The organism is uncultured Thalassolituus sp., assembly GCF_950066645.1.
GTDB lineage: Bacteria > Pseudomonadota > Gammaproteobacteria > Pseudomonadales > Oceanobacteraceae > Thalassolituus.
In genome coordinates, this window is record NZ_CATMFB010000008.1 from 56,883 (window position 1) to 114,023 (window position 57,141).

The 57,141-nt window shown below is 53.5% G+C and carries 54 protein-coding genes (2 of these 54 running past the window's edge); 33 read left to right on the forward strand and 21 right to left on the reverse strand.

Annotated elements, in window-relative coordinates; genetic code table 11:
- The 3 genes in view from Q1L85_RS08685 to Q1L85_RS08695 are tightly spaced (at most 37 nt apart) and all read left to right on the forward strand, a layout consistent with a single transcriptional unit that may run on beyond the window.
- A protein-coding gene (locus tag Q1L85_RS08685; RefSeq protein ID WP_300426678.1) for a hypothetical protein crosses the window boundary here: on the forward strand, positions 1–199 show its 3' end. 2,408 nt of this gene lie to the left of the window's left edge; 199 of the gene's 2,607 nt are visible here — the last part of the coding sequence; its start codon lies off the left edge, out of view; it ends in the stop codon at positions 197–199.
- 11 nt (positions 200–210) lie between these two features.
- A complete protein-coding gene (locus Q1L85_RS08690) occupies positions 211–2,133 on the forward strand; it encodes a DUF1302 domain-containing protein (protein WP_300426677.1) in 1,923 nt (640 codons plus the stop codon).
- 37 nt (positions 2,134–2,170) lie between these two features.
- Positions 2,171–3,532: a DUF1329 domain-containing protein gene (locus Q1L85_RS08695; protein WP_300426675.1), complete on the forward strand. Its 1,362-nt coding sequence runs from the start codon at positions 2,171–2,173 to the stop codon at positions 3,530–3,532.
- Between the two features lie 77 nt (positions 3,533–3,609).
- Here Q1L85_RS08695 and Q1L85_RS08700 read toward each other — a convergent pair whose 3' ends face one another.
- Genes Q1L85_RS08700 through Q1L85_RS08710 form a run of 3 tightly spaced genes read right to left on the reverse strand, consistent with a single transcriptional unit; the run spans position 3,610 to position 5,603 of the window.
- A complete protein-coding gene (locus Q1L85_RS08700) occupies positions 3,610–4,113 on the reverse strand; it encodes an outer membrane beta-barrel protein (RefSeq protein WP_300426674.1) in 504 nt (167 codons plus the stop codon).
- Between the two features lie 14 nt (positions 4,114–4,127).
- Positions 4,128–5,108, reverse strand: coding sequence for a serine/threonine protein kinase (locus Q1L85_RS08705; protein ID WP_300426672.1), 981 nt, complete (start codon positions 5,106–5,108; stop codon positions 4,128–4,130).
- Positions 5,109–5,159: 51 nt separating this feature from the next.
- Entirely contained in the window at positions 5,160–5,603 is a 444-nt protein-coding gene (locus Q1L85_RS08710) for a ComF family protein (RefSeq protein ID WP_300426671.1), read from the reverse strand.
- 320 nt (positions 5,604–5,923) lie between these two features.
- Between Q1L85_RS08710 and bioB the strand changes: the two genes are divergently transcribed.
- The 6 genes from bioB (at position 5,924) to Q1L85_RS08740 (ending at position 12,805) form a co-directional block, all read left to right on the forward strand.
- Positions 5,924–6,991: a biotin synthase BioB gene (bioB, locus tag Q1L85_RS08715; protein ID WP_300426670.1), complete on the forward strand. Its 1,068-nt coding sequence runs from the start codon at positions 5,924–5,926 to the stop codon at positions 6,989–6,991.
- A 105-nt stretch (positions 6,992–7,096) separates the two neighbouring features.
- Positions 7,097–7,348 (forward strand): hypothetical protein, encoded by a 252-nt coding sequence (locus Q1L85_RS08720; protein ID WP_300426668.1) that lies wholly within the window; start codon positions 7,097–7,099, stop codon positions 7,346–7,348.
- Positions 7,349–7,367: 19 nt separating this feature from the next.
- On the forward strand, positions 7,368–8,129 hold the full coding sequence (locus Q1L85_RS08725; RefSeq protein ID WP_300426667.1) for a putative metalloprotease CJM1_0395 family protein: 762 nt from the start codon (positions 7,368–7,370) through the stop codon (positions 8,127–8,129).
- A gap of 208 nt (positions 8,130–8,337) precedes the next feature.
- Positions 8,338–10,143, forward strand: coding sequence for an acyl-CoA dehydrogenase C-terminal domain-containing protein (locus Q1L85_RS08730; RefSeq protein WP_300426666.1), 1,806 nt, complete (start codon positions 8,338–8,340; stop codon positions 10,141–10,143).
- Between the two features lie 122 nt (positions 10,144–10,265).
- Positions 10,266–12,056: an acyl-CoA dehydrogenase C-terminal domain-containing protein gene (locus Q1L85_RS08735; protein WP_300426665.1), complete on the forward strand. Its 1,791-nt coding sequence runs from the start codon at positions 10,266–10,268 to the stop codon at positions 12,054–12,056.
- A 155-nt stretch (positions 12,057–12,211) separates the two neighbouring features.
- A complete protein-coding gene (locus Q1L85_RS08740) occupies positions 12,212–12,805 on the forward strand; it encodes a TetR/AcrR family transcriptional regulator (RefSeq protein ID WP_300426664.1) in 594 nt (197 codons plus the stop codon).
- Between the two features lie 50 nt (positions 12,806–12,855).
- Here the strand turns inward: Q1L85_RS08740 and Q1L85_RS08745 are convergent, their stop codons facing one another.
- Positions 12,856–13,197 (reverse strand): HPF/RaiA family ribosome-associated protein, encoded by a 342-nt coding sequence (locus Q1L85_RS08745; RefSeq protein ID WP_300426662.1) that lies wholly within the window; start codon positions 13,195–13,197, stop codon positions 12,856–12,858.
- Positions 13,198–13,384: 187 nt separating this feature from the next.
- Between Q1L85_RS08745 and Q1L85_RS08750 the strand changes: the two genes are divergently transcribed.
- The 5 genes from Q1L85_RS08750 to trpC all read left to right on the forward strand — a co-directional run bounded on the left by Q1L85_RS08750 (position 13,385) and on the right by trpC (position 18,289).
- Positions 13,385–14,131: an HAD family phosphatase gene (locus Q1L85_RS08750; RefSeq protein WP_300426683.1), complete on the forward strand. Its 747-nt coding sequence runs from the start codon at positions 13,385–13,387 to the stop codon at positions 14,129–14,131.
- A 195-nt stretch (positions 14,132–14,326) separates the two neighbouring features.
- Positions 14,327–15,808, forward strand: coding sequence for an anthranilate synthase component I (gene trpE, locus Q1L85_RS08755; protein ID WP_300426660.1), 1,482 nt, complete (start codon positions 14,327–14,329; stop codon positions 15,806–15,808).
- 11 nt (positions 15,809–15,819) lie between these two features.
- Complete coding sequence (locus tag Q1L85_RS08760) at positions 15,820–16,413, forward strand: aminodeoxychorismate/anthranilate synthase component II (RefSeq protein WP_300426659.1); 594 nt, start codon at positions 15,820–15,822, stop codon at positions 16,411–16,413.
- A 9-nt stretch (positions 16,414–16,422) separates the two neighbouring features.
- Complete coding sequence (gene trpD / locus Q1L85_RS08765; RefSeq protein WP_300432880.1) at positions 16,423–17,469, forward strand: anthranilate phosphoribosyltransferase; 1,047 nt, start codon at positions 16,423–16,425, stop codon at positions 17,467–17,469.
- A gap of 19 nt (positions 17,470–17,488) precedes the next feature.
- Positions 17,489–18,289 carry an indole-3-glycerol phosphate synthase TrpC gene (gene trpC / locus Q1L85_RS08770; protein ID WP_300428349.1) on the forward strand — a complete coding sequence of 267 codons (801 nt, stop codon included), beginning with the start codon at positions 17,489–17,491 and terminating at the stop codon, positions 18,287–18,289.
- Positions 18,290–19,055: 766 nt separating this feature from the next.
- Here trpC and crp read toward each other — a convergent pair.
- Entirely contained in the window at positions 19,056–19,694 is a 639-nt protein-coding gene (crp, locus tag Q1L85_RS08775) for a cAMP-activated global transcriptional regulator CRP (RefSeq protein WP_307726810.1), read from the reverse strand.
- A gap of 197 nt (positions 19,695–19,891) precedes the next feature.
- Here crp and Q1L85_RS08780 point away from each other — a divergent pair, with 197 nt between their 5' ends.
- Both Q1L85_RS08780 and speD read left to right on the forward strand, forming a co-directional pair.
- Positions 19,892–20,314 (forward strand): OsmC family protein, encoded by a 423-nt coding sequence (locus tag Q1L85_RS08780; RefSeq protein ID WP_300428347.1) that lies wholly within the window; start codon positions 19,892–19,894, stop codon positions 20,312–20,314.
- 35 nt (positions 20,315–20,349) lie between these two features.
- Entirely contained in the window at positions 20,350–21,141 is a 792-nt protein-coding gene (speD, locus tag Q1L85_RS08785) for an adenosylmethionine decarboxylase (protein WP_300428346.1), read from the forward strand.
- 54 nt (positions 21,142–21,195) lie between these two features.
- Here the strand turns inward: speD and Q1L85_RS08790 are convergent, their stop codons facing one another.
- The 3 genes from Q1L85_RS08790 to Q1L85_RS08800 form a co-directional block, all read right to left on the reverse strand.
- The gene (locus tag Q1L85_RS08790) at positions 21,196–21,333 is read right to left on the reverse strand and encodes a hypothetical protein (protein ID WP_300428344.1); all 138 of its coding nucleotides are present in this window, start codon (positions 21,331–21,333) and stop codon (positions 21,196–21,198) included.
- 82 nt (positions 21,334–21,415) lie between these two features.
- The gene (locus Q1L85_RS08795; protein WP_300428343.1) at positions 21,416–22,426 is read right to left on the reverse strand and encodes a class I SAM-dependent methyltransferase; all 1,011 of its coding nucleotides are present in this window, start codon (positions 22,424–22,426) and stop codon (positions 21,416–21,418) included.
- Entirely contained in the window at positions 22,423–23,340 is a 918-nt protein-coding gene (locus Q1L85_RS08800) for a MerR family transcriptional regulator (RefSeq protein WP_300428342.1), read from the reverse strand. The genes Q1L85_RS08795 and Q1L85_RS08800 overlap by 4 nt, the downstream gene beginning before the upstream one ends.
- A 138-nt stretch (positions 23,341–23,478) precedes the next feature.
- On the opposite strand from Q1L85_RS08800, the gene Q1L85_RS08805 reads away from it, so the two are divergent.
- A complete protein-coding gene (locus Q1L85_RS08805; protein WP_300432884.1) occupies positions 23,479–23,949 on the forward strand; it encodes a PAS domain-containing protein in 471 nt (156 codons plus the stop codon).
- 58 nt (positions 23,950–24,007) lie between these two features.
- Here Q1L85_RS08805 and ppa read toward each other — a convergent pair whose 3' ends face one another.
- Positions 24,008–24,538, reverse strand: coding sequence for an inorganic diphosphatase (gene ppa / locus Q1L85_RS08810; RefSeq protein ID WP_300428143.1), 531 nt, complete (start codon positions 24,536–24,538; stop codon positions 24,008–24,010).
- A 228-nt stretch (positions 24,539–24,766) separates the two neighbouring features.
- On the opposite strand from ppa, the gene Q1L85_RS08815 reads away from it, so the two are divergent.
- The 4 genes from Q1L85_RS08815 to Q1L85_RS08830 all read left to right on the forward strand — a co-directional run bounded on the left by Q1L85_RS08815 (position 24,767) and on the right by Q1L85_RS08830 (position 30,814).
- Positions 24,767–27,076 (forward strand): TonB-dependent receptor, encoded by a 2,310-nt coding sequence (locus tag Q1L85_RS08815; RefSeq protein ID WP_300428142.1) that lies wholly within the window; start codon positions 24,767–24,769, stop codon positions 27,074–27,076.
- Positions 27,076–27,906 (forward strand): hypothetical protein, encoded by an 831-nt coding sequence (locus tag Q1L85_RS08820; protein ID WP_300428141.1) that lies wholly within the window; start codon positions 27,076–27,078, stop codon positions 27,904–27,906. Before Q1L85_RS08815 ends, Q1L85_RS08820 begins: the two co-directional genes overlap by 1 nt.
- A gap of 158 nt (positions 27,907–28,064) precedes the next feature.
- Positions 28,065–28,928 carry a hypothetical protein gene (locus tag Q1L85_RS08825; protein WP_300428140.1) on the forward strand — a complete coding sequence of 288 codons (864 nt, stop codon included), beginning with the start codon at positions 28,065–28,067 and terminating at the stop codon, positions 28,926–28,928.
- Complete coding sequence (locus tag Q1L85_RS08830) at positions 28,925–30,814, forward strand: response regulator (protein ID WP_300432887.1); 1,890 nt, start codon at positions 28,925–28,927, stop codon at positions 30,812–30,814. Before Q1L85_RS08825 ends, Q1L85_RS08830 begins: the two co-directional genes overlap by 4 nt.
- Positions 30,815–30,829: 15 nt before the next feature.
- On the opposite strand, the gene Q1L85_RS08835 is transcribed toward Q1L85_RS08830, so the two are convergent.
- Positions 30,830–31,798, reverse strand: a complete 969-nt coding sequence (locus tag Q1L85_RS08835) for a class 1 fructose-bisphosphatase (RefSeq protein WP_300428138.1) — start codon at positions 31,796–31,798, stop codon at positions 30,830–30,832.
- A gap of 214 nt (positions 31,799–32,012) precedes the next feature.
- On the opposite strand from Q1L85_RS08835, the gene mpl reads away from it, so the two are divergent.
- From mpl to Q1L85_RS08865, 6 genes are all read left to right on the forward strand, one after another.
- Positions 32,013–33,389, forward strand: coding sequence for a UDP-N-acetylmuramate:L-alanyl-gamma-D-glutamyl-meso-diaminopimelate ligase (gene mpl / locus Q1L85_RS08840; RefSeq protein ID WP_300428137.1), 1,377 nt, complete (start codon positions 32,013–32,015; stop codon positions 33,387–33,389).
- Positions 33,386–34,009: a flavin prenyltransferase UbiX gene (locus tag Q1L85_RS08845; RefSeq protein ID WP_300428136.1), complete on the forward strand. Its 624-nt coding sequence runs from the start codon at positions 33,386–33,388 to the stop codon at positions 34,007–34,009. Before mpl ends, Q1L85_RS08845 begins: the two co-directional genes overlap by 4 nt.
- On the forward strand, positions 34,002–34,346 hold the full coding sequence (locus tag Q1L85_RS08850; RefSeq protein ID WP_300428135.1) for a hypothetical protein: 345 nt from the start codon (positions 34,002–34,004) through the stop codon (positions 34,344–34,346). The genes Q1L85_RS08845 and Q1L85_RS08850 overlap by 8 nt, the downstream gene beginning before the upstream one ends.
- Before the next feature lie 9 nt (positions 34,347–34,355).
- Entirely contained in the window at positions 34,356–36,824 is a 2,469-nt protein-coding gene (locus Q1L85_RS08855) for a thrombospondin type 3 repeat-containing protein (RefSeq protein ID WP_300432891.1), read from the forward strand.
- Between the two features lie 87 nt (positions 36,825–36,911).
- Positions 36,912–37,166, forward strand: coding sequence for a DUF2175 domain-containing protein (locus Q1L85_RS08860; RefSeq protein ID WP_300428403.1), 255 nt, complete (start codon positions 36,912–36,914; stop codon positions 37,164–37,166).
- Between the two features lie 67 nt (positions 37,167–37,233).
- Positions 37,234–37,608: a hypothetical protein gene (locus tag Q1L85_RS08865; protein WP_300428405.1), complete on the forward strand. Its 375-nt coding sequence runs from the start codon at positions 37,234–37,236 to the stop codon at positions 37,606–37,608.
- Between the two features lie 5 nt (positions 37,609–37,613).
- Here Q1L85_RS08865 and Q1L85_RS08870 read toward each other — a convergent pair whose 3' ends face one another.
- Positions 37,614–38,153, reverse strand: a complete 540-nt coding sequence (locus Q1L85_RS08870; RefSeq protein WP_373914789.1) for a YbhB/YbcL family Raf kinase inhibitor-like protein — start codon at positions 38,151–38,153, stop codon at positions 37,614–37,616.
- Between the two features lie 103 nt (positions 38,154–38,256).
- Here Q1L85_RS08870 and Q1L85_RS08875 point away from each other — a divergent pair, with 103 nt between their 5' ends.
- Positions 38,257–39,111, forward strand: a complete 855-nt coding sequence (locus Q1L85_RS08875) for a sugar nucleotide-binding protein (RefSeq protein ID WP_300428406.1) — start codon at positions 38,257–38,259, stop codon at positions 39,109–39,111.
- On the opposite strand, the gene Q1L85_RS08880 is transcribed toward Q1L85_RS08875, so the two are convergent.
- From Q1L85_RS08880 to leuS, 4 genes are all read right to left on the reverse strand, one after another.
- Positions 39,088–39,681: a hypothetical protein gene (locus Q1L85_RS08880; protein WP_300428407.1), complete on the reverse strand. Its 594-nt coding sequence runs from the start codon at positions 39,679–39,681 to the stop codon at positions 39,088–39,090. The two genes, Q1L85_RS08875 and Q1L85_RS08880, sit on opposite strands and share 24 nt — an antisense overlap.
- Before the next feature lie 242 nt (positions 39,682–39,923).
- Positions 39,924–40,943, reverse strand: a complete 1,020-nt coding sequence (gene holA / locus Q1L85_RS08885) for a DNA polymerase III subunit delta (RefSeq protein WP_300428408.1) — start codon at positions 40,941–40,943, stop codon at positions 39,924–39,926.
- On the reverse strand, positions 40,940–41,422 hold the full coding sequence (gene lptE, locus Q1L85_RS08890; RefSeq protein ID WP_300432894.1) for an LPS assembly lipoprotein LptE: 483 nt from the start codon (positions 41,420–41,422) through the stop codon (positions 40,940–40,942). Before lptE ends, holA begins: the two co-directional genes overlap by 4 nt.
- A 1-nt stretch (position 41,423) precedes the next feature.
- Positions 41,424–44,003, reverse strand: coding sequence for a leucine--tRNA ligase (gene leuS / locus Q1L85_RS08895; RefSeq protein WP_300428319.1), 2,580 nt, complete (start codon positions 44,001–44,003; stop codon positions 41,424–41,426).
- A gap of 245 nt (positions 44,004–44,248) precedes the next feature.
- On the opposite strand from leuS, the gene Q1L85_RS08900 reads away from it, so the two are divergent.
- The 5 genes from Q1L85_RS08900 (at position 44,249) to Q1L85_RS08920 (ending at position 50,537) form a co-directional block, all read left to right on the forward strand.
- Positions 44,249–45,382 (forward strand): porin, encoded by a 1,134-nt coding sequence (locus Q1L85_RS08900; protein ID WP_300428315.1) that lies wholly within the window; start codon positions 44,249–44,251, stop codon positions 45,380–45,382.
- On the forward strand, positions 45,363–45,917 hold the full coding sequence (locus tag Q1L85_RS08905) for an FMN-binding protein (protein ID WP_300432896.1): 555 nt from the start codon (positions 45,363–45,365) through the stop codon (positions 45,915–45,917). The genes Q1L85_RS08900 and Q1L85_RS08905 overlap by 20 nt, the downstream gene beginning before the upstream one ends.
- Positions 45,901–46,614 (forward strand): PepSY-associated TM helix domain-containing protein, encoded by a 714-nt coding sequence (locus Q1L85_RS08910; RefSeq protein ID WP_300428317.1) that lies wholly within the window; start codon positions 45,901–45,903, stop codon positions 46,612–46,614. The genes Q1L85_RS08905 and Q1L85_RS08910 overlap by 17 nt, the downstream gene beginning before the upstream one ends.
- A gap of 81 nt (positions 46,615–46,695) precedes the next feature.
- Positions 46,696–49,257 carry a LuxR C-terminal-related transcriptional regulator gene (locus Q1L85_RS08915; protein ID WP_300432898.1) on the forward strand — a complete coding sequence of 854 codons (2,562 nt, stop codon included), beginning with the start codon at positions 46,696–46,698 and terminating at the stop codon, positions 49,255–49,257.
- A 95-nt stretch (positions 49,258–49,352) separates the two neighbouring features.
- Positions 49,353–50,537, forward strand: a complete 1,185-nt coding sequence (locus tag Q1L85_RS08920) for a hypothetical protein (protein WP_300424983.1) — start codon at positions 49,353–49,355, stop codon at positions 50,535–50,537.
- Positions 50,538–50,543: 6 nt separating this feature from the next.
- On the opposite strand, the gene yacG is transcribed toward Q1L85_RS08920, so the two are convergent.
- From yacG to Q1L85_RS08950, 6 genes are all read right to left on the reverse strand, one after another.
- A complete protein-coding gene (yacG, locus tag Q1L85_RS08925; protein ID WP_370292806.1) occupies positions 50,544–50,765 on the reverse strand; it encodes a DNA gyrase inhibitor YacG in 222 nt (73 codons plus the stop codon).
- 28 nt (positions 50,766–50,793) lie between these two features.
- Positions 50,794–51,390, reverse strand: a complete 597-nt coding sequence (gene coaE, locus Q1L85_RS08930; RefSeq protein ID WP_300424984.1) for a dephospho-CoA kinase — start codon at positions 51,388–51,390, stop codon at positions 50,794–50,796.
- Positions 51,391–51,440: 50 nt separating this feature from the next.
- Positions 51,441–52,310: an A24 family peptidase gene (locus Q1L85_RS08935; protein ID WP_300424985.1), complete on the reverse strand. Its 870-nt coding sequence runs from the start codon at positions 52,308–52,310 to the stop codon at positions 51,441–51,443.
- A gap of 11 nt (positions 52,311–52,321) precedes the next feature.
- A complete protein-coding gene (locus Q1L85_RS08940) occupies positions 52,322–53,551 on the reverse strand; it encodes a type II secretion system F family protein (protein WP_300424987.1) in 1,230 nt (409 codons plus the stop codon).
- A gap of 43 nt (positions 53,552–53,594) precedes the next feature.
- Positions 53,595–55,292, reverse strand: coding sequence for a type IV-A pilus assembly ATPase PilB (pilB, locus tag Q1L85_RS08945; RefSeq protein ID WP_300424989.1), 1,698 nt, complete (start codon positions 55,290–55,292; stop codon positions 53,595–53,597).
- Between the two features lie 66 nt (positions 55,293–55,358).
- Positions 55,359–57,141: the 3' portion of a sulfatase-like hydrolase/transferase gene (locus Q1L85_RS08950; RefSeq protein WP_300424990.1), read on the reverse strand. The gene runs 158 nt beyond the window's last position; only the last 1,783 of its 1,941 coding nucleotides appear in the window; its start codon lies off the right edge, out of view — the gene reads right to left on this strand; the stop codon is at positions 55,359–55,361.

Below are 57,141 nucleotides of genomic sequence, written 5' to 3' on the forward strand. Positions count from 1 at the left end.
AGAGCAGGTCTACCTGAAACTGGCTGATGAATACAGTAATCATGCTTCGATGGCTGTGCCAGACACGGACGCCACAACGCCTGAAACAACTGCGACCTTCGGGCTGCTGGCTCAGCACATTATCAGCTTCTTCAGCGGCGCTGGTGTTCTGACCGATGGCGGCAGTGGTCTCGACATTGTTGAACCGGTAAGCGAATAAGGAGAGCAACAATGAATAACAATACTTTCCCTGAAAAATCGCTGCGGAGCGCAGGTATGATTAAGAAATTGCCACTGGCCGTTGCGGTCTCTCTCAGTGCAATGGCTCCTGCCCATGCACTGCAGTTCAACTTCGGTGAACTGGAAGGCCAGCTTGATAACACCGTGAGCTATGGTATCGGTGTGCGTGTTGCTGATCGTGATCGCAGTCAGATCATGGATGGTAACGCGCAGGAGTTTGGTTTCACTGGAACAGGCTCTTCCTACAACTACGACGATGGCACACTGAATTACGATAAAGGTGATATCTACACCAACGTACTGAAGTGGAGTGCAGATCTGGAACTGAGCTACCGCAACTACGGTGGCTTCTTCCGTGCGCGTGCTTACTATGATCACGCGATCATGGATCAGGAAACCGAATTTAAGCCTCTGAATGACGAAGCTAAAGATGCTGCGGGCCTGGGAGCGGAGCTTCTGGATGCGTTTGTCTGGGCTGATTACGATGTTGGCCAGGTGCCGGTTACTGTGCGTCTGGGTCGTCAGGTCGTGAGCTGGGGTGAAAGTACCTTCATCCAGGGTGGTATCAACAGCATTAACCCAGTCGATGCATCGGCTTTCCGTAAGCCTGGTGCTGAGGTGAAAGAAGGTCTGTTGCCAGTCAACATGGTCTACACCTCTATTGGTCTGACTGGCGATATCACGATGGAAGCCTTCTATCAGCTGGAGTGGGAAAAAACCCGCATTGACCCTTGTGGTACTTTCTTCTCCACCTCTGATTTCGCTGCAGACGGTTGTGGTCCGGTGATTCTTGCCGGTACTGAAGCAGAACAGGTCTATCTGGATCTGCGTCAGGAAGAAATCGACGAAGGTGTGCCTCTGAACGAGCGCCTCGCGCCAACAACCGAGCGTCTGGAAGATGACGAGCCGAAAGATTCCGGTCAGTACGGTCTGGCATTCCGCTGGTATGCGGAAGCCCTGGGTGATACTGAATTTGGTTTCTATTACATGAACATTCACAGCCGCACACCTTATCTGAATGGTGTAGTTACTAACTACGATCCAGATGCAGCAGACACGAATGCCCCTGTAAATCCAGATCCATATATTGATACCCGCTATCCGCTGTATCAGATCGTGTATCCGGAAGACATCCAGATCATGGGTATCAGCTTCGCCCGAAGCACCGAAGATGGCGCTTCTATTAGTGGTGAGGTGAGCTATAAGCCTGATCTGCCAATCCAGTGGAACGCCTTTGAGCAGATCGTCGGTGGTAACGGTTATAAGTTCAGCCGTCTGTTTAACCAGAACTATCAGTCACTGATTGATTCTGGCCTGACTGAATCGGAAGCATATGAACAGGCCTATGGTGCTTACTCTGTCAGCTTCGATGAATTCGACGTCTGGCAGGCACAGATGACCTACATTAAGTTCTTCGACCGTGTATTCGGTGCAGACCGTATGGCACTGGTAGCTGAAGTGGGCATGAACTATATCCCTGATCTGCCAGATACCGACGATGCTCGTTATGGCCGTTCCGGTGCGTACGGTATCGGTAACAACGATGGTGTTATCGATGACACAAACTATTGTGAAACCGGCCCTGCAGGCAACGTGAACACCGAATACTGTACTGACGATGGCTACGTTACTGAGCTGTCTGGTGGTATTCGTCTGAAGTCATCGCTTGATTTCAACAACGCGTTTGCGGGTGTGAATATGTCTCCTAATCTGTCGGTTGCTTACGATAAGGGCAACGGACCAGAGCCAGGTTCACAGTTTATTGATGATCGTCTGACTGTCGGTGTGGGCGTATCTTTCCTGTATCTGAACCAGACGTCGGTTGATGTGTCGTACACAAACTTCTCAGGTGGTAAATACAACCAGCTGAAAGACCGCGACAACATCAGTCTGTCAGCTAAATATTCATTCTGAGCCGACACGGTCAGTAACGATTTATTGAGGTCCGAATATGTTGAAAAAAACTTATCAAATCTGGGGCGCCGCACTGGCGCTCTCAGTTGCGGCAAGTGGTTCTTATGCAGCAGTGTCTGCTGAACAGGCTGCAAAACTGGGTACTGAGTTCACTCCGATGGGCGCAGTTAAAGCAGCGCAGGGCAACATTCCTGCCTGGGAAGGGGACGTTCCTGCCGGTAAAGGCGGTGTCGGTCCTGATGGCAAACTGCTTAACCCGTTTGCGGGTGATAAGCCGAAGTTTGTGATCACTGCTGCAAACTATAAGGATTACGCCGCTAATCTGACTGATGGTCAGAAAGCGATGTTTGCGAAATATCCTGATACGTACCGTATGCCTGTGTACGAAACGCGTCGTACTGCTGGTTACCCTCAGGAAATTTATGACGCAACGAAAAAGAACGCGACAGCGTCTGAGTTGCTGAATGACGGTAACGGTATTGCTAACTTCACTGAAGGCACGCCGTTCCCATTCCCACAGACGGGTGTTGAGGTGATCTGGAACCATATCACGCGCTATCGTGGTGGTTCGGTGACCCGTGTTGTTGGTCAGGTAACTCCTCAGGTAAATGGTGACTACACGCTCGTCCGTTTCCAGGATGAGTTTACCTTCCGTAATGAGCTGACTGACTTTGACCCAGCGACCGATGACAACGTGCTGTTTTACTTCAAACAGGATGTTCTCTCGCCAGCGCGTCTTGCCGGTAACGTACTTCTGGTTCATGAAACACTGGATCAGGTAAAAGAGCCTCGTAAAGCGTGGGTATATAACGCAGGTCAGCGTCGTGTACGTCGTGCACCTCAGGTCGCTTATGACGGCCCGGGTACCGCGTCTGATGGTCTGCGTACGTCAGATAACTTCGATATGTTCAACGGTTCACCAGACCGTTACGACTGGAAGCTGGAAGGTAAGCAGGAAGTTTATATTCCTTACAACTCTTACCAGCTGAAGGATGGCAAACTGAAGTACGATGAAATCGTGCAGGCTGGCCACATTAATCAGGATCTGACCCGTTACGAACTGCACCGTGTGTGGAAAGTGACTGCGACTCTGAAAGAAGGCAAGCGTCACATTTATGCGAAGCGGGTATTCTACATTGACGAAGATACCTGGCAGGCCACTGAGATTGATCACTACGATGGCCGTGGTGAACTGTGGCGCGTTGCTGAGTCTCACAACGTTTACTACTACGATCGTAAAGTTCCCTGGTACGCCATCGAAGTACTTTACGACCTGAACTCTGGTCGTTACCTGGCCCTGGGTCTTGATAACGAAGAGAAGGGTGGTTACGAGTACGACTTCAAACGTACCTACTCGGATTACACGCCAGCGGCACTTCGCCGTCAGGGTGTGCGCTGATCTTTGATCAGTAAAAGAAAAGGCCGCTTTCGCGGCCTTTTTTTATGTCATCAGAATTAATATTTCTGGTGGCTGTTTCAGAAATTAAACAGCGCACCGACCTGATAAACACCCGATGCGTCTTTGTTAATAAATTCAGCACGCAGCCCTAATACTTCGCTGGCTTTGAAGCCAATGCCGGCACCGAGGAAAATGCCATCATCATCACCGAAGTCCAGCCCGAGACGTCCGATGGCTGACAGGCGTGGATCAAGCTCCGGTAGTGATTTCTCGGCCACACCCGCCAACCAGAAACCGTTGATATCGGTGTCGCCATTGCCATTGAAAAAATCTTCAGTGTCGCTGTAACCGAACTCCGCGGAGGTGGTCAGTCCGGCAGTATTGTTAGGGAATTTCAGACCACCAAAAATGGAGTAACCTGCAGCATCGAGGTCACCGCCACTGAAAGGCGAGTCAATGGTGTTGTGGCTGATATTGGCACCGAGATAAATCCGGTCTTTTACGTTGCCTGAGCTTGCATGGTCGTCGGCGATTGCGGTGGTCGAGGCCAGAGCAAACGCAAGTGGGAGTACATACTTCATTAACTTCTCCTTTATCAGAATACGGGCAGACTCAGCGGCTCTTCCTGCAGGGCAGCCAGTTGCTCGCGCAATGCGAGCAGGTGCTCCGACCAATAGCGGTGACTGGCGAACCAGGGAAATGCCTGGGGAAACGCCGGGTCGCTCCAGCGCTGACTGAGCCAGGCTGCGTGGCGCACAATGCGTCGCGTGCAGAGCGTTTCTATCAGCTTTAATTCGTCCGCAGGAAATGGCCGGAACATGCTGTAGCCTTCTGCTATGACCATCAATTGCTGGCGGTGTTCCTCCCGACTGCCACTGAGCAACATCCAGATATCCTGCATGGCGGGCCCTTGTGCGCAGTCGTCGAAATCGACAAGGTACAGGTCTTCGTCACGCAGTAGCAGATTACCGGTGTGCATATCTCCATGAATTCGCAGGGTTGTCAGCTCCCCTGAATATTGCTGGTCGGTATGGGCACAGATATCGCGGATGAGGGATTCGTACGCGGGGCGATAATCGTCGGGTAGCAGGCCTGAAGACAGTATGGTTTCAGCGGCTGCCTTGATATCGTCACTGCCTTTAATATGTGGGCGATGCTTAAATGTTCGGGTGCTGCCGGTATTGTGCAGGCGTCCGAGCCAGCGACCAATTAATTCCAGATCGTCATCGCTGCTGAGCTCAGGCGCGTGTCCGCCGCGCCTCTGAAAGAGTGCAAAGTAGAATTCTTCATGGCGGAACAGAGTGCTTCCATCTTTTTTAATTGGGCTGATCACCGGAATGCCTTCTTCTTCAGCGTCATGCAGAAAGTCGTGTTCCTCCTGAATGCCGTCTTCAGTCCAGCGTTGTGGGCGGTAGAACTTCGCAATCAGGGGAGACCCGTCTTCGATACCGACCTGGTAGACGCGGTTTTCATAGCTGTTGAGTGGGAATACCCGCGCGTCGCTGTAGTAACCAAGAGACTCGACGGCGTCCATAACCATTTCCTGCGTGAGTGCGGAATACGGATGTTCTGACATGGGGTGTTCCTGCAAATAATCGGGCCGCTATTATGCACCGCCATGAGTCATTCAGACAGCGCGGACTGTCCGTGCAAAACACCAGGCGCCGACAATGGATGCTCCCTGTGATTTGAGAAGGCGTGCCGCCTGTTCGAGTGTCGAGCCGGTTGTCATCACATCGTCGATGATCATAACGTGGCGTCCCGTCAGGTCTATGTGACCACTGTCGAGTCCAATGTTGCTCTGGCGTCTGGCGGCCGCGGAAAACCGGCGTTGCTCACTATGGCTGGTCCTTCGCAGTGCGTTTGGAGCAACTGGAATCTTCAGCGCTTTACTGAGGTGGTGACAAAGTTCTTCACTCAGATTAAACCCGCGCTGAAGTAAGCGCCGTCGGCTTGCCGGGATAAATACGAGTGTATCGGGAGGATGATCGCTCAGTGGTCTGGAGGTCAGCATCAGGCTGGCAAAGCGTTTTGCCATCCGGATGTCGTGGCCTTCTTTGCAGCGATGCATCCAATGGTTCAGGGGGTGGTAGTACTGGAAACTGCAGAAGCTGTAATCGAATGCCGGTGGACTGGCCTGACAACGGCCGCAGCGGTGACCGGTAGTGCTGGGCTCGCTGCATTGTGGACATGTGAGAGCTGGAAAGGGAAGGTCATTGAAGCATCTGCCACAGAGAAACGACCCCGGCTCGCAGGCATCCAGACACAGCTCGCAGGTAAATAGCTGATTAAAAAATGAACTGCAGTTATCCCTGAATTTATGCAGGGTTGACCACTTGCCTCGCATCCTTATCATCCTTGATTAACGATACCGTACTGAGGTTATAAACCATGAACAGCCATGTAAACAACGGCGAAAGCATCCGGCACGACTGGTCTGTTGAGGAAGCCGAGGCGCTTCTCAATCTGCCGTTCAATGACCTGTTGTTCCGGGCTCAGACGGTTCACCGCCTGTACCATGATCCGAATGCGGTTCAGGTCAGTACACTTCTGTCGATCAAGACCGGCGCCTGTCCGGAAGATTGTAAGTATTGTCCTCAGAGTGCCCGCTACGATACCGGTCTTGAGCGCGAGCGACTGATGGAAGTTGAGGCGGTGATTGAAAAAGCGAAAGCGGCGAAAGCTGCAGGCTCAGACCGCTTCTGTATGGGCGCGGCCTGGCGTTCTCCACGTGAGAAAGATATGCCATACGTCCTGGCGATGGTGAAGGGCGTGAAAGAACTCGGTCTGGAAACCTGCATGACCCTGGGTATGCTTGATGAAGGTAAGGCCAATGCACTGGCTGAAGCCGGACTGGATTACTACAACCACAACCTGGATACCTCTCCGGAGTTCTATGGAGAGATCATCACGACCCGTACCTATTCTGACCGTCTGAATACACTTGCGAATGTGCGTAGTGCCGGCATGAAAGTCTGTTCGGGTGGCATTCTTGGTATGGGTGAAACCCACAAAGATCGCGCAGGATTGCTGGTGCAGCTGGCTAACCTGCCTGCTCACCCGGATTCTGTGCCGATTAACCAGTTAGTTAAAGTTGCAGGAACGCCACTTGAAGAACAGGGTGAGCTGGATCCTCTCGATTTTATCCGCACGATCGCCGTTGCCCGTATCATGATGCCGGCGTCGCATGTGCGCCTGAGTGCCGGTCGAGAAGAAATGTCGGAAGAAATGCAGGCGATGTGTTTCTTTGCCGGTGCTAACTCTATTTTCTACGGCGAATGTCTGCTGACGACGCCTAACCCTGCAGCGAACAAAGACCAGGCACTGTTCCGCAAGCTGGGCATCAACTCTGAGCATCGTGTGACTAAGGCTCCTCAGGAACTCGACGATATTCTGGCGTCGACCAGTGCGGACAATGATCTGTTTTATGACGCATCAGCCTCAGCCGCTCAACACTGAACAGTGATATAGCAAATCGGTCTAAACACCGCCCTTCTGAGGGTGGTGTTTTTTTTTGAGTGTTGGTTAAATATTAGCCAGATTCATGTATTGTCTGAGGTGAGTATGAACATTGGGTCCACAGCGGGTTCCGCGTTTACCACAGCATCTTATGGCGTTTCTCAGGGCGTTGATCAGGTTCAGCGCGCAGCGCAGGATGTTGTCGATGCTACCACTGCCCGTCCTGTAGAGGGCACGGCAGATCTTGCATCGTCAATGACTGATGCGAAGCAGGGGCAGCAGGCGGTCGACGCTAATGCCAAAGTGCTTCAGGCTGCCGACAAGCAACTGGGCTCTCTGATCGACGTCCAGGCCTGATCTGAACCGGTGAGGGCGTATGGAGATCAGTACAGCCACGTCCGCCACACCGGTAGTTACCGGTCCAGCCGTCCGCGAAGGCACGGCAAGGGTATCTGATCCTTTCAAAACCGCTGATGTTGTCGATACTGACAGCGTTACGCTCTCGCCTGAGGGTGTTCAGCGCTCCCGGGAAGAATCCTCTTCTGAGTCAATCGTCGATGATGACACCGCAGATCTGCTGCGCTCACTTGAGCAACGGGATCTGGAGGTACGCACGCACGAGCAGGCCCACAAAGCCGTTGGTGGAGAGTTGGCAGGTGCCCCGAGCTACAGCTATGCGCAGGGGCCGGATGGCAAACGTTATGCGGTTTCAGGTGAGGTAAGCATCGACATCAGCGATGTTCCGGGAGACCCTGCTGCAACGATTGAGAAGATGTCCCGTGTCCGTCGGGCAGCCCTGGCGCCAGCCGAGCCATCCGCGCAGGATCGTCAGGTCGCAGCTCAGGCGGCACAGAAAATGACGGAAGCCCGGGCGGAGCTGGCGGTGCAGCAGCGCGAAGCTTTGCAGGCGGAGTCGGATCTCGCGACGATTGAGCAGGAGTCGCGGCAGCGTGAGCTTGAAGAAGCGCGAAGTGCTCAATCCCAGGCAGAAGATGATGATACTGACGAAGCCTTTGTCTCGGTTGCTGAACGCTTTGCAGAATACAACGCACGCCTGCGCCAGATTAATGAAACACTACTGCGCATCAGTATGCCACCCGGTCCGGAAGTAGGTTCTCTACTGGACGATGAAGCCTGATCTTCAACCTTTCTGACAATCCCCATTCTCGTGTCCTGAAAAGTGGTATGGGCTTGACAATTGTTGCATGCGAACGTATGTTTCAAACACTTGTTTGAATCTGTATCAGTCAGACTGGTCGGAATATTGAGCGCCGGTGGTATGTCCTGCCGGAATAATTATCCGCAGCTATGCTGCAGTAACAATCAACGGCAACGAGGTCATCCCCATGCCAGAGTATAAAGCTCCCCTTCGTGATATTCAGTTCGTAATGAATGAACTGCTGGATATGCCAGGCCACTATGCAAACCTTCCTGCATACGCTGAGGTAGCCACCCCGGACATGATCGACGCGATCCTGACTGAAGGTGCGAAATTCTGTGAGCAGGAGCTGGCTCCTCTGAACCGTACCGGTGACATCGAAGGTTGTACCCGTCACGACGATGGTTCTGTTACCACGCCAACTGGCTTTAAAGAAGCTTACGCTAAGTACGTTGAAGGCGGCTGGCCTTCACTGGCACACGAAGAAGATCACGGCGGCCAGGGCCTGCCAGAATCTCTGGGTACTGTTATCTCTGAGATGGTTGGTTCTTCTAACTGGTCCTGGGGTATGTACCCAGGTCTGTCACACGGCGCAATGAACACTCTGGATCTGCACGGTACTGACGAGCAGAAACACACCTACCTGAGCAAGCTGGTGTCAGGTGAGTGGACCGGTACTATGTGTCTGACCGAATCACACTGTGGTTCTGACCTGGGTATCCTGAAGACCAAAGCTGAGCCAAACGCTGACGGTTCTTACGCCATCACAGGTTCTAAAATCTTTATCTCTGCTGGCGAGCACGACATGGCAGAGAACATCGTACACATCGTTCTGGCACGTCTGCCAGGCGCTCCGGAAGGTACTAAAGGTATCTCTCTGTTCATCGTTCCTAAGTTCCTGCCAAACGCAGACGGTACTCCAGGCGAGCGTAACGGCGTTGTGTGTGGTTCTATCGAACACAAAATGGGTATCCACGGCAACGCGACCTGTGTGATGAACTTTGACAGCGCGAAAGGCTGGCTGATCGGACCTGAAAACAAAGGTCTGAACTGCATGTTCACCTTCATGAACACTGCCCGTATCGGTACTGCTCTGCAGGGTGCATCTGCTGCTGAAGCGTCTTTCCAGGGCGCTCTGGCGTACGCGAAAGATCGTCTGGCTATGCGCTCTCTGACTGGTCCTAAGGCGCCAGAGAAAGCCGCTGACCCAATCATCGTTCACCCGGACGTACGTCGTATGCTGCTGACTCAGAAGTGTTTCGCAGAAGGTGGCCGTGCACTGGTTTACCTGGCTGCGCAGCAGAACGACATCGTTAAGAAAGGCGAGACCGAAGAAGCGCGTAAGGAGGCAGACGAACTGCTGGGCTTCCTGACTCCGATCGCAAAAGCCTTCCTGACTGAAGCTGGCTACGAAGCCACTAACCTGGGTGTTCAGGTATTCGGTGGTCACGGCTTTATCGCTGAGTGGGGTATGGAGCAGCTGGTACGTGATACTAAGATCGCTTGTATCTATGAAGGTACTACCGGTATTCAGGCACTCGACCTGCTGGGTCGTAAAGTACTGATGACTCAGGGTGCGTCTCTGCGTAACTTCACTAAGATCGTTCACAAGTTCTGCCAGTCACTGGAAGGTGACGAGCAGATGGCTCAGTTCGCAGCACCTCTGGCTGAAGTGAACAAAGAGTGGGGCGACCTGACCATGAAGATCGGTATGTCTGCTATGAAGAACCGCGAAGAAGTTGGCGCGGCTTCCGTTGACTACCTGATGTACTCTGGCTACGCGACTCTGGCATTCCTGTGGGCTCGTATGGCTAAGGTTGCTCAGGACGCTCTGGCGGCTGGTACCACTGAAGAAGACTTCTACAAAGCGAAGATTCAGACTGCTAAGTTCTACTTCGCACGTGTACTGCCACGCGCTAAAGGTCACGCCGCTGCCATGCTGGCCGGTGCTGACAGCATGATGGATCTGGACGCCGAACACTTCGCGTTCTGATGTGTCTGACTAAGAAGAACCGCGCCACGGCGCGGTTTTTCTGCGTTATATACAAAGCTATTTTGATCGAATTTCTGAACGCTCCGGATGTGCGTTCTGTACCAATTTAAATGAGGTGAGTCATGCCAGAATATAAAGCTCCGTTACGCGATATGCGCTTTGTTCTGAATGAAGTATTTGAAGCAGATAAGTTGTGGTCGTCTCTGGCCGGTCTGCAAGGCGCGGTGGATATGGAAACCGCTGAAGCCATCCTGGAAGAGTGTGGCAAGATCGCCAGCCAGGTACTCGCACCTATCAACCGTGACGGTGATGAGAATTCATCCACCTGGGAGAACGGTGAAGTGACTGCCGCTCCTGGATTTAAAGACGCTTACCAGACTTACGTTGAAGCGGGTCTGAACGGTCTGGGCGGTAATCCGGACTTCGGCGGTATGGGCATGCCTAAGACACTGGTTGCTCAGGTTGAAGAGATGGTTCAGGGCTCGAACATGGCTTTCGGTCTGGCGCCAATGCTGACTGCCGGTGCGTGTCTGTCTCTGAACGCTCACGGTTCACAGGAACTGAAAGAAAAGTACCTGCCGAACATGTACTCAGGTGTCTGGTCTGGCGCGATGGACCTGACCGAACCACACGCGGGTACTGACCTAGGTATCATCCGTACCAAAGCAGAGCCAAACGCTGACGGTTCTTACGATATTACTGGCACCAAGATCTTTATCACTTGGGGCGAGCACGACATGGCGGAGAACATTATCCACCTCGTGCTGGCGAAGCTGCCAGACGCACCTGCTGGCCCTAAGGGCATCTCTCTGTTCCTGGTGCCTAAGTTCCTGGTGAACGAAGACGGTTCTCTGGGCGAGCGTAATGCTGCTTCCTGTGGTTCTATCGAACACAAGATGGGTATCAAAGGTTCTGCGACCTGTGTGATGAACTACGACGGTGCTAAAGGCTGGCTCGTAGGTGAAGAGAACAAAGGTCTGGCGTGTATGTTCACTATGATGAACTACGAGCGTCTGGGTGTGGGTATCCAGGGTCTGGGCGTAGCCGAGAACTCTTATCAGAACGCCGTTGCTTACGCGCGCGACCGTATCCAGAGCCGTGCGCCGACCGGTGCGGTAGCGAAAGACAAAGCGGCTGACCCGATCATCGTACACCCTGATGTGCGTCGTATGCTGATGACCATGCGTGCCTTCAACGAAGGTGGTCGTGCGTTCTCAACCTACGTGGCGTCATTCCTCGATACTTCTAAGTACAGCGATGATGCAGAGCAGGCGAAACACGCTGAGCAGATGGTGGCACTGCTGACACCAGTCACTAAAGCCTTCATGACCGACGTTGCTCTCGAGAGCGCCATTGCGGGTCAGCAGGTATTTGGTGGTCACGGCTTTATCCGTGAGTGGGGCCAGGAGCAGCACGTACGTGACCTGCGTATCACCCAGATCTACGAAGGCACTAACGGTATTCAGGCACTTGACCTGATGGGCCGTAAGATCGTTGGTACTAACGGTTCTCTGTTCAAGCTGTTTGAGCAGGATGTTAACGATTTTGTTGCGGCCCAGGCGGGTAACGAGGCGGCAGCTGAGTTTATCGAGCCTCTGAAAGCAGCGATGGAAAACCTGGCTGATCTGACTCAGTGGGTGATCGATCAGGCCCAGAGCAACCCGAACGAGATCGGTGCGGCGTCTGTTGAATACCTGCACACCTTCGGTTATGCCGCTTATGCCTATATGTGGGCGAAGATGGCTGTGATTGCTCTGCCTAAGCAGGACGACAGCTTCTATAAGGCGAAAGTTGAAACTGCACGTTTCTACGTTAAGCGTCTGCTGCCTCGTTACATTGGTCTGACAGCAACCGTTAAGGGTGGTTCTGAATCACTCTATGGTCTGACTGACGAGATGTTCGAAACAGCCTGATTCACTTTCTGAGTGAATAACTCAAGCCGCCTTCGGGCGGCTTTTGTGTTTTTTGGCTGTTTGCGACCTATTGGTACGTTCAGACCATTCTTTGTTGTGTTATGTTCATGTACACTTACGCCAATTTGTATATTTACACACGACAGGAAGACACTGTGGCTGCTGCTAAAGAACTGGATAAACGCGTAGAGCGTTCCCGCCGTTTGCTAGTGAATACGCTGCTGGAGCTGATGGCTGAGCAGCCTTATTCAAAAATTTCTGTAGCGAACATCTGCGAACACAGCGGCGTTGCCCGCCCGACCTTCTATCTGCATTTCCGCTCTAAAGACGATCTGCTGCGCTATTACATCGAGCAGATGTTCCTGGAGTTTGCCGAGCAGATTGACCCGATTCTGACCCGCTCGCCGAACGTTGATCCTGAGATCGCGGTGCTGATGTTCCGTCAGTGGCAGATTCACGCCGACGTCGCCCGTCTGCTGGTGGCAGAGGATGTTGAGGCGATTCTGCTGAACGAATTCAAGACCTATGTCGGCCGCACGATCGAGCGTTATATTGAGGCGCATAAGCTGCGCATCAGCGGCAACAGCCGTATCCATTACGTGATCGATTACCTTGCCGGGGCGTCGTTTGCGGTGATTGTGCGCTGGATCAGGGAAGACTTCACTGAGTCTCCGGAAGAACTGGCGGGACTCTATGCAGACCTGTCCCGTCCGGGTCTGCTGCAGGTGCTTCTCAGCGGCAAACTGTAAGAGTCAGGTACAAAAAAAGGGGCCGTCAGGCCCCTTTTTCGTTTGACTGGTCAATGTATCCTGCGCTTGCTGTCGATGCGCTTGTTATGAATCTTGCCGATTTTGCGCTGGGCCTTTTCAAAGGCGTCACGCAGAGCCACGTACATGTTTTCGTGCTCAGTCTTGTCGTGATGATCATGTGTGATGGCCACGGTCTCACCCGGAAGGCCAACCTCAAGGGATATATGAGCAATGTTCCCCTTGTGACTGTGATTGTGAGGTAAGCCAACAACTGCACGAATGCCCGTGATCTCCTCATAGCGGGAAGTCAGTTTCTCTGCCTTCTCGCGGATCTGAAATTCGATGGCGTCTGAGTGTTCGATATCACGGAAAGAGATTTCCAAACCTTTCATAGCTACTCCTTATTTCAGTGCCTGACTGAGAGGCTCCGTTGCCCCTCACTTCTCAGGATGGACTATTCACGTTACTCCTGCCATGTCACAGGTCAACGATTTTCACGTGCGGTAATGTAAGTGACCGTCAATTTTCACAACTCTGTCACATATGTCAGGGCGGGGTGTTTCGGCTCGATTTGTGAGCATGCTATGGGGCATGGGCCGTGCTTGTGGTAGCCTGAGAACTGGCCTGAATGAGGTGGGTATGCGGGTATACGATGTCCCTGTGGTGTTTTTTGATCTGGATGATTCGCTGATCAACAAGGATGCGAACAGCCTCTGGATCCGTTGGCGTTTCCGCCAGGACCGCTGGGCGATGGTGGAAGCAACACTGGCGATGCTGTCGTTATACCGGGCGTACAAAAAAGGCAAAGTTACCCACTGGCGACTTTCTAATTATTACCGGACACGTACCCGGGGAATGTCGTTGGCTGACTATGAAATGTCAGTTCAGCGCTTTTTTGATGAGCGCGGACAGTTGCACATTTATCCGCAGGCGGCCTCACTCCTGTTTGCTTATCAGCGGCAGGGGACGCGCATTGTTATGATTACCGGCGCCGATGAAGTGGTGGCTAAGGCGTATGGCCGGGCGCTTGGGATTAATGACGTCATCAGCAATCGGTTGAAGCTGGAAGGTCAGCGCATCAAAGGGCTGGAAGAACCACTCTGTTACGGTCCGGGCAAAGTCGCGCTGGCGGGCAATTATCTTACGGGGCTGAATCTGACTCTGGCGGAGACCGCGTTTTACAGTGACAGTCACGCCGACCTGCCCCTACTTGAAGCGGTTGGCTGCCCGGTTGTTCTTAATCCTAATCCGCAGTTAAGAGCAGCGGCGGGGGTCAGAAACTGGCCCGTACTCGACTGGCGACACGACGCAACCCCCGCAGATTAGCGCTCCGACTTGCCGCTCTTCGTGCATCCCGTTATAGTCTCTACAGATTCACCTTTCTTCCATGGAGCCAAGCGGTGTTTTTCCAATATAACCGCCCCCTGCAGCAGGGTCAGCATCTGACCCGTCGATGGTGTTAAGCGACAGACTCTGATTCGCCATCTGGTACTATTGCGCTTAACAATCTGAAGGTTTCTTATGACTCCGCAAGAATTTGCTGCTCTCGCAGAGCAGGGTTACAACCGTATTCCGGTTGCCCGTCAGGTCCTCGCTGACCTGGATACTCCGTTATCAACGTATCTTAAACTGGCCGACCAGCCTTTTACCTACCTGTTTGAATCCGTGCATGGGGGTGAAAAGTGGGGCCGCTATTCCATGATTGGCCTGCCGGCACGCGAAGTGCTATCGGTGAGTGGGGATCAGGTGACCCTGACCCGTGATGGCCAAGTGATCTCTCAGGAGACGGTTGCCGATCCACTGGAATATATCGAACATTTTCAGTCGCGCTTTAAGGTGCCTGAACTGGACGGTTTGCCAAAGTTTGATGGTGGCCTGGTGGGCTATTTTGGCTATGACACCATCCGCTATATCGAGCCACGCCTGAAGCAGAGTTGCCCACCCGATGAGCTTGGCACACCTGACATCCTGTTGATGGTCTCTGAAGAAGTGGTGGTGTTCGATAACCTCAGCGGTAAGCTGCACCTCATTGTTATGGCCGATCCATCACAGGACAGCGCACTGAGTAACGCAGAGGCCCGCCTGGATGAGCTGCGCGAACAGCTTCGGGCACCCTATCAGGGGGAAGTCGGGAAGCTGCGCGAGGCTAAAACCATTCATGAAGAAGACTTCCGCTCCTGTTTCGGTGAGCAGGAATTTATGAATGCGGTGGAACAGATCAAAGAGTACGTGCTCTCCGGCGATATTATGCAGTGCGTCATTTCTCAACGTATGCAGGTGCCTTATGACGGCAATCCTGTCGATGTCTACCGGGCACTGCGCACTCTCAACCCGTCTCCTTACATGTACTGCCTGAATCTGGGCGACTTTCATGTGGTGGGTTCGTCGCCTGAAATTCTGGCGCGGCTTGAGGACGGTGAAGTGACTGTACGTCCGATTGCCGGCACCCGTTACCGTGGCCAGACGCCGGAAGAAGACAAAGCTCTGGAAGAAGAGCTGCTGTCAGATCCGAAAGAAATCGCGGAACATCTGATGCTGATTGATCTGGGCCGCAACGATGTTGGCCGTATCTCTGAAACGGGCCAGGTTCAGGTAACAGATCAGATGGTTGTCGAAAGATACAGCCACGTGATGCACATCGTCTCGAATGTCACCGGTAAGGTGAAAGAAGAGATTACGGCGATGGACGTACTGCGGGCCGTTCACCCGGCGGGTACCCTGAGTGGTGCGCCTAAAATCCGGGCGATGGAAATTATTGATGAATTCGAATCAACCAAGCGCGGCGTCTATGGCGGTGCGGTGGGTTATCTGAGCTGGAACGGCAACATGGATACCGCAATAGCGATCCGAACCGCTGTTATTAAAGATGGTGTTCTGAATATTCAGGCGGGTGCCGGCGTTGTTGCTGACTCGGTTCCGCGTCTTGAATGGAAAGAAACCATGAACAAAGGCCGTGCAATGTTCCGTGCAGTCGCAATGGCGGCCGCAGGTCTGGACCAGTAAGGATAACCGCTATGTTAGTGATGATTGATAACTACGATTCGTTTACCTACAACGTTGTCCAGTATCTCACTGAGCTGGGCGCGGACGTCAGAGTATTCCGGAACGACGAAATTACGATTGAAGAAATTGAAGCCCTGAACCCAGAGCGTCTGGTGATTTCTCCCGGCCCCTGTACTCCGAACGAGGCAGGCATCTCAATGGCTGCCATTGAGCATTTTGCTGGCAGAATCCCTGTGCTGGGCATCTGTCTCGGTCATCAGAGTCTTGGACAGGTTTACGGTGGCAGTATTGTTCGGGCCGGTCAGGTGATGCACGGTAAAACGTCTGACATTCACCATGCGGGCGTCGGAGTGTTTGCCGGGTTGCCGAATCCATATAAGGCGACGCGCTACCACTCACTGGTCATTGATAAGCACAATCTGCCAGAGTGTCTCGAAGTTACTGCCTGGACAGAAAACCCGGACGGCAGCATGGAAGAGATTATGGGTGTTCGCCATAAAACACTCGCTGTCGAAGGTGTTCAGTTCCACCCTGAGTCCATTCTCACGGAATATGGACATGAGCTGCTAAAGAACTTTCTCGATACGCCACTGAACCGCGATTAAGGAATTACTATGGATATCAAAACAGCGCTCGGGCGTGTGGTTGAGCGACAGGATCTCAGTACTGAAGAAATGATTGATGTCATGCGCCAGATTATGACAGGGCAGTGTGACGATGCTCAGATCGGTGCTTTCTTAGTTGCGCTACGGATGAAAAGCGAAAGCATCGACGAGATCGTTGGTGCTGTCACTGTGATGCGTGAGCTGGCAACCGGTGTAAAGGTTAAGGCAGAGAACGCAGTTGATATCGTCGGTACTGGCGGTGATGGCGCTAATTTGTTTAACGTCTCGACGGCGTCTTCGTTTGTGGTGGCAGCTGCAGGTGGTACCGTTGCCAAGCACGGCAACCGTGGTGTGTCGTCAAAATCAGGCAGTGCTGATCTGCTCGAAGCGGCCGGCGTGAACCTCGCTTTAAACGCCGAACAGGTTGCCCGTTGTATCGACGAGCTGGGGGTGGGCTTTATGTTTGCGCCGTCGCATCACAGTGCAATGAAGCATGCAATTGGCCCGCGTAAGTCGCTGGGGTTGCGCACTATTTTTAATATTCTGGGCCCGATGACGAACCCGGCGGGTGTGTCTAATCAGGTGATCGGCGTTTTCTCGAAAGCGCTGGTTCGTCCGATTGCCGAAGTGCTGCAACGCATGGGCGGCGGTCACATTCTGGTAGTGCATTCTAAAGATGGGCTCGATGAAATCAGCCTGGCATCGGAAACGTATGCCTGTGAGCTGAAAGATGGAGACCTGCGTGAGTTCGTGATCACGCCTGAAGATCTGGGTATCGAGTCTCAGTCACTGACGGGCCTGAGTGTCGACAGTGCCGAAGAATCCCTTGCCCTGATCAAAGATGCCTTAGGCAAACGCGAGACGCCTGCCGGTAAGAAAGCCGCTGATATTCTTGCATTAAATGCCGGTGCAGCCATTTACGCCGCGAACCTGGCTAGCTCACTGAAAGAAGGTGTTGCGATGGCCGATGATGCGATCTGCTCTGGTCTGGCACTGGAAAAACTGAATGAACTGGTCAGCTTCTCCGGACTGCTGGCGGAAGACAACGACCGCTGAGCGGAACAGACGAATGACTATGAACACTCCGACCATTCTCAAAAAAATCATTGATACCAAAGCCGTAGAAGTCGCTCAGCGCAGTGCGTCCCTGCCACTGAATGAGCTGAAAGCTCAGGCGCTGGACATGGATAAAGACGCGCTGCGTGGCTTCTACCGCTCAATGAAAGCGAAAGTTGATGCCGGCCTGCCAGCGGTCATCGCCGAAATCAAAAAAGCCTCACCATCCAAAGGTGTACTGCGTGAAAACTTTATCCCTCAGGAAATTGCAGAATCCTACGAAAAAGCCGGTGCAGCCTGTCTGTCAGTACTGACAGACCACGACTACTTTCAGGGTCATGAAGATTTTCTTAAGGCTGCCCGTGCAGCCTGCAGCCTGCCAGTGATCCGTAAAGACTTTCTGGTAGACCCGTATCAGATCTACGAAGCCCGTGCGATTAATGCCGATTGCGTGCTTCTGATCGTATCTGCGCTGAGCAGAATGCAGCTGCAGGATCTTGAGGGCATTGCCCACGAACTGGGCATGGACGTACTGGTCGAAGTGCACGATGGCGAAGAGCTGGAAACTGCACTCACTATGCAGACACCTCTGGTGGGTATTAATAACCGCAACCTGCACACCTTTGACCTGACGTTAGAGACGACGTTTGGTCTGCTCGACAAGGTACCCTCCGACCGTCTGCTGGTGACGGAGAGCGGTATTCTTGGTCGTGAGGATGTTGCCGCGATGCGGGAACGTGATGTGAATGCGTTTCTGGTTGGCGAAGCCTTTATGCGGGCGGAGGATCCGGGCGAGGAGCTCGCTAAGCTGTTTTTCTGATGTTTTGTTGAGGCGGCTGATTAGCCGCCTTTCTTTTAGCCACTTTCGGTGGGCTAGCTTCTTCGGCTGCCGCCGGGTTCCATTGCCCTTGTTGGGGGACCTTGTCCCCCGGGCGGGCGGCCCATCCCCCTGCTTTCGCGCGTGACTTGAGCATTCTGCTCTGCGCCCTTCGGGCCAGCCAGAGGCTGTTCAAAGCTGCTTCGCAGCATTGTCTGGGCCGTGATCCGATATTTACTGGCTTTTCCGGCAACCGGCTCCGGCGGGCATCCATGCCCGTATGGAGCCTCGTTCGGCATCCTGCCTCACGTTGCCTGCAAAGCTGGCGTAAATCCCGGCGGCCCCAGAGGCGCATTTCCATCCCGCGAAACCCTCTCACAAAATTAAAAACGATGTCACCGCGAAGCGCTGATAAAACCCGGCTTGTGATGACCCCGCGGGATCGCAGATAACGATGGGAGCTAACCGGCAGGACGCCGGTTAAGCCTGCCCGCGGCCATGGATGGCCGCTGCAGGCGTGCCCCAATCGGTATCAAGAGACAAGGATCAGGGCATCACGCCGGAAAGGGGGATCGGAAGGGGCCCGCCCCTTGCAGAAAAAACAAAGGCTTGGCGGCAGCCAGAAGAACCTCTCTGCCGAAGGCAGCTACTGCCAATAAGGGCAATAGAACCCGGCGCCAGCCAAAGAAGCCCACCCACCGAAGGTGGCAACTTCCCACACATACAAAAACGCCCGGTCAAAACCGGGCGCTTTCAGCAGTAAAGGTACTCAGCGAGTACCAAACACCACAATCGTCTTACCAGACACACTGATCAGCCCCTGTTCTTCCAGAGACTTGAGTACGCGCCCCGCCATTTCGCGGGAGCAGCCGACGATGCGGCCGATTTCCTGACGGGTGATTTTGATCTGCATGCCATCCGGGTGGGTCATGGCGTCTGGCTGCTTACACAGATCCAGCAGGGTACCAGCAACACGGCCCGTCACATCAAGGAAGGCGAGGTCGCCGGCTTTGCGGGTGGTGCGGGTCAGGCGCTCTGCCATCTGGCGGAAGATACGGAAAACCAGCTCAGAGTCTGAGGCTGCCAGTTCGCGGAAGCGTGAGTAGGAAATCTCTGCAACTTCGCAGGCGCTCTTGGCACGCACGCAGGCGGTACGAGGGCTGTTTTCGTCATCGAATAAGCCCATCTCTCCAAAGAAATCACCTTCATTGAGATAGGCCATGATCATCTCGCGGCCTTCATCGTCTTCGATGCTGACGCTGACTGAGCCTTTCATCAGGTAATAGAGGGTGTCACTTTCTTCTCCTGCATGGATCAGTGTGGTCCGTGCCGGGTAACGCTTTTTATGACACTGGCTGAGAAAGTTCTCCAGTGGGGCGTGCATAGAAGGAATACGCGGGATAATCATTGTTCTAGTCCTTAGTGATAACAGGCCCTGACAGCTCCTGACCTGATTATTACTCATCCCATGGCAGAGTTGAACCGGGGAACGGGGCCAATTTGGCTTTTACGTCCGGATTTTGACACGGCTGGTGGTTTTTTGATCCCACGCCCGGGTTCACTGTGGTAAGCTCCGCGTTTTCTTAAATCAGCGGAGTTTCGTGAATGAAGACGACGGTGAAGTGGGTCGACAATGCCATGTTCCTGGGTGAGTCTGGCAGCGGTCATACCGTAGTGATGGACGGTCCTGAGGACCACGGTGGTCGCAATATGGGCATCCGCCCAATGGAAATGCTGCTGATCGGTCTGGGCGGTTGTACCAGCTTTGACGTTATGAGCATTCTCAAGAAGCAGCGTCTGGATGTTCTCGACTGCGTTGCTGAAATTGAGGCCGAACGCGCTGATGCCGTACCTGCTGTTTTCACGAAAATCCACGTTCATTTCAAGGTGACTGGCCGCAACCTGAAGGAATCTGCGGTTGAACGTGCAGTTAAGCTATCTGCTGAAAAATATTGCTCTGCCTCCATCATGCTGGAGCAGGGTGGTGTAAACATCACCCACAGCCACGCTGTAATCGACTTTGAGTGACAGGCCCTCACGGGCCACCTGACGAGGATAATCCATTGAACGAAAAATTGCGGCTTCACGGCTTCAATAACCTGACGAAGTCTCTGAGCTTCAACATCTACGATGTCTGTTACACCAAGACTGAAAAAGAGCGTCAGGAATATATCGAGTATATCGACGAGCTATATAATGCCGACCGTCTGACAAAAATTCTGTCTGACGTCGTTGATATCATCGGTGCGCATATTCTCAATGTTGCCCGTCAGGATTATGACCCTCAGGGTGCCAGTGTCACTATTCTGATTGCTGAACATGAGGTTCCACCGAGCGACGATATGGTGGAAGAGAAGCCAGGCCCGCTGCGTGATACCGTGGTTGCTCACCTTGATAAGTCCCATGTGACTGTTCACACCTATCCAGAGAGTCATCCGGATGGCGGTATCTCAACCTTCCGTTGTGACATCGATGTATCTACCTGCGGTCTGATCTCACCGTTGAAGGCACTCAACTATCTGATTCATGCCTTTGATTCTGACATTGTGACTATGGACTACCGCGTGCGTGGTTTTACCCGCGATGTTGACGGAGTTAAGCACTACATCGACCACGATATTAACTCCATTCAGAACTATCTGAGTGAAGATACCCGTGACGCTTACGAAATGATCGACGTGAACGTGTATCAGGAAAATCTCTTCCACACTAAGATGATTCTGAAAGAGTTTGATCTGGATAACTATCTGTTCGGTGAAGGCTCAAAAGACATGTCGCCGGAAGAACGCAAAGAAGTAGAAGCCAAGGTACGTAAGGAAATGCTGGAGATCTTTTACTCCCGCAATATGCCCTGAGCCTTGCTTCGGATTAAAAACGGGAGCCACTGGCTCCCGTTTTTTTTGATCAGATCACCGGCGCTTGGTCGGATAAGGCTGTACGTTCAGGCTATTGCAAGGGGCCTGAAGTTTACGTGCTTCCTTCATGCAGCAGGTGGCGATTCCGCCGCCGACAATAAAGAAAGACAGTATCAGGTATGAAAGAAGCATAAAGCGACTCCTCAGGATAACCCATTAAGTGTAGACCCTGAGGTGAAGTTTGCCGGGCGCTCTGACGTCCGTAAGAGGAAAGTCAGGTTGGCTCGCTGACGCAGATCACTTTGAAGCCGTTTGCCTGCACCATGATTTCGGCCTGGCGGAAGGCCTCTTTTGCCCATTCCTCATAGGCGAGGTGACGATTCGCTACGATCCACAATTGCCCGTCCCGGGTCAGGTGCTTTCTGGCGTCGCTGAATAAGCGGCGTGCGAAGTCATAGTCTGTCTGCTTACCCTGATGAAACGGCGGGTTGCTGTAGATAATATCGAAGCGACCTTCGATATCTTTCAGGCCATCGCTGGGGAGAATATCAGCCTCTAGCCCCATACGGACGCTGTTCAGCTGGGCGCTCCGCAATGCAAATGCGTCGACATCCGAGAGGGTGGCCTTCAGGGAGGGGTTACGGCCTTTCATGGTGAGACCTATGATGCCTGAGCCGCACCCCAGGTCCAGAATCCTGCCATGCCCGGGAGCCGGAACATGCTCAAGTAGCTGAGCCGTGCCGGCATCCAGCTTGCCGTGCCCGAAAACGCCGGGCAAGGTCATGAAGTCGCGTTCTTCAAAGCGCACGGAGCGGGCCAGTTTCAGCCAGTTAATCGCTTCGCCAGAGGATGTCAGTGTGACCTGCCACAGCGTGCAGTGACGGGCGCTGTCTGTTTTGATGCAGCTGTCACTCTGAGCCTTGATGGCCGTGTTTACGCTTTTACCTCCGGTGTCGTTAGCCGCCACTATGTAGCACTGCGAGGTCACCTGAGAAAGCATCTGTATCAGAGCACGTGCAAAGTCTTTCGCCTTCGGCCAGAGCAGGATGATATTTCTGTCCTTCAGTGCTGCGGGCTCGGGCAGGCCAAAGTGTAACTGTTGTTCACTGACGCCTGCGGCCTTCCAGGCCTCGGCCGTCTGCAGATTCCAGGTCTGCAGGCTGATATGTTTTTCTTTGACGGCGGATGCCCATGCACCCGGCAGATCGGCTTCGGCCCCGAGGACAGTCGTTGCTCCGGTCAGAAGTTCCGGATGGCGCAGCAGAGCTTCATAGACTTTGCTCATGACTGTATCCCTGTGAGCACATCGCGCACGGTCAGTGCGTCCTGCTGCAGATCACCAGACAGAGTCACTATGCCTTTGCGGCGCAGCAGGTCGGTCTGATCCTGATTGTGTCCTATGGCAAAAATCAGCTGGCCCGTCTCTGCAGCAAGGTTCTGCAGCTGTTGTAACTGCTGATCATTGGGTTGGCCGGTAATCCGGATAATTGCACCCTGTAAGGTCAGTTCATTCACCATGGCTGAGATATCTGCCGGTGGAACCAACCCGCCCAGGCGAAGTATGCGAACACCCAGTGGACGCAGCATGATGCCGAGCAGAAGCAGTTCAAGGGCGTCTTCCTGAGTGGTGTTCGCCAGTACCAGTGTGCCTTTCGTCTGGCCTTCCGGAGCTTCTGCCAGACGAGAGGTAAGTCGTCCTTCCAGAAAACCGGCGAAAAATGCGAAGCGTGCTCCACCCAGTGGGGTGCTCATCTGCTCATGCAGTTGCTGATGCAGTGGCAGTAGCAGAAACCTGAGGGTGATATCGGCAGGGAAGAAACTGGTCACTTCATCCATCACACTGGCAAGCGCGGCATCGTCAAATTCGCTCACTGCCTGATTGAGGCGCGCCCGGTACTGGTGCCACTGAGAGGGTTGCGCTGGCATGCTTGCCAGGGGTTCCGCCTCTGGCGTGCCGTTTTCCAGCATCGATTTTGCCTGCGAGATGGGGATTCCGCGCTCAAGCAGCGAGACGACCTTGCGGATCAGATGAATATCGGCCTCAGTGTAGAGGCGATGCCCTTTGGCGGTCCTCTTTGGGGTGATCAGGCCGTAACGTCGTTCCCATGCACGCAGTGTAATTGCGTTTACACCGGTCTCATTGGATACGACTCTGATGGGAAAATACGCGGCTTGCGGTTCAGCAGGCGAGGAGGACATGGGCAATTCTTATCCCGGATGTGTACAAAACAGTCCAAATTCTATAAGTAGTTGTACATAATGTAAAAGAAAGTACCATCATCCTATCCCATTGGCAGACTATCGCCGTATTACTGGTATCCGACACGGAGATTTTTCATGGTCACAGACCTGCACGATGAACAGGGGCCGATCAGCCTCGAGTTGTTGAAAAAAGCCGTAGATGCATCAAACGATGGCATTGTGATCGCAGAGCAGGAGGGCGACGATAATATCCTGATCTATGTAAACAAGGCGTTTGAAAGACTGACCGGCTACAGTGCAGACGAAATTCTGTATCAGGATTGTCGTTTCCTGCAGACAGGTGATCGTGATCAGGAAGGCCTGGCGTTGATCCGTAGCGCGATAAACGAAGGACGCAGTGCCCGGGCGATTCTGCGCAACTACCGTAAGGACGGCAGTCAGTTCTGGAATGAGCTCAGTCTGTCGCCTGTGTATAACGATCAGGATCAGCTGACGTATTACATTGGCATCCAGAAAGATGTCACAGCGCAGGTTGAAGCGGAAAACAGAGCGGATGCGGCAGAAAAAGAACTCGCTGCCCTCAGGCGCCAGCTCGCCGGTGAGTAGAGTGTTTGTCAGATATAAAAAAGGGAGCCACTGGCTCCCTTTTTAAATACCCGGCAGATCAGGCTTTTTTGTAAGCTTCTGCAGAGTCGATGATCATCTGGCGTGCTTCATCAGCGTTACCCCAGCCTTTCACCTTAACCCATTTGCCTTTTTCGAGATCCTTGTAGTTCTCGAAGAAATGACCAATCTGATCACGCAGCAGTTGTGGAACATCGTCAATGTCGTTGACGTCGTTATACAGCTGGGTCAGCTTCTGGTGTGGGACAGCAACCAGTTTTGCGTCTTCACCTGCTTCGTCTTCCATGTTCAGAACGCCAACAGGACGTGCACGGATAACAGAACCAGGAGCTACCGGGTAAGGAGTGATGACCAGAACGTCGAGTGGGTCACCATCGTCCGCCAGAGTATTAGAGATGTAGCCATAGTTCGCTGGGTAGAACATAGGAGTCGCCATAAAACGGTCGACCATCAGGGCATCCATATCTTTGTCGATCTCGTATTTGATCGGAGAATGGTTGGCCGGGATTTCGATGACCACATAGACGTCGTTTGGCAGTTCTTTGCCCGCAGGGATTGAGTTGTAGCTCATAGTGAGTTCCGTAAAGTCATGATGGATTTGAACAGGACGACGGGATTATAGACGTAACGCTCAGCCCCTGAAACCCGTCAGGGGTGCGACGTTCGCCGTGCAGGTTGCCCTAAAGCAGAATATCCACATTTGCACTGCCATATTAAGGTGTGACTAAAGACACTATAATCCCGCGTCTATAATACAGGCTTAACTGGCCTGAATTGAAAACAACAACAGAGAGCAATCATGAAACTGAACAGAATAACTGCCCTGGCGGCGCTGGTGCTGATGAGCAGCCAGGCAGCGGCTTTTGAGGAGGAATTTCTGGATGTCGTCACGGATGAGACTCTTGGCGGTGGATTTGAAGTACCGGAAGTACTGACTGCCACCCGACTGAAGCAGCCGCGCAGTGAAGTGCCCGGAAGTGTGACGGTGATTGACGCGGAGCAGATCCGCCAATGGGGCGTCCGCACTCTGCCGGAACTGATGCGTTTCGTGCCGGGAATGTTTGTGAAGCATGGGGCTGCAGACGCCGTCGCTTATCATGCTTCTAACCCCAATCTGATGCGCCGTATGCAGGTACTGATCGACGGCCGGTCAGTGTATCGCGCGGGCATTGCCTCTGTTGTCTGGGATGATATCCCGCTGGCGCTGGAAGATATTCAGCGTATCGAAGTCTTTCGTGGGCCCAATGCGTCGAGTTATGGCGCAAACGCTTTTATGGCCGTGGTTAACATCGTGACCCTGCACCCTCAGGATACGCTTGGCAGTCGCGGCTACATCCGTGGCGGGAATCAGGCCACACGTGATGCCTACATCAGTCACTCGTCTGAGCTGGGTGATGGTGCCATCCGCATTACTGCGTCACGTAAGAGTGACGACGGCTTTGATGGGCAGTATGCACGCGACGGTGAAGATGACTACCACGATGGTGGCCGCGATCAGTTTATTAACCTGACCTACGCCGAGCGTCTGGATAATGGTGATCAGCTCTTGCTCGAATCTGCTTATAAATGGGGTGAGACTGAAATTCCACCGGGTGAGTTTGATGGAGAGCCGCCGGAAGATTACACCCGCAACGGATTTCTCTATGGCCGCCTGACTCAGGATGTGTCCGCCCGCCATTCCCGCAAGCTCCAGGCATACTGGCAGATAGAGAATCGTCGCCATCCTGCTCGTGGATGCGTTCCTACCGTCTCTCTGGATTCAGAGCTTACCAGCCTTTACCGGGAAGACCCCTACTGGGCGGCGGTGGTCGGACGACTGATTCCGGGAGCATACCTGAATCAGGAGGAAGACCCGGCGCTCTACGCTCAGGTGAATGGGCTGGTTCAGAGAATTGCAGCGGGAGAGCTGACTCCTGAGACCGTTGAACTGGCTCTGGAGACGACCCTGGAGCGTGATTACGATATCAGTCAGTCGGATCTCGACGCGGCGCAGGGAATATTTGGCCGGGCGTTTAATGGCAGTGATTTTGAACAGTTAGGTGAAGTCATCTGCGGCAGTACGTCGATTGATTTCGAAGAACAGCGTGTCGATCTGGAGTGGCAGGATACCGTTCACTGGAACGATCGTCTGCGTACGGTTTCCGGGGTCAGTTTCCGACGCGACCAGGTGTATTCCGAAACGTATTTCCACGGTACGGTGCGAAACGATATTTTCCGTGTATTCGGTAACGTGGAGTGGCGCCCGTTTGACCCTCTGCTGCTGCATGTCGGCGGTATGTACGAGACGGAAGATACCAACGATTCCGCGTTTTCTCCCCGTGTCGCCGCGAACTTTATGCTCTCACCACAGCAGAGTATCCGCCTGGTGTGGTCGACGGCCGTCCGTTCGCCGGATTTACTTGAACAGGAGCCGAACTATTACTACACCATCGGCAATCTTGACGATAACTACCTGGGGCTGACCGAAGGCGATTACTTCGAGCAGCAGACCGGGACCTACGGTCAGTTGGATCACGAAAAGATTCAGAGTGTCGAATTGGGGTATTTCCTCAATGTGCCTGAATACAATTTTATGGCTGATATTAAGGTGTATCGCGATTATCTGACTCAGCTGATTTCGAATCCGATAAACCTGACCAACCCGGACGTGTATTCCGATACTGAAATGGTGATTAAGGGCGTCGACTGGCAGTTCAGCTGGAATCCGGCGCAGCATCACAGCTTCTGGTGGTCTGGTGCGTATGTGAATACTGACGTCGAAATCGGTGAAGACAGTGCCATTGACGAAGAGACGCTGACCTCATTGTTGCGGGTCGAAACCCGACTGAGCGCGGAATACAGTAATAATCTGAGCTGGGCTTATCGTCGTGGCGACTGGGGCCTGACGCAGTCTTATTTCTGGCACAACGCTTATAACCGTGAGAACAGGAATCCCCGTCATTATCGCCGTTACGAAGCCAATCTGACCAAAGACTGGAAAATGGACGGATATACTGTGAATACCGGCCTCTTCTGGCACCATCTGATTGATGATGGTCGGGTGATTTACATCAATGAGGTTTATTCGGTGAATGACCTCTGGTATCTGCAGGTGGGTCTGGAGTTCTGATGTCGCTTCTGCGCCAGAGCGTCTTTTTGTTGCTGCTGTTTACTCAGCCCGTATGGGCTGAGGTATTCATTGTGGCTTCGGAAACCTCTCCGGTGCTTGAACGACTCGCCGCGGCTCTGAAAGTACATACCCCTACAGAAGTGACGGTCAGTCTGTTTACCGGGGGGATTCCGGGCAACGCGGATGATCACTATTTTCTTGTAGGTGAAGACGTCATTCGTGCCTGGCCTGAGGGTACAGCGGCGGTCGCTGTGTTGACCTCCCGCAGTGCGATAGAAGCGAATCGCAGTCACCTGGTGGGGGCTGTCTATCTTGAGCCTCCGCTGGCAAGGCAATATTCACTGGTACGCTATATGTTCGGTGATGCAAGAACGTCACTGATTTACACTCAGGATGTATTGCCATGGGCCTGGCCTGAGCTGAGCGCGCTGGAAGAGCAGGGGGTCAGGCTGGTGCGCTATCAGCCAGGTCAGAGCCTGAACTACGCCCTAAAAGATGCTCTGCGTGGCAGCGATGTGCTTCTTGGCATCAGCGACAGCGGGGTATACAACCCGCAGAGCATCAAAAACATTCTGATTTCTGCGTACCGCCAGAACATTCCTCTGGTAGGGCCCGCAAGAGCTTACATACGTGCAGGCGCGATTGCCTCGACGTACAGTTCCCTGGATGACATCGCCCGGAGAATGGCCGATATGCTGAAGCCCGGGCAGTTTCAGGAGTTTTCTTATAACCCCTACTTTAGTGTTGCTTTCAACGAACAGGTGGCCCGTTCGCTTAATGTAATGCTCCCCGAGACTGAAATGGAGGTGGTCTCGGAGTTGAAGAAATAAGACATTTCGGGCCGTTGAGGCATCATCCTGAGTCATACTCCCTCCTTAACAAAACAAAACTGTCCCCACTTAATTGCCAGGGGGTAAACTGCAGAAACCTTCCTTCATGTCTAAACTCCACTTAGGGCTGAGGGTAAAAGTTATCTGAGAGAGAGTGCATGGAAGCAGTGATCAGAATGTATCTGGTGTTGCTGTTGTTGCTATTCGCGACAACAGTGAGAGCAGATATTGCCCTGATTTCCGACAGTGTGTCGCCTGTCGCTGAAAAGCTCCGTACCCTGACGGCGGCCTCTATGATGGAGCCTGTCGTTCTCACAACGGCGCGTGAGGCCAGTGAAAATCCCGGACGCTTCCGGGCGGTGGTCGTCATGGGCAGCAGTGCGCTGAAAGACCTGTCACTTCCTGATTCTGTACCCGTTGTCGGTATCTTCCTGAGCAGGAAAGACTACCTCGGCAATGCTTCCTCGTTTACTACAGGACTGTTCGTCGAGCCTCCTTTTGCCCGGCAGGCGCGCCTCGGGCGGGCTATCTATGGCAGTCAGTCCAGTTTTGGCGCGCTGGTGGCCGATGATCACTCAGCTGAGGTGAACGGGGTTATCTCAATACCCGATGTCAGTCTCTATTCTCTTGATAAGTACGATTCGCTGAACCAGGCGCTGATCCGTCTGCTGAGCGAGCACCAGGCGCTGATCGGTGTCTACGACCCGGCGCTGTACAGCCCCGACAATATTAAAAACATCCTGATTACTGCCTACCGTCACAATCGTCCTCTGATCGGCCCGTCGGCCGCTTACCTGAGAGCGGGAGCACTGGCGACGACCTACAGCAGCATTGATGACGTTGTGAAACGGCTTAGTGAAATCCTGATCAGTGGGCTCAGTGGCACTGGCTGGCCACCGCCGGATTACAATCCGTATTTCAGAGTCGGCTTTAATGAACAGGTCGGCCGCTCCCTGAATCTTATTCTGCCCAAAGCGAGTGACGTTGAGCGGACCCTGCGTCGTCAGGAGGGTCTCGAATGAGAATCAGGAACTGGCCAATCAGGCTCAGGGCTGTGGCTCTGGCTACCCTGCCTGCGTTGATTACCGTTGTGTTGCTGACAACGCTGCACATGATGGAGCGCTGGTCTGATGCAAACCGTAGCAGTGAGAGCACGGTAAAGCTGATGATTGAGAGTATCAGCGCGTCTGCAGAATACCCGGTGATATCAGGCAACTACGATCTGCTGTTGCCCTTGATTAAGGCCGCCCTGAATGAGCCGGAAATTGCTTACGTACGAATTGTGTCGCCTCAGGGGGAGACCTTAATTGAGGAGAAAACGGCAGAGTTCGGGGATATCAATCCAGAGTCGGTGCAGGTACTGCGGCGTACCCTGCTCAGGGATGTCGTAGAGCTGGACGGCTTTTCGGAATTCGGTGAGCTGATGGTGATGACTCAGGAACTGGCGGTGGTGGAAGTCGGTATGACCGACTACTTCACCCGGGGCCGGGATCTGGCCATTCTGTACCAGTCGCTGTTGACCGGCTTTCTTGTTGTTCTGCTCGCCGGCGTGACGGCACGCTACAGCTCGCTGATGATTGCGGGGCCGATCGAAAGCGTCGGTCGTTTTATCTCTCGCCTGGCGGAAGGCGAATTCTGGCACCGTACCCAGGTGGATGATGGCGCAGAGGTCGGGCGCCTGCAGGAAAATAGCAATCGCCTGGCAGAAACCCTCGAGTTGGCGCGCCAGGAACAGAAGAAATTTACCGAGCGCCTGATGGCCGAGCAAAGCGTCGCCCGTAAAGCGAGCGCCTCCAAATCCAAGTTTCTGGCCATGATGAGTCATGAATTACGGACACCACTGAACGGTGCGCTGGGAATGCTGCAACTGCTTGATCAGGAGCAGCCCGGAGACGAATTCACGACCCAGAAAAATCAGGCACAGGAAAGTCTCGAACATCTGACGCAGTTGCTTGATGACATCATGATTGTCGCCGATACCGACCAGCCCGCATCGCCGGTGAGTGCCGAGCCCTGTCAGCTTGGTACGTATCTCGAACCTTTGTTTGAAGACCTTCGCCTGCGCGCGATGAGTAAAGGCCTTTCCTTTATTGCTGAAGTCGCTCCGGCGTTGCGACGCGAGGCAGTCGTGACTCAACCCGCGATGCTGCGTCAGCTGCTGCGTCACCTGACTGACAATGCGCTGAAGTTCACGCGTCACGGTCTGGTCTCTGTCAGCATCACCCCAGCGCATCATGGTGGCTTACAGGTCACTGTGACAGATACCGGCATCGGCATACCTGAAGACAAATACGATCAGGTGCTGGAACCCTTTACTCAGCTTGCTGCTGAGTCTAATCGCGAGTTTGGGGGGGTAGGTCTCGGGTTGACGATCAGCGCCCACATTGTCCGGATTCTGGGTGGCAGTATGTCTTTTGCTGCACAGTCCGGGGGAGGCACCGTTGTCAGAATTTCTTTGCCGGAGTTAGTACTGGCACCCAATAAAGACGGGGATGAGAGTAACGAAGCAGGCCACGGACGCATCCTGATTGTTGAAGATAACGAAATCAATCTGAAGGTCGCTGAAAAGATGCTGCGCAAGGTGGGGCCCGAACTGGAAATAAGTTCTGTGGGCTCGGGGGAAGCCTGCCTGAGTCTGATGGCGCGTGAAACGTTCGACCTGATTATGCTGGATTGTCAGATGCCGGGAATGGATGGCTTCGAAACGGCACAGAGACTGCGGGAATCCGGTTATGACGGAATTATCGTCGCCTGTACTGCTAACACGACCGACCGAATAGAAAGCCGCTGTCTGGAGTCCGGGATGAATGACTATATGTCTAAACCTATCCGTCTGGATGGCGTCAAACAGATGTTAGGGCAGTGGATGGGGCGACTGGCAGGAAATGGGCCTTCAGCAGATAACTGAAGACCCACTCTGAGATCAGGCGTGGTAGCGCAGGGCGTTATCAACCTCTTCGGCAGAGCCCATCACGACAGATACCCGCTGGTGAATCGCCGTGGGCTCTATCTCCATAATATTCTCAAACGCTGTACTGGCCTTACCACCGGCCTGCTCGATCAGCATGCTCATTGGGTTGCCCTCGTACATAAGGCGCAGTTTGCCAGGCTTGTTAGGCTCGCGACTGTCGTAGGGGTACATGAATATCCCGCCACGGGTCAGAATGCGATGAATTTCTGCGACCATGGAAGCAATCCAGCGCATGTTGTAACGCTTGCCCAGCGGGCCTTCTTCGCCTTTCAGAAGGTCAGCGACATAGGCCTGCATTTCCGGTAGCCAGAAACGCTGGTTCGACATGTTAATGGCAAACTCTTTGGTTGTCGCAGGTACCTGGATGTCGCGGCGTTGCAGTACGAATTCGCCGATACGTGGGTCGAGCGTGAAAGCGTGTACACCGTTGCCAGTACTGAATACCAGCAGGGTCGATGGACCATATAGAACGTAGCCTGCCGCAACCTGGCGCTGGCCAGCCTGAAGATAGCTCTGCTCATGTGCGCCATCAGCACCTTCGGCCGCTTCCAGCACGGAGAAGATGGTGCCGACTGTGACGTTTACGTCGATGTTTGAGGAACCATCCAGAGGATCAAACAGAACGAGGTAACGACCACTTTCGTTGCATGCTACTGGGTCAGGCTCTTCTTCACTGGCCAGGCCTTTCACTTGCGGCATGCCTTTCAGGCAGGCTTTGATAAGGTCGTTAGAGATAACATCCAGCTTCTTCTGGCACTCGCCCTGAACGTTTTCCTGTTCAGCGCTTCCGAGAACTCCGGCCAGCGAGCCCATGTGCAGGCGATAAGCGATGTCCTTACAGGCGACCATCAGGCCATCGATAATGCCAGAGATATCGGCGTTGTCGCAGTGTTCATCCAGGAAGTGGCGCAGACGCAGCATGGTGTAATCCTCGGTGTGTTCCGGTCATAGTTGAATATGGGCGCATACTACCTGAATCGGCGCGGAAATTCAGTGGCAGGCCCGATTGCCTGCGAAAAATCATGCGCCACTCTTTCCATATGGACCGAGTTGGTCCGAAAGTCGGGCGATTCCAGAGTTGGGCAGGAATGACAGCCCGTGTAAACTAGCCGCTATAAGTATCACTGGCGATTCTATGAAACTCCATATTCTCGGCATCTGCGGTACCTTTATGGGCTCACTGGCGCAGCTTGCCAAAGCACAGGGACACGATGTTTCCGGCTCGGATGCCGGGGTCTATCCCCCCATGAGTGACCAGCTGGAAGCGGCGGGTATTACTCTCACTGAAGGATTCGATCCCTCAGGTATTCCGGCAGACTGCGATCTGGTCATTATTGGTAATGCGATGTCACGGGGAAACCCGTCGGTAGAGTATGTGCTTGATCGCGGTATTCCTTATACCTCCGGACCGCAGTGGCTGGGCCAGTATGTGCTCAGAGGTCGCTGGGTGGCTGCGGTATCGGGTACCCATGGAAAGACAACGACCTCAAGTATGCTGGCCTGGATACTTGAGTCTGCCGGGATGTCTCCGGGCTATCTGATTGGTGGCGTCCCGGAAAATTTCAGTGTGTCGGCCCGCCTGGGAGATTCACCGTTCTTTGTGATTGAAGCGGATGAGTACGACACGGCGTTCTTCGATAAGCGCTCCAAGTTTGTTCATTATCAGCCGCGTACGCTGATTATGAATAACCTGGAATTTGATCATGCGGATATCTTTCCGGATCTCGCGGCGATTGAGCGCCAGTTCCATCACCTGGTGCGCACGGTACCGGGAACCGGGTTGATTGTGTCTCCACATAATGACCCCGCCCTGGGCCGGGTGATGGAGCAGGGTTGCTGGACGCCCGTTCAGACCTGTGGTGCGGACGGGGATTGGCAATGGCGCGCGCTGAAGGCGGATGGCAGTGCCTATGAAGTGAACTTTGAGGGGCACCAGGTTGCTGTTCAGTGGGGCCTGACGGGGCTGCACAATATTTCTAATGCCGTTGCTGCCATGGCTGCGGCCCGGCACATGGGCGTGACCCCTGCGATTGCCGCAGAGGCATTGTCCGGCTTCCGTTCTGTAAAACGACGGATGGAATGTGTTAACCCAGGGGCTGATGTCCCTGTGTATGACGATTTTGCGCATCATCCGACTGCGATCAGAACCACCTTGCAGGGCGCCCGTGCGCAACTGGATGCTGACGGCAAGGGGCGTTTGATTGCTGTGCTGGAGCCCAGATCAAATACCATGAAGCTCGGTCGTCACAAGCATGAGCTTGCTGACTCGGTCGTCGATGCAGATCAGACCTTCTGGTTTCAGCCTGCGGGCATCGACTGGTCTCTACAGGAGGTTGCTGATCAGTGTTCTGCGCCTGCAGTTGTTGCCGACGATATTGAGGCCCTGCTTCAACAGGTCTGCACTGCGGTCGCGCCGGGAGATCGCGTTGTGGTGATGTCGAACGGCGGATTCCACAATTTTCCGCGCCGGCTGGCGTCTGCACTGCAGCAGAAAACCGGAGGTGCAGCGTGAGCGAACGTGTTCTGATTGCGGTCACAGGAGCATCGGGTTCTGCCTATGCTCTGGGGCTGGCCCGGGCGCTACTGGCGCAACAGGTCGGTGTGGATTTTATTATCTCCAAGGCCGCGCTGCTTGTTCTGGCCACTGAAACCGAACTGACGTTACCCCCGAAACCGAGGGCTCAGGCCGGGTTCCTTACCGACTATTTTTCGGCAACAGAAGGGCAGATCCGAGTTTTCGGGCGCGAAGACTGGATGGCTCCGTGGGCGTCAGGCTCCGGCCAGCCGGGTCCGGTGGTTATCTGTCCATGCAGTACCGGAACCCTGTCTGCAGTGGCGACAGGCGCCAGTAACAATCTCATCGAACGGGCCGCCGATGTCGCTCTGAAAGAGCGTCGCCAACTGATTCTGGTCCCCAGAGAAACGCCGTACTCGGAAGTCCACCTGAACAATATGCTGACACTGACCCGGATGGGCGCCGTCATACTGCCGGCAAGCCCGGGTTTTTATCACTCGCCTCAGAGCATTGATGATCTGGTGAAGTTCATCGTGGCCAGAATACTGAATCAACTGAAATTACCCCAGACGCTGATGCCTGGCTGGGGAGAACAAGCGGAGACAAGTAATGACTGAACAGACCCCAGAAACCCAGGACCATACATTGTGGGTGATCGGTGGTTTTATCGCCGGGGTGATCGTCAGTGTTCTGGCGTTGCAGTATTACGGATATCTGAAACTGTCTGACCCGGAGGGCGTTCCTGTGGTGGCAGAGTTCCGGCTGATGACGCTGGACCCGGACTATGACGTCAGAGTGTCTCCGAAATCGTCGGGTAAGGAAGCCTTCTGTGAATCGGGCTATCTGTTACTCAGACCACAGAATGACAAGCAGGTTGCTGGTATTCTTGTCGACAGTAAAAACAGGGCGATAGCCTGTCAGCCGGCGCTGAGTGCGTCCGGCGCTGAGGAATAATAATAACCTATGCGTTTTTCACCACTCTTTCTGGCAGTTGTTGCGGCGCTTTCACTGCCTGCTGCTGCGGCACTGAATGACCTTGATGGCGATGGTATCGCTGATCATCTGGATGCTGACCGCGATGGAGACGGCCTGCCCAATTATCTGGAATCTGCTGCCGGTTTCGATCCTGATGTCGCCGATCAGACGGATACGGATGGGGATGGTATCCCCGATTCCATCGACGATGATATGGACAACGATGGCGTCCCGAATCAGAAAGATGTATTCCCGCGCGATGCCCGTGACTGGGCTGATATGGATGCGGATGGTGTGGGCGATAACCGTGACCGCGATATTGATGGTGATGGCATTGCCAACGAGTATGAAGAACGTCTGGGTTATGACCCGAGAGATATCCGCTCGCGTCCGCGCGATACCGACAAAGATGGTATTCCTGACCTCGCTGATCCGGACATGGATAACGACGGTGTGCCGAACCGTGAGGATGCCTTTCCTCTCAACCCGAAAGAATGGAGCGACCTCGATCGTGATGGCACCGGCGACAACGCCGACACTGACCGCGACGGCGACGGTGTTGCTAACGATTACGAGATAAAAATCGGCAGTGATCCTGATGATCGCTTCTCTGCGCCGAAAGACACCGACCGTGATGGTATACCTGATCAGCTCGACGACGATCGTGATGGTGATGGCGTGCCGAATGATGAAGACCTCTATCCGGACAACATCGCCGCCTGGGCCGACACTGACGGGGATGGCATTCCTGATAACGAAGACCCTGATGCCGACAACGACGGTATCGCGAATGTATTCGAACTGCACCTGGGTACCAGCCCCACCGATCCGGACAGCAAGCCTGAGGATACGGATGGTGACGGTATGCCGGATTATTTCGATTCAGACCGCGACGGCGATGGTGTTGATAACAGTGCCGACCTGTTTCCGGCGGATGGCAGTGAATGGGCGGACACCGATGGCGATGGTATCGGCGATAACAAGGACCCCGACCGGGATAACGATGGCTTTACCCGGGACATCGAAGAACTCGCCGGTACAGACGATCTGGATGCGCTGAGTATCCCTGCTGACCTTGATGGTGATGGCATCATCGACGTGCTGGACGACGACGTCGATGGCGATGGTCACCTGAACACGGCAGACGTATTTCCGCGTGACGCGTCAGAGTGGGAAGACTTCGATGGCGACGGTATCGGCGATAACACCGATCCAGACCTTGATAATGATGGCATCAATAATGAATTCGAACGTACGCTGAGCTACGACCCCTATGACGCCAGCAGTGTGCCGGATGATATGGATAAAGACGGTATCCCGGACGCACTCGACAGCGATATGGACGGCGATACCATTGGGAATGATCTGGATCTGTTTCCTCGTGATCCGACCGAATGGTATGACATTGATGGCGACGGTATTGGTGACAACAGTGATATTGACCGGGATGGCGATGGCATCCGCAACGATTACGAGGTTCAGGTAGGCACGGACCCTTCCGATAAGCGTTCGGTACCGCTTGACCTGGACCGCGATGGAATTCCGGACAAAATCGATGATGACATGGATGGTGACGGTTATCTGAATGAGAACGATGCCTTCCCTATGAACCCATCAGAATGGGCTGACATGGATGGAGATGGCATCGGCGATAATACGGACCTGGATGTCGATGGCGATGGCATCAGTAACGAATATGAACTCCGTCTGGGAACCGACCCACGGGATGCGGCGAGTACGCCACCTGACATGGACGGAGATGCTATCCCGGATGCACTCGACAGCGATATTGACGGGGATGAAATCCCGAATGACCGGGACAGGTTTCCACGTAACCCCCGCGAATGGGCAGACACAGATAATGATGGCCGCGGTGACAACTCTGACCAGGATATCGATGGTGACGGTATCATCAATAACTACGAGATATTGCTGAACTTCGATCCGTTCGATGCTTCGAGTGTGCCACCCGACAGTGATGGTGACGGTGTGCCGGATGCACTCGATGACGATCGGGACAACGACGGGTATACCAATAGCCGTGATGTCTTCCCGGATGATCCTGCCGAGTGGGCGGACTTTGACGGAGACGGCATCGGTGATAACAGCGATCCGGACACCGACGGTGACGGCTTTACTAACGTCGAAGAGATCCGAGAGAAAACAGACCCCTGGAACAAAGCAGATTATCCTGACCATGAGCCGCCCGTGATCGGTAAAACGGAGTGGCTGAAGGAACAGCAGGCGTTATCCGGTATGGCGTATGACGACGGTCTTGGAATCCGGACGATTCGCCTTGAAAGTCCGGCAGGTGATGTATGCCCCGGATTCAGCCAGTACTCCGGCCATTTTATGGTGCCTTGTCCGACGTTACGGAACAGCACCGAATGGACGCTGATCATTGAAGATAAGCGTGGAAACCGGGCGACAGAAAAGTTCTCATTCAAAGGTGAGTAAAGAGCGGCGCAGCAGAAAACACTGGCTATACTGAGAAAACAAATACAGCTTTGGTCTTACGGGCCAGGATGACCTCCGGGGAGCGCCATGTCTCTTAATTGTGTCTTCTGCCACAAACTCGTTTTCGGTAAAACCGGTGTCACTGTGCCCTCTATGGGCCCGGCGCATCAGACCTGTTATCAGGCGCATTCTGCTCTGAAGCGCACTTTTCAGCGTCTTGATATTGGTGCTCTTTCTGATGATGAGCTTGCCGACCTGCGGGATCTGGTGCTGGCGGAAGACAATGACCGGCGCCGGAAACAAGCTGACCCGGGCTCTAATGGTGATGTTGAGCTGTTCTGAGGCTCGCACCTGACTCCTGTCTTGATTACACTGCCCGTCGTATTCCTGACGACCCGGTGGCTAACCCATGATAATCCAGAATTCTTCAGACCTGATCCGTCGGCACTCCCGTGTTGAACTCCCTAGTGGCGTCTGCGCAGAGGAAGCTGAGCTGATCAACGGGCATGCGTTGGTGATTGGCCGCGACAGTCTGTCGCTGTACCGCCGACCGGGTGACTGTACAGATGCGCTGGGCAAGGGGTTTATCCGTTCTGCCGGGTTTCCTGCCGGACATACATTGCCTGACTCCGGGAACTTACTGACTGAGCATCGGGCTGGGTACGCCGGTCTGGCAGGTGGATACGTTCTGCTGATAGGACTGAATGACGTCCGTCTCTTCTTTGGGCGGGAAGATGCCCTGCGCAACCATAACGAGCTGTTACGGCTGGCGCTGGGCGATTGATGGGATTACGGACGCTGGTAGGTTGCTTCCAGTGTCACTTTTTCGATGACATGGCTGTTCAGAAAGTAACCGACCAGAGCCCCTGAGCTGTCGGGCTCCAGATCCAGTGTTTCTGTGTCCAGCGCAAATACAGTGAACTGATATCTGTGTGCCTTATCGCCGCGCGGTGGACAGGCCCCACCAAATCCCGGCACGCCGTAATCTGTTCTGCTCTGGACAGCCCCCTCAGGAAGCGTACCGCCTTCCGATCCTGCTCCGCTTGCGAGCACAGACGTCGTTGCCGGAATATTGAACACGACCCAGTGCCACCAGCCACTGCCTGTCGGTGCATCCGGATCGTAAGCGGTCACGGCAAAGCTTTTTGTTCCTTCGGGCGCACCTGACCAGCTCAGTTGAGGAGACAGGTTGTCGCCGTCACAGCCGAACCCGGCAAATTCCTGTGCTTTAGGCATCGCCTCGCCGTGACTGATATCGGTACTTTTCAGTGACATCTCTGCCTGCGCCAGACCGGAAACCAGGGTCAGGGCGATTAGTGCGTTTTTCATGAGCTCTCCTTGTTACGCAGTTGGTTGTGTCAAAAGTGTACGTCAGTACGTCTGTGGTGATAACCTGACGACTTTTCAATCTTTGTACCGCAGGAACCTCCCTTTGGCTATCAGCAGTTTCCATACCTATGTGATTGGTGCCGACCGTCAGGTCGGACAATATCTGTCGCGTCTTCTGGCTAAACAGAATCTTATACATCGTGGAATCAGTCTTGAAAGTCGTGAGCGGCCAATGCTGCAGTCAAGCGCGCGCCCCGTGTATGTGCTGACTCCGTCATTTAATCATCCGTCTGACTTTGCAGATGCCAGGTTCTGGCTGGAGCGCGCCAAAGAAGAAGATGCTGTGGTCATTCTTCTGTCAACGCTTGCTGTCTGTAAAGCAGGAGCAACGGGGACAGTGAATGAGGATTGTGCGGACTTTACCGACTCTGAAATGAGCGAATACTTTCTGGACCTCGAACGTGTTGCAGCGTCCAATCCTCAGCATGTGATTCTGCGTGCTGGGCAGTTATTTTCTCTGGCTGCGGACGATTTTGCCGGGCTTGTCCTTAATAAACTGAGAACAGAGAATGGCGCAGCGCTGGATATGCAGCGCCTGTTTGAGCCGACGCCCGCAGAAGATGTCGCAGAGGTGATCCTGGCGGTTCTGCGTCAGATTAACCTCAGCGACGGGTTGTGGGGGCTCTATCACTTTTCAGGTGTTGAGGCAGTCAATGCCTATAGCTTTGCTGAAGCGCTATTGTCAGAGGCGGGGCAGTTTGAGGACCTGTCGGGTGCTACTCTTTCGACGGAGTCTGGCGCACTTATGCCTGAGCTCTGGACACCAGTTGCGGATCATCAGAAGTTATTTCACACGTTCGGGATTAAACAGAAGGCCTGGAGGAAGGGGCTTGCACGTGCGGTACGGCGCTACTATCGCGCCGATGACTCTCAATCAACCAGCGTTGAAGGTCGTTGACTGCTGATACAGTTCCATCAGCTTGTCGGTAATAACACTGCGGATACTTTCACGCTCCAGCGATGACAGGCCACTCAGATCTTTCAGGCGCAGGCGGTGGAGATGAAGGCAAGGCAACTTGTCATTGAATTCTCTGAGATCGCCTTTCATCAGCACTGGCAGGAATGGGTCTTCGCTGTTGGTACGGCGCAGGATCTGACGCATACCTTCCTGGAAGGGAATCGGCACCGAGCGCACTTTTTTGTCTTTGTGCGAGATCACCAGATACAGCCCCTGTTTACCGATCAGATTACCTGGAATCACGTGCAGGCCCGTCGCACTGACGGAATCCGGGTTCAGATGGCTGAAGGTGTCGTGAAATGCATACGGGTCAGGCAGAATCACCATCTGGCGATGGGCTTCTTCCGGGAAGAAGATACTGTAGTTGGTGTATAGCTGACGGACAGACGACGAGAACACGCAGAAACGGTTTTCAAACTGTTTCACAAAACTCATGGCGCGTCGGTGCTGGTTGATCTTTTCGAGATCCCAGACCAGATCACTGTTCTGTTGGCGTGCTGCTGTGTTCATCGTATCCTCCTTTCCGGTTCAGCGGTTTGTGCTGAGCTTGGAAGCGCATTATTGAATCCTTTATCAGGATTGACTACACCCAGGTGCCCAAAATTGTCACTCCCTGACAAAAATACGGCGTATTTCTGGTCTGTTCCCGCCATTCTGGCACTGCCAAGCGGCAAAGGGCCGACGCAATAAAGCACCTGTTAGCCAATGAAGTATGGCACCGGCATCAGAAAAAAGTGTGACTCATCTAACGTTTAGCTGAGGCTGAATGTAAATAGTCTGTCATGCTGTCCCGAGAGGATAACGACCAGCTGAGCCAGTAGCAGCCAGGGGTCATTTCCACTGCCTTTTGCGGCGGCATCCGCTGCTTCAGCGGTTCTCAGCGCCAGATGAAGATCATCCAGGCTAAGGCGCTGCAACGCCGACTTATAGGGGGGTTGCTGCTTCGGCCAGATATTCTGCTGCTTGAACCCTTCAGACAGCTGTTGTCCGGAACAGTTCTTTAACGCAATCAGCTGACGGATTTTCCGGGTCATGGCGCCGAGTACCATGATGGGCTCATTTCCCTCAGCACGCAGGTGGCCAAGCATACGGTTAGATTCACCAAGGTTGCCATTCAGGCAGGTATCGGCGAGACCGAACGCATCAAACCGGGAACTGTCACCGGTTGCCTCATTGACCAGCTCCTCGGTAATTCTGTCAGCTCCCGACAAGCGCAGCTTTTCAATTTCCTGTACGGCGGCAAGCAGATTGCCTTCTGTCTGGTGGGCAAGCGCCGCGACGGCTGCAGGGTCGGCCTGTAGCCCAGCCATCTGGAGTCTGCGCTTCAGCCAGCCCGGGTACTGATTTCGCTCGATGGGCCAGACCGGGAGTACGACGCCTTGCTTGTCGACGGCTTTGTACCAGGCAGTTTTCTGAGCGGCTGCGTCCAGGCGGGGGCAGATAATTAACAGGACGTTGTCTTCCGAGGGGTTTTCCAGCAGCGACTTAAGGGCTGCGCCTTTGTCTGACGGTTTACCATTCGGAATTCGCACTTCAAGCAGACGCCGGCTGGCGAACAGCGACATCGCGTTGGCTTCTTCAAGCAGGTTGCGCCATTCAAACCCTGCTTCTGCGTGGAACAGTTCCCGCTCTTCTACCCCGGCGTTTCTGACAGCCTGACGAATCTCGTCGCAGGCTTCCATCTGTAGCAGGGGGTCGTCACCGCTGACCAGGTAAGCAGGTACCAGTCCTCTGGAAAGCGTCTGAGTGAGCTGATCCAGACGGATCTTCATGGCTGTTCCAGTTTCTGCAGGCGTCGTAGCAGCCGGGTGCGCAGGTCGCTGTCCAGGTCTGCGCGCAGTGCCTGTTCTTCCTGCTGAGTTGCCACGACGTTGTTCACATCGTTCTGCAGGGTGCGACGTGCGTGTACTGTGATCTGATGCTTCTGGCCGTCGAGCTGTCGCTCGATGTCTGCCGTGAGGTAACCGTTCAGTTCATATTCTGAGACCTGCCCGAGGCTGTTCACTGACAGTGTACGTTTCTCGACGTCGTACTCCGATAAGACGATCAGGACAGGTGCATCCCCGGCAGAGGAAGTCACAACGGCCCCGTTGAAGCGCAGCTGCCCGGCCAGCGTCTGGTGCAGGTCGGTGTTCTCGTACCCGGACAGGTGCACTATGCGATACCCCTCAGGAAGCGGTGTTACGCCACGCAGATGCCAGCCGCAGCTGGCGATCAGTGTAAGCGTTAGAGCGGTAATCAGGTGGCGCATATTAATTTGCTACGATGTTAACGAGCTTACCCGGGACGACAATCACTTTTCGCACTGTCTTGCCATCAATCTGGGCTTTTACACTGTCGTCCGCCATCGCCATGGCCTCCAGTTCGTCTTTACTGGCGGTTGCCGGTGCTTCCAGCTTGGCACGCACCTTACCGTTGACCTGAACGATGAGCAGGATGCTGTCTTTTTCCAGCGCCTTTTTATCAACGACTGGCCAGGCTGCATCAAGAACCAGGCCGTCATTGCCAAAGGCTTCCCACAGAGACTGCGCAATGTGCGGAGCAATTGGTGACAGCATGCGCACCACAGCGTCCAGACCTTCGGCGACGACGGCACGAGCACCGGCGCTTTCAAGGTTCTGCTTCTGCAATGTATTAATCAGCTCCATCACAGCGGCGATGCCGGTGTTGAAGCTGTAGCGACGGCCGACGTCATCACTCACTTTCTGAATGGTTTCGTGTACTTTGCGGCGCGCGTCTTTTTCGTCTTTGTTCAGATCAGAGAGGTTGCCACGGTCTGCCTGTTGCAGCAGTTCGTAGCTTAAGCGCCATACACGCTGCAGGAAGCGCTGGGCACCCTGAACACCGGAATCAGACCATTCCAGTGTCTGCTCTGGTGGCGCTGCGAACATGGTGTACAGGCGTACGGTGTCTGCACCGTACTGCTTGATGGCTTCCTGAGGGTCGACACCGTTGTTTTTCGATTTGGACATCTTGCTCATGCCCGCGGCTTTGAGCTCCAGACCGTCTGCTGTGCGCTTGGCACCGATGACGCGGCCTTTCTCGTCACGTTCCACAGTCACATCAAGTGGGTTAACCCACTCTTTGGCGCCGTTTTCAGTGGTGTAGGAGAAGGCTTCGGCCAGTACCATGCCCTGAGTGAGCAGGTTCTTAAATGGCTCGTCGCAGTTCACCAGACCGGCATCGCGCAGCAACTTGTGGAAGAAGCGCGCATACAGCAGGTGCAGAATCGCGTGCTCAATACCACCGATGTACTGGTCCACAGGCAGCCAGTAGTTGGCTTCTTTCGGGTCCAGCATCTGGGTGTCGTCCTGCGGCGAGCAGTAACGTGCGTAGTACCAGGACGATTCCATAAAGGTATCGAAGGTGTCGGTTTCGCGGAATGCCGGCTGACCGTCAAGTTCGATGTTCTCGAATTCAGGATTGTTTTTGATTGGCGAGTTGACGCCGTCCATCACCACGTCAGTTGGCAGAATCACAGGCTGGTGGCTTTCCGGTGCCGCAATGGTGTCACCGTTCTGAGTGCGGATGACCGGAATAGGCGCGCCCCAGTAACGCTGGCGGCTGACACCCCAGTCGCGCAGGCGGTAATTTACTTTGATCTCGCCTTTGCCTTCGCTTTTGAGTTTCTCTGCAATGGCATCAAAAGCCGCATCAAACCCAAGACCATCGAAGTCGCCAGAATTAATCAGGGTGCCTTTTTCGGTAAAGGCTTCTTTGCTCAGATCAATTTCTTCACCATTGGCAGGCTCGATGACCTGTTGGATGTCAATGCCATACTTGGTTGCAAACTCCCAGTCGCGCTGGTCATGTGCCGGCACGGCCATCACCGCACCGGTGCCGAACTCCATCAGTACGAAGTTAGCAACCCAGACAGGCACTTCTTTGCCAGAGATCGGGTGTATCGCAGTGAAGCCCGTGGCCATGCCTTTTTTCTCGGCGGTGGCCATGTCGGCTTCTGCGGTGCCTGACTTGCTGCATTCATCGATAAAGGCGGCGAGGTCGGCATTGTTGGCAGCAGCTTCTTTTGCCAGTGGGTGACCGGCGGCTACGGCAACATAGCTTACGCCCATCAGGGTGTCTGGACGGGTGGTATAGATCTCAAGATTGTCTTCTCGGTCTTTAAGTCCGAATGTCATCTGAATGCCACGGGACTTTCCAATCCAGTTGCGCTGCATCGCCTTCACCTGATCTGGCCAGCCATCCAGCTGGTCGAGATCATTCAGCAGTTCTTCGGCATAGTCGGTAATACGGATAAACCACTGTGGAATTTCTTTGCGCTCTACCTCTGAGTCACAGCGCCAGCAGCAGCCATCAATCACCTGTTCGTTTGCCAGAACGGTCTGATCGTTCGGGCACCAGTTCACCGCCGAGACTTTTTTATACGCCAGACCCTTTTCGATCAGAGTGGTGAAGAACCACTGCTCCCAGCGATAGTATTCAGGATCACAGGTGGCCAGTTCACGGTCCCAGTCGTAACCAAAACCCAGTGATTTCAGCTGGCCTTTCATGTAAGCGATGTTTTCTTTGGTCCACTTCGCCGGAGCGACCTGATGCTTGATCGCGGCATTTTCAGCGGGCAGACCGAACGCGTCCCAGCCCATTGGCTGCATGACGTTTTTGCCCTGCATGCGCTGATAACGGGAGATCACGTCACCGATGGTGTAGTTACGCACATGCCCCATGTGTAGACGGCCGCTTGGGTACGGGAACATCGACAGGCAGTAAAACTTCTCTTTGTTGCTGTCGACAACGGCTTTGAATACCTGGTTTTCTTCCCATTGCGTCTGTACCGCAGATTCAATGGATTGGGGCTGATAAGTGTCTTGCATGGTCATGTGCTTTTCTGGGCCTTTGCTGTTATTGGGCCTTGCCGGATGGTGGCGTGGATTCGCAGTTTTCTGAGTCAGGAGTTTACCTGAATGGTCGCGGCCAGCCTAGGGAGACGGCCTCCACGCGAGGGCATTTACTACGAGTATTATTATTTTAAATGCTAATTCCTTCTGTTTGCCTTTACATTTGTCATTCGTTAGTCTGGCTCGCGCTCGAAGCAACCAAAAAAACAGGGAGAATCCCGATGAGAAAGATCGCAGTTCTGGGCGCGGCTATCGCGCTGTCCAATGCTGTAAACGCAGCTGATGCAGAGACTCAGGCTCAGATTAATGAGCTGAAATCTCAGATTGCTGCGCTGGCAGATTCACTGGAGCAGCAGAGCGCAGCTCCGGCCAACCCGGTGTATATCGGCGGCTATGGTGAAATGCACCTGAATATGAATCAGGGCACAGATAACCAGATTGACTACCACCGTTTTGTGCTGTTCTTCGGTAAAGATTTTACCGATCGTGTTCGCTTCTTCTCTGAACTCGAGCTGGAGCACAGTCTGGCGGGTGATGGTAAGCCGGGTGAAGTTGAGCTGGAGCAGGCCTACGTTGAAGTAGATGTGAACGACACCACTCAGGTGAAAACCGGTCTGTTCCTGATGCCTGTGGGTATTCTGAATGAAACACACGAGCCAGATACTTTCTACGGTGTTGAGCGTAACAACGTCGAGAAAAATATCATTCCGACGACCTGGTGGGAAGGTGGTGTGATGGTTACTGCCAAGGCTGCTGATGGCCTGACCGTAGATCTGGCAATGCATTCTGGTCTGAATGCGGCAGATCTGGATGACGGCGTTCTCGACGGTGTTAAGTCTCTGCGCTCAAGCCGTCAGAAGGTGGCAGAAGCGACTGCTAACAAAGCAGCTTATACGGCTCGCGTTAAGTACACCGCTGTTCCTGGCCTGGAGCTGGCTTTGACAGCTCAGTATCAGGATGACCTGTTGCAGGGCGCGGGCAACGACGAACTTGGCGCAAGTCTGGTAGAAGCTCACGCAGTCTATGAAAACAACGGTTTTGGTGTCCGTGCGCTTTATGCGCAGTGGAACATCGACTCTGACGTTGATGATGTCATCGCTGGTGCTTCCGAGCAGAAAGGCTTCTACATCGAGCCGTCTTACCGTATTAACGAGAAAGTTGGCGTGTTCTACCGTAACAGTATGTGGGACAACGCGGCTGGTAGCAGCAGTGATTCTGAGAAAACTCAGAATGACATCGGTGTGAACTACTGGTTGGCTGAAACGGCAGTCCTGAAAGCGGATTACTTCCGTCAGGAAAGCGCTGGTGAATTCAGCGCGGCTGGTTACAATCTTGGTGTTGGTTTCAGCTTCTGAGGTTGTTCTGGTGATCCGGACTTTTGTTCTCGCTTCTTTGTTTTCGGTTATGCCGGTGCTGGCCGGGGGAACGTATTTTACCCCCGACCAGATTCAGAAAGAGGTGTACAACGAAGTTCTTCCCAGTTCAGGCACGCTCTGGATTACTCCAGAGCGTCGCTCTGAAGCGGAAGCTCTACTCGGAAAGAACCTGATGCAGGCCCGCATCAGATATAAGTATTCAGATGGGCGCTATCTCTGGACGCTCAGTGAAATCGGTAAAGAAAAACCGATTACCTTTGCGGTGGTCACTACGCCGGACCGGATTGAACGGATCGAAGTGATGGTCTTCCGTGAAGTCAGGGGCGATGAGATACGTCTGCCTCAATATACCGCTCAGTACCAGGGCCTTTCACTGACGGAGGATGGCCAGCTCTCCGGTCATGTTGATGGCATATCCGGTGCTACCTATTCCGTGCGTACCATGCAGAAAATCGCTAAACTCGCGCTACTTCTTCAGCGTTGGGCAAGCGAGGAACATGCATCCGCAACGTAGGCGTCAGTTACGCTTCTTCTTTCACCGCTGGCATCGTCGAATCGGGCTGGCGTCTGCTCTGGTGATTATCTTTGTCGCTGTCACGGGAGTTGCTCTGAATCATACCGGTGGCCTGAATCTGGGGGGCACTTATCCTCAGAGCCCGGTGCTGTTACTGCCTTACCGCGACCTTATTCCGGATGAGCAGTTATTTTTCACCCCCGACGGCCAGTTAGTGGCTCATGACTCCATTCTGTTTCTCGGTCCCCGACAGCTGTCGGGCTGTAATCAGTTGATTGGATATGCGGTTTCCGGAGACGAAAAGTTGGTTGCCTGTGACGACGTGTGGCACCTCTTTGCTGAAGATTGGGTTCTGATCGAATCCTTTGATCCCGCACTGGCGTCTCTGGCGCCTGAGGCTCTACCGGGTGTGAGTGATGGTGGCCTTGCGATTCACCAGAATGATGCCTGGTATCGTTTTGATTCAGACGCTCTGCTACTGGGGGATTCTGTGGCCTCGGGTGAGTTGACGCAGCCTGAACGCTCGCCTGGGACCAATCGCGTGATCAGCTGGCAGCGGCTGATGCAGGATATGCACAGCGGTCGCTGGTTTGGCAGCGTCGGTATATGGGTCGTGGATGCAGCGGCCTTGATGCTGATCATGCTGTCATTGTCAGGTTTCTGGTTATGGTGGTCGAGGCAGCGCAACAGACTGTAACATTTGCCGCATTGCCGGGCGTTGAGCGATCTGTTCTTATTCGTACAGGTCATTTCCGGAACGATATAAGAAGAACGGGTTATGGAAGCCAGTAGTCAGCCCCGCACGTTATCTGCAGATATCCCCCCGCACACACTGTCGCACAAGCTCACCGTGCCGGTGATTTCGTCCGGTTATATCGACAGATCGGATCGCTTGCTGGAGAAGCTGTCCGACAGCGCGACGGTTGTGATTACTGCGCCTGCTGGATATGGAAAAACTGCATTGATGGCGGCTTCTGCCCGGTTTATGGCGGAAAGCCGTCAGGTTGCATGGTATCAGTGCGATCGGTTTGATGGTGATGCGCACATGATGATTCAGGGCATCAGTGCGGCCCTTACGTCATTTTCTCCTGATGCAGCCACTGCGAACGACGAGCAGCAACTGCTGATGATGCTCGATACTATCGGCAACAACGGACACGCCTGCACATTATTTATTGATGATATCGAAGGTCTGCAGAGCGCTGACAGCCATGACATTCTGCGTCTGTTGATCCGCTATCGCCCGGTGAATATGCAGCTTGTACTGGGAGGGCGGACTCTGCCTTTTCCAGCAGGGCATCTGCTGCTTGATCCCGGTGTTTCATGGTGTCGTGCAAACGACCTCGCGTTTCAGGCGACTGAACTGAGCGAGTGGCTGAACCGTCAACAGGTGATGTTACGAGCAGATCAGCAGGCATCTTTGCTTAGGCGTACCGAGGGCTGGGCTGCCGGACTCGCGCTATGGCTGCTGGCCTGGCGTTGTGCAGGAATGCCTGAACACTGGAGTGATGAGCTGGGGATGGCTGAGATGAGCGATTATCTCGCCGGTGAGGTGATCAATCGTCTGACCTCAGAACAGCAGTTGTTGCTCCGTTCCGTTGCGTTACTCGGTACGTTCAACGAAACACTTGCCGGGCATGTTGTTGGTGGTGGGGTACATGATGATCTTCGGGTACTCCTCAGATCTGAACTGTACCTGACGGAGGTCCCGGGGCGGCCGGAATGGTACCGGATGTCGCCGATGATTTCACAATGCCTGTCGCGAACCTTCCCTCAGTCTCAACGGGCACAGATTCATTCCGCCGCGTATGACTGGTTTCGTGATCGCGATGAGCCTATGGCGGCGCTGTATCACGCCTGCCAGGGCGACATCAGTGATGAATCCGTCGGTTGGCTGGAAGGCCAGTCAGAATCTATTCTCGCCGGGCTGGATATCCGGGGGCTTCTTGATTGGTTTATTCAACTGAATGATGATCAGCTGTTCGCCTCAACCGATCTGCTGCGCGTCGCCTGCTGGACTCATTTACTCTCGTATCGTCTGACCAGTGCAGAAGCCCTGATTGAGCGTTTTGCAGCTTTGCCACAGATTCAGGATGGCGATATTAATGCGCTGCAGGGCTACCTGGCGGGGATGAGTGGTCAGCTCTCGCGGGCTGAGCGTCTCTGTCGTATGGCCTTAGAACAGCTCCCTGCTGAGCGTTTCAGCACCCGTTTTCTCTGCGCATCCATGTTATCGGGGGTTGCACTCGCGCATCGTGATGCCGACGGCGCCCGGTTGTGGAATCGTTTTTCTCTCGATATTGCCCGGAAAACCCGTGAAAAAGCACTGGAGGCTATGGCTCATCTTGATCATGGTCGTATCGAATTTAACCGCGGACACGTGAACCGTTGTCTGGATGTACTCAGTCAGGGGCTGAGTGTTGCGAGAAGCTCCGCCGAAAGCGAAGCGTCTATGGCACACGGCCGTCTTCTGGTGCTGCAGGGAGCGGTAAGCTGGATTACGGGCTCAGGTGCCGATACGTTTGATGAGCTTATGTCTCAGGCTCTGTATACCTGTGAACAGCGCAGTGACCCCGCTGCGGCCTATGGTTACGCTATCAGAGCACTGAATTTTATGGGGCAGGGGAGTCATGGCCTGGCCCTGAGTGTGCTTGATGAGGGCGAGCGTCATCTGCAGGAACAACAGGTGGAAATTACCGGTTACGCCTGGTTGCATACCGTACGCGCAAACATCTGGATATCACAGGCCAAGTATCGCAGAGCCCACGAATGCCTGGAGGCTTTGCTGACCGATGCAGACAGCGCTGGAGTTGCGCGTTGCGAGTACGGCTCCCTTCTTCCCGGCTTTGCTCTGTTGACGCGGGCCCGCCTGCTTCTGATGAGTGGGCAGTTGGAAGAATGTCTGCAGTTAACAGAGCACTGGCTTCGTCACACCCCTCAGGGCTTTATGTCGACGTTCATCCGGCTGATCCGCTCAGGTGCACTGGTCATGACTCAGCAACACGCTGAGAGCATGCGTCAGATTGAAATTGTGCGTAAAACTTTCCGAGCAGAGGGGCTGAACCAGCAGCTGCATAACTGGCTTCCGGATCTCGCGTCGTTTCTGAATGTTCCGGAAATAACCCAGTCGCCAGCCACCGGCCCTATGGCTGCTCTGAGCGACCGCGAAAAGGACGTACTGCAGCTGATGGCCCAAGGGCACTCAAATCAGGATATCGCTGACAAACTCTATATTTCTCTGCATACGGTCAAGACGCACGCCCGGAAGGTCAATGTGAAGCTGGGAACACGCAGCCGCACGCAGGCTATCCACAAAGCTAAAGAACTGATGATTATCTGATCAGGCCATCTGACTTTCGTATAAGCTGTGTAACTTACGTTGGTAAAAATCTGTAGCCTCAGCTAAACCTGTATAAAAACCTCGGGAAACTGGGCATGAAACACAGAGTAGTGGTATTGGGCAGTAGTGATCACGAGTCACTGGCCCGCCAGCTGGGAACGGCATACGATATCAATCCGGTTACAACCTTCGACGAAGCGCGCCAGGACTACCAGGCAGGCGATGTGAAGCTTTTGCTTGTAATAGAACGGGGTATGTCCACAGATGAAGCCCTGGCTTGTGTATCTACCTTCAAAGATGACGAAGAAACAGCGCCCGTTCCTGTGGTCGTTCTGGCACACGGTGAGCACACTCTGAACGAACGCATGGCATTTTACGATGCGGGCGTTGATGACCTTATTCAGTCTGAGGCTGAGGGCGAGCTTCAGGCCAGACTGATGCGCGTGATTTTCAACAAAGTGGCGAACGATCAGCTGAAGATCCAGCTGAATAAAGCTAATGAGATGGCTTTTATCGCCATGTCAGATACCTCCGACCTTGGCGTAAATATTCAGTTTCTGCTCGATATCAATAAGTGCAATAACCTGGATGAAGCAGGAATGCGCCTGTTTCAGGCACTGAAGAGCTATCACATCAACTGTTCTCTGCAGATGCGTAGCCGTTTTGGTAACAAGAATATGGAACCTAACGGAATGGCTAAAGACCTTGAATCCACCCTGATGGAAGAATGTAAGGATCAGGGGCGATATGTCGATTTTGGTCGCCGCTCAATCATGAACTACGGCAATGTCTCCCTGTTGGTTAAGAACATGCCCGTCGGGGACGAGAAAAAGTATGGGGCGATCAAAGATAATGTCTTTTCGCTGCTCCAGGGGCTTGATGCCCGCGTCACCGCACTTGATGACATCGAATCACTGAAGCTGGAGAGTCAGTTGGTATGCCGTCTTACCGCTTCTATGACGGATCTGATGGACAAGGTGGATCATGGCTATCACGAAGTCATGACCCGGATTGCAGATGTCGTTGAAGACATCGCTGATGGCATTGAACGCGAAATTCAGTTTCTGGGTATGGATGAGTCTCAGGAACGGGCTATCCAGAAAATTATGGAAGAAGGTATCGTTGCAGCTAACCGTGTGTTTAATGAAGGGCTCCGCATGGACACCGATCTGAAGGATGTTCTGGGTAAGCTCGGGACTGCAGTCAGTCAGGAGCATGTAGATACCCAGGCGTTATTGCAGTTGGTGGATCACCTGCCCGGAATCAGTCAGCCACACTGAGTCATCTCAGTGCGAATCGAAAGGGTCGTTTGCCGGGCGTTCAATGTGCAGACGATCGACATCTCCTGACATCAGTTCATCTTCCAGTGGTTTGCCAGGAATTGCGTGGCCGCCGCTGGCCCACTCGCCAAGATCAATCAGCTTACAGCGCTCGCTGCAGAAAGGGCGATATTTGCTCTCTGGTGTCCATGCGACTGAGTTCTGGCAGGTCGGGCATTTTACTTCCACAGGGATCTCCGGATAGCGTCGTAACAGATTAAGCCTGTGACAGCGTCAGATACTTCTCGTGCAGAGCTAGCAGCTGCTTATACAGGTCATCGGGTGAGCCGCTATTATCAACGACCTCTGTCGCTTTGCTCAAGCGCTCTTCCCGGGGGATCTGCGCAGCGATTATCCGGCGGATCTGGTCTTCGGCGTTGGCATCACGGGCACAGGCCCTTTCAACCTGAGTTTCCACGGGTACATCAACGACTAATGTGCGGCTGACCAGTTCGCTCTGACCGCTTTCAAACAGCAGAGGCGACACCAGAATAGCGTAGGGTGAGCTGGCTTCAGATAGCTGACGAATCAGACTTTCGCGGATTCTGGGGTGTGTTTCGCCTTCGAGCCATTGTCGCTCAGCAGGATCGGAAAACACTTTCTGACGCAGCCATGCGCGATTAAGCGTGTCGTCTTCCAGCAGAGCAGATTGGCCATAACGATGTTTGATGGCCTGCCAGGCAGGCTCGCCCGGTTCGACGACTTCCCGCGCGACAATATCTGCATCGACGACCTGAATACCCGCGTCTGCAAAAAAATCACTGGCGGCCGTTTTACCGCTGCCAATACCACCTGTCAGTCCAATAATAAGCATGGCGAATCTGTTATGAGTGCTGATGACAGACGCTCGGTAAGTGAGGCCTGTCAGATCGTTGAGAAATACCAGCGGGTTATATCATCACCCCAGAGTGCGGCTATCCAGCCTGCTGCGGCCAGATAGGGGCCGAACGGAATAGGTAACTGACGATCACGGCCAAGGATCGCGATGCCGATAACACCAACCACAGCACCAACAACGCTTGAGAGAATAATAATGGTCAACAGTTGTTGAAAGCCCAGCCATGCGCCCAACGCAGCCAGGAGCTTAAAATCCCCGTAGCCCATACCATCTTTGCCGGTCAGTAACTTAAATATCCAGAAGAAACTCCAGAGCACTCCATACCCCAGAGCTGCTCCGAACACCGCTGATTCGAGATCGGTGAACAGTCCCTGTGAGTTGATCAATAATCCCAGCCAGAGGAGGCCCAGAGTCATTCCGTCAGGGAGTATCTGGTGGTCGATATCAATGACCGACATAGCGATCAATAACCAGGTAAAGATCAGCATTGCCGCCAGTGGCCAGCCCCAGCCAAATTTCAGAACCAGCACGGCACTCATCGCTGCCGTCACCAGTTCTACAACAGGATAACGTGGACTGATGCGGGTTTTACAGCTCCCACACTTTCCGCGCAGAAACAGATAGCTGATGACAGGAATATTCTGCCAGGCCCTCACCGGTGAACCACATCCCGGGCAATGAGAGGCAGGTGTCACCAGGTTGTAGGGTTTGCTGAGATCTTTAACGGCAGGGTGGTCTGGCAGTTCTTCTGCCATACCTTCGCACTCCTGCTTCCAGTTGCGGTACAACATAATCGGGAAGCGCAGAATGACAACGTTAAGAAAGCTGCCAATAAGCAATCCCAGTATCGCAATCAGGGAATACTGCAGAACCGGCTCGGCGGCGATCAGTTGCATGATTTCCTGCATCAGATTGCATCACCGATCTGGAAGATAGGAAGATACATCGCAACGATAAGGCCGCCGATGACCACACCCAGAAAGACCATAATCATAGGCTCAATCATCGCTGTAAGGCTATCCACAGCATTATCTACTTCATCTTCGTAGTAGTTAGCGGCTTTACCCAGCATGGTATCCAGTGCGCCGGACTCTTCGCCGATACTGGTCATCTGTACGACCATATTAGGGAAGATCTTTACGGAGCGCATAGCCAGATGCATCTGTTGGCCAGAAGCGACTTCATCGCGAATGTCCAGTACCGCGTCCCGGTAGACAGAATTGCCCACTGCGCCGGCGACCGAATCCAGTGCATCCACTAGTGGCACACCGGCTGCGAAGGTAGTGGAAAGTACCCTGGCATAACGGGCAACAGCCGCCTGTTTGATCAGGTTGCCTACAACAGGAACCTGAAGGAGCGCGCGTTCAAAGTTATCCCGGAAGTTTGGAGACTTAGACAATGCCTGGTTAAAAATAACGCCGATAATGACGATCGCACCAATGACGTAAAGATAATATTCCTGCGCAAATTCGGACAGGTTAACTACAAACTGTGTCGGAGCAGGCAGTTCCGAACCAAAACTCTGAAACATAGCATCAAAGGACGGTACGACTTTAACCAGAAGGATGACAGTTACCGCAAACGCCACCAGTAGTGTAATGGCAGGGTACATCATGGCTTTTTTGATTTTTGCCTTCAGTGCTTCCGTCTTCTCTTTATAAACAGCCACCTTTTCCAGCATGCTTTCCAGGGTGCCGGCCTGTTCACCGGACTCTACGAGGTTACAGGTGAGTTCATCGAACAGATTCGGGTGTTGTTTCAGTGCTGCTGCAAAGTCGTTACCTGAGGCGACTGAATCGCGTATCTCAAAGATTACCTGCTTCAGGCTGAGGTTATCGACACCATCGGCAACAATATCGAAAGACTGTACGAGCGGCACGCCAGACTTAACCATAGTGGCCATCTGGCGGGTAAAGAAGGTGATATCCGAAGACTTGATACGCTTCTTTTTCGGCCCTCCACCGATACCAAAAAGAGGTTGAGGAGCCTTCTTAACCTTTTTCGGATCAATGCCCTGTTTCCGCAACTGTGCTTTAACCAGAGCAGAATTCGCCGATGACATCTCACCCTTAACGGCCTGACCGCGACGGTTAACGCCTTCCCATACGAACATGCTTGTTTTTGTTGCTTTTGCCATAGTCTTTCGGATTCCGTAATTCCGGCTCTATAGTGACAGAGCCTTAATCTGTTGTCACACGGTTTGCCTCTTCAAGACTGGTGACTCCCTGTGCCACCTTCATCAGTGCAGAGGTGCGAAGGTCGTGGAAGCCAGCCTGGCGTGCCGCGTCTGAAATCTGAATGGAGTTGCCGCCTTCCATGATGATGCGGGAAATTGAATCGGTAATTTCGACGACTTCGTAAATGCCCACACGGCCTTTATAGCCTTTGTTGCAGTGCTCGCAGCCCACTGGGTGAAAAATCTCTGCATCTGCCAACATACTGTCGGTGAAGCCTGCCTCAAGCAGAGTTTCATGAGGGATGTCCGCAGGCTCTTTGCATTGGGCACACAGGCGCCGGGCCAGACGTTGAGCGATAATCAGCGACACTGAGGTCGCAATGTTAAATGCAGGAACGCCCATATTGGCCAGACGGGTGAGGGTCTCTGCGGCACTGTTGGTGTGCAGTGTCGAGAGTACCAGGTGCCCGGTCTGGGCTGCTTTAATGGCAATCTGTGCCGTTTCGAGGTCCCGGATTTCACCCACCATCACGACATCCGGGTCCTGACGTAGAAAGGACCGTAGTGCGGAAGCAAAATCGAGCCCGACTTTGTTGTTCACGTTAACCTGGTTGATGCCTTCCAGGTTGATTTCCACCGGATCTTCTGCCGTCGAAATATTGGTGCCTTCTACGTTGAGAATATTCAGGCCGGTATAAAGAGACACCGTTTTACCTGAGCCCGTAGGTCCTGTGACCAGTATCATCCCCTGCGGTTTTGACAGGGCATTCAGATACATTTTCTTCTGGTCTTCTTCGTAGCCAAGTGCATCGATCCCCAGCTTTGCTGAGCCCGGATCAAGAATACGCAGAACGACTTTTTCACCCCACAGAGTAGGTAAAGTGTTTACCCGGAAGTCGATGGATTTATTCTTGGATATCTTCATTTTGATCCGGCCATCCTGAGGGATACGTCGCTCAGAAATATCCATCTGCGACATAACCTTCAGACGTGCAGCAATCTTACCTGACAGATTTGCAGGTGGCTGTGCGACCTCCTGCAGCACGCCGTCCGTCCGGTAACGTACGCGATAGCGTTTTTCATAGGGCTCAAAGTGAATATCCGAGGCGCCGATCCGGATAGCATCCAGAAGTATCTTATTTACGAAGCGTACAATAGGTGCGTCATCAGCGCCTTTATCGTCGTCTTCTTTCCTGTCTGCATTCGGATCCTGCAGGTCGACTTCATCCAGGGCGCTGTCCAGCTCGCCGAGACTGTCGAGAGAGGTGTCTGAGGCACTGATAAGTTTGTCGACAGCGATGCTGAGTTTGTCTTCTTCAACCAGAATGCTTTCGACTGACATGCCGGTATTAAACTTGATCTCGTCGATCGCCATCATCTGGGATGGGTCGCTTTGTGCGATAAACAAGCGGTTCCCGCGCGCAAACAGAGGCAGAATTCTGTGTTTTTCAATCAGTGCCGGCGACACCAGATCCTTCGGCAGAAGCTCTAGGTCAAAGCTACTGAGATCCAGCAATGGAAGACCGAATTCTTCTGAGGCCAGATTGGCAATGTCTCTCGCTCTGGCGATTTTACTGGCGACAACAGAGGAGACGAACGACAGGTGATCGGCTTTCGCTTTTTTGATTATCTCTTCGGCCTGCCCCTGGGAAATCAGATTCTGTTCCACGAGTCGACGGGGGAGGCCTGTTAAACTAATCATCCTGGTTACCTGAATTTGCGTGAATCAATATGATAGTCAGATCGGGGCCAGCTGCATATTGTAAAATCACTGACGTTTTGTGATGGGGGTATCAGTTGCATCAAGCTGGCAACTGAGAGGCGTGATTTCACAGAGCTCCTGATAGATCTCCACATTTTCTGTGATCGGGAGTACCCGATAAGACTGCTCCGACCGATCAAAAACCAGTGTGTTGTTTGTCCCCAGAGTCTGATCATAGATCACGAACCTGGCGTTGCTTACGTATCCATATTGTTTCTCAGAGAGTTGGCTCTGATAGAAATTTTCGCGGATACGGAGCATACCTTCCTGATTTATAGCATAGGACTTCGCCAGGGCCTGATTTTCTTCGAGGACTTCTTTCATGTTCTGATCAGGATGGGGCAACGTCAGCTGAACACCAGTTTCCATGTACACCGGTCGGTTCTGTGTGGTGAGGTTATTGCTCAGCAGATCTACCCCAGAGCCCTTGTAGTTGCTGGTCATGGACAGGAAATGAGTGATTGTTGGCCTGATGTCGATCAGAGACACGGTTTCTGTCACCCTCTTCAGGGTATTGCTTGCTCGCAATTCTGGGGTAGAAATATGGAGAATGACGTGATTCTGATCAGTGGTTGCGAGGCTGTTGCCATGCCCTCTACGGACCCGGAAAAATTGCTTGGCTTCATTGTCCTGTGCCTCGAAGGCAGTCGCAGGCGCAGATCCTAGCCCTTCACCGTGATCAGAGAGCAGAATGATCGTCATCTGATCGTAGATCCCGGCGGCTTTTGCTGCAGATAGAACGCCCTCAATCTGTTGATCGACTTTTCTCAGAGCGAGCTGGTGCATCTCAATTTCGTTTGTTGAGGCAGTGGGTGAATCTCCCCATGAGTAAGGAAAATGCGCCAGGCAGTGATGGACTGCAAGAAACAGGGGCTTCTCGCGATTTTCGAAGATAGTCGACTGAACGGCGCGGGTAAAAATCTCGGGGGAGTATACCGTTGCTGCAACACGGTTGATTCTCAGTGATGGGAATAGCAGCTGGCCCACAATAGTATCGGAGAAAAACGCAGAAACCGTATTGTCCTTGAACTGCGGGATAATGAAATCGGAGAAACCAATACCAGGCCCTACGATCTGATCAAACCCGTATTGCTCGTTGATGTTGTTAAACCGGCGCTCATCCTGTGCGTAGACGGCAAAGTATCCTGCCTTCTTGAGGTCAGTGACCAGGTTATCTGAAAGAGATTTTTCCGGAAAGGGCGTTAAATTGAATCTTGCTCCACTTTCAAAGGGATACTGCCCGGTTAATATCGAATTCCAGGCAGGAAATGTTCTTGCCAGAGGGGTATAGGCATCCGAGTAACTGACGCCAGAGGTGACCAGGCCTCTGATGGCCGGAAGATGCTCAAGGTTGGCGTACAGCTGGTCATAAGAAACGGAATCGATACCCAGTAAAAGAATATGTTGATTCGGTTCGGTGGCTACCTGACGGTCGTCGAATGTCAGAAAGGCTGGTTTCTCTGCGCTCAGTACGGTCATTCCCGAGACCAGGATAACCGCGGCGTTTCCATACTGTCCGGCTTTCATACGTAAGATGAGTGCTGGAATACCTAACAGTGCCAGTACAGAAAGAGACAGGGCGCCGATCAGTTCTGCATCCAACCCATAGGATATCAGTGACGTTTCCAGTTCCGGATAAGCGACCCAGGTATAGGCCATGATGTAGTAGCTTAGTCCACCGGTCGCCAGCGCAAACAGATAAGTCTTATAGCGGTTACTGACGTGGTATGAGTTGGCGATAAGGTGTGTCGAGACAAACAGTAAGGCCAGGCAGATCAGGTGCGCTATC

What these genes read in the sequence shown, in the direction of transcription:
- Q1L85_RS08690 (WP_300426677.1), top strand. Translation starts at nt 211, where the DNA reads ATGAATAACAATACTTTCCCTGAAAAATCGCTGCGGAGCGCAGGTATG.
- Q1L85_RS08695 (WP_300426675.1), top strand. Translation starts at nt 2,171, where the DNA reads ATGTTGAAAAAAACTTATCAAATCTGGGGCGCCGCACTGGCGCTCTCA.
- Q1L85_RS08700 (WP_300426674.1), bottom strand. Translation starts at nt 4,113, where the DNA reads ATGAAGTATGTACTCCCACTTGCGTTTGCTCTGGCCTCGACCACCGCA.
- Q1L85_RS08705 (WP_300426672.1), bottom strand. Translation starts at nt 5,108, where the DNA reads ATGTCAGAACATCCGTATTCCGCACTCACGCAGGAAATGGTTATGGAC.
- Q1L85_RS08710 (WP_300426671.1), bottom strand. Translation starts at nt 5,603, where the DNA reads ATGCATCGCTGCAAAGAAGGCCACGACATCCGGATGGCAAAACGCTTT.
- bioB (WP_300426670.1), top strand. Translation starts at nt 5,924, where the DNA reads ATGAACAGCCATGTAAACAACGGCGAAAGCATCCGGCACGACTGGTCT.
- Q1L85_RS08720 (WP_300426668.1), top strand. Translation starts at nt 7,097, where the DNA reads ATGAACATTGGGTCCACAGCGGGTTCCGCGTTTACCACAGCATCTTAT.
- Q1L85_RS08725 (WP_300426667.1), top strand. Translation starts at nt 7,368, where the DNA reads ATGGAGATCAGTACAGCCACGTCCGCCACACCGGTAGTTACCGGTCCA.
- Q1L85_RS08730 (WP_300426666.1), top strand. Translation starts at nt 8,338, where the DNA reads ATGCCAGAGTATAAAGCTCCCCTTCGTGATATTCAGTTCGTAATGAAT.
- Q1L85_RS08735 (WP_300426665.1), top strand. Translation starts at nt 10,266, where the DNA reads ATGCCAGAATATAAAGCTCCGTTACGCGATATGCGCTTTGTTCTGAAT.
- Q1L85_RS08745 (WP_300426662.1), bottom strand. Translation starts at nt 13,197, where the DNA reads ATGAAAGGTTTGGAAATCTCTTTCCGTGATATCGAACACTCAGACGCC.
- Q1L85_RS08750 (WP_300426683.1), top strand. Translation starts at nt 13,385, where the DNA reads ATGCTATGGGGCATGGGCCGTGCTTGTGGTAGCCTGAGAACTGGCCTG.
- trpE (WP_300426660.1), top strand. Translation starts at nt 14,327, where the DNA reads ATGACTCCGCAAGAATTTGCTGCTCTCGCAGAGCAGGGTTACAACCGT.
- Q1L85_RS08760 (WP_300426659.1), top strand. Translation starts at nt 15,820, where the DNA reads ATGTTAGTGATGATTGATAACTACGATTCGTTTACCTACAACGTTGTC.
- trpD (WP_300432880.1), top strand. Translation starts at nt 16,423, where the DNA reads ATGGATATCAAAACAGCGCTCGGGCGTGTGGTTGAGCGACAGGATCTC.
- trpC (WP_300428349.1), top strand. Translation starts at nt 17,489, where the DNA reads ATGAACACTCCGACCATTCTCAAAAAAATCATTGATACCAAAGCCGTA.
- crp (WP_307726810.1), bottom strand. Translation starts at nt 19,694, where the DNA reads ATGATTATCCCGCGTATTCCTTCTATGCACGCCCCACTGGAGAACTTT.
- Q1L85_RS08780 (WP_300428347.1), top strand. Translation starts at nt 19,892, where the DNA reads ATGAAGACGACGGTGAAGTGGGTCGACAATGCCATGTTCCTGGGTGAG.
- Q1L85_RS08790 (WP_300428344.1), bottom strand. Translation starts at nt 21,333, where the DNA reads ATGCTTCTTTCATACCTGATACTGTCTTTCTTTATTGTCGGCGGCGGA.
- Q1L85_RS08795 (WP_300428343.1), bottom strand. Translation starts at nt 22,426, where the DNA reads ATGAGCAAAGTCTATGAAGCTCTGCTGCGCCATCCGGAACTTCTGACC.
- Q1L85_RS08800 (WP_300428342.1), bottom strand. Translation starts at nt 23,340, where the DNA reads ATGTCCTCCTCGCCTGCTGAACCGCAAGCCGCGTATTTTCCCATCAGA.
- Q1L85_RS08805 (WP_300432884.1), top strand. Translation starts at nt 23,479, where the DNA reads ATGGTCACAGACCTGCACGATGAACAGGGGCCGATCAGCCTCGAGTTG.
- ppa (WP_300428143.1), bottom strand. Translation starts at nt 24,538, where the DNA reads ATGAGCTACAACTCAATCCCTGCGGGCAAAGAACTGCCAAACGACGTC.
- Q1L85_RS08815 (WP_300428142.1), top strand. Translation starts at nt 24,767, where the DNA reads ATGAAACTGAACAGAATAACTGCCCTGGCGGCGCTGGTGCTGATGAGC.
- Q1L85_RS08820 (WP_300428141.1), top strand. Translation starts at nt 27,076, where the DNA reads ATGTCGCTTCTGCGCCAGAGCGTCTTTTTGTTGCTGCTGTTTACTCAG.
- Q1L85_RS08825 (WP_300428140.1), top strand. Translation starts at nt 28,065, where the DNA reads ATGGAAGCAGTGATCAGAATGTATCTGGTGTTGCTGTTGTTGCTATTC.
- Q1L85_RS08830 (WP_300432887.1), top strand. Translation starts at nt 28,925, where the DNA reads ATGAGAATCAGGAACTGGCCAATCAGGCTCAGGGCTGTGGCTCTGGCT.
- Q1L85_RS08835 (WP_300428138.1), bottom strand. Translation starts at nt 31,798, where the DNA reads ATGCTGCGTCTGCGCCACTTCCTGGATGAACACTGCGACAACGCCGAT.
- mpl (WP_300428137.1), top strand. Translation starts at nt 32,013, where the DNA reads ATGAAACTCCATATTCTCGGCATCTGCGGTACCTTTATGGGCTCACTG.
- Q1L85_RS08850 (WP_300428135.1), top strand. Translation starts at nt 34,002, where the DNA reads ATGACTGAACAGACCCCAGAAACCCAGGACCATACATTGTGGGTGATC.
- Q1L85_RS08855 (WP_300432891.1), top strand. Translation starts at nt 34,356, where the DNA reads ATGCGTTTTTCACCACTCTTTCTGGCAGTTGTTGCGGCGCTTTCACTG.
- Q1L85_RS08860 (WP_300428403.1), top strand. Translation starts at nt 36,912, where the DNA reads ATGTCTCTTAATTGTGTCTTCTGCCACAAACTCGTTTTCGGTAAAACC.
- Q1L85_RS08865 (WP_300428405.1), top strand. Translation starts at nt 37,234, where the DNA reads ATGATAATCCAGAATTCTTCAGACCTGATCCGTCGGCACTCCCGTGTT.
- Q1L85_RS08870 (WP_373914789.1), bottom strand. Translation starts at nt 38,153, where the DNA reads ATGAAAAACGCACTAATCGCCCTGACCCTGGTTTCCGGTCTGGCGCAG.
- Q1L85_RS08880 (WP_300428407.1), bottom strand. Translation starts at nt 39,681, where the DNA reads ATGAACACAGCAGCACGCCAACAGAACAGTGATCTGGTCTGGGATCTC.
- holA (WP_300428408.1), bottom strand. Translation starts at nt 40,943, where the DNA reads ATGAAGATCCGTCTGGATCAGCTCACTCAGACGCTTTCCAGAGGACTG.
- lptE (WP_300432894.1), bottom strand. Translation starts at nt 41,422, where the DNA reads ATGCGCCACCTGATTACCGCTCTAACGCTTACACTGATCGCCAGCTGC.
- leuS (WP_300428319.1), bottom strand. Translation starts at nt 44,003, where the DNA reads ATGCAAGACACTTATCAGCCCCAATCCATTGAATCTGCGGTACAGACG.
- Q1L85_RS08900 (WP_300428315.1), top strand. Translation starts at nt 44,249, where the DNA reads ATGAGAAAGATCGCAGTTCTGGGCGCGGCTATCGCGCTGTCCAATGCT.
- Q1L85_RS08910 (WP_300428317.1), top strand. Translation starts at nt 45,901, where the DNA reads ATGCATCCGCAACGTAGGCGTCAGTTACGCTTCTTCTTTCACCGCTGG.
- Q1L85_RS08915 (WP_300432898.1), top strand. Translation starts at nt 46,696, where the DNA reads ATGGAAGCCAGTAGTCAGCCCCGCACGTTATCTGCAGATATCCCCCCG.
- Q1L85_RS08920 (WP_300424983.1), top strand. Translation starts at nt 49,353, where the DNA reads ATGAAACACAGAGTAGTGGTATTGGGCAGTAGTGATCACGAGTCACTG.
- coaE (WP_300424984.1), bottom strand. Translation starts at nt 51,390, where the DNA reads ATGCTTATTATTGGACTGACAGGTGGTATTGGCAGCGGTAAAACGGCC.
- Q1L85_RS08935 (WP_300424985.1), bottom strand. Translation starts at nt 52,310, where the DNA reads ATGCAACTGATCGCCGCCGAGCCGGTTCTGCAGTATTCCCTGATTGCG.
- Q1L85_RS08940 (WP_300424987.1), bottom strand. Translation starts at nt 53,551, where the DNA reads ATGGCAAAAGCAACAAAAACAAGCATGTTCGTATGGGAAGGCGTTAAC.
- pilB (WP_300424989.1), bottom strand. Translation starts at nt 55,292, where the DNA reads ATGATTAGTTTAACAGGCCTCCCCCGTCGACTCGTGGAACAGAATCTG.